The organism is Pseudomonas botevensis, from assembly GCF_019145475.1.
In the GTDB taxonomy this organism is placed as follows: Bacteria; Pseudomonadota; Gammaproteobacteria; order Pseudomonadales; family Pseudomonadaceae; genus Aquipseudomonas; species Aquipseudomonas botevensis.
In genome coordinates, this window is the sequence record NZ_JAHTKI010000023.1 from 1 (window position 1) to 56459 (window position 56459).

Here is a 56459-nt window from a genome sequence, read left to right on the forward strand (position 1 = left end):
AAGCAGTTGGGGTTTTGTTTTGCCCGCAGGAAAGTTTTTACTCGCGCGAGCGAACAAATTTGCACAGTTATTTTCGAATCAGAACACTAGAATAGATCCCTTCTTTTTCGGAGCCAGAGCCCTTATGTCCGATTCGGTTGACGCCCCCGGGCTGTCAGATTTACCGCTGGATGACTTGGTGGCCTGCCATGAGTGCGACTTGTTGATGCGCAAGCCGCAACTTGCCCATGGCGAGAAAGCCCTCTGCCCACGCTGCGGTTACGAGCTTTATGCTCATCGCCATAATGTGGTGCAGCGCAGTCTCGCGCTGGTGATTGCAGCGCTGCTGCTCTACGTGCCGGCGAACTTTTTACCCATCATGCAGCTCAATCTACTCGGGCAGTCGTCGCAGGACACGGTCTGGAGCGGCGTCGTGGGGCTATTCAATACTGACATGCGTGGCGTTTCCGTCATCGTGTTCCTGTGCAGCATGGCTATTCCGCTGCTCAAATTGCTGTGCCAGTTGATGGTTCTGCTGACGATCCGTTTTGATGTCGGCCGCAGTTATGGCCTGCTGCTCTACCGCATTTATCACCACCTGCGGGATTGGGGAATGCTTGAGGTCTACCTCATGGGCGTGCTGGTAGCGATCGTCAAACTCGCGGACATGGCAGCCCTCAATGTCGGCCTCGGGCTGGTGTGTTTTATCGGTCTGCTGTTGGTCCAGGTCTGGCTTGAGGTGGTGATGTCGCCCCATCAGATCTGGCAGGCGTTGTCAGGAGAGGACGCTCATGCGGGCGATTGATGCAGGCATTCTGATTTGCGCCGAATGCCATGAGTTGAACCGGCAGCAAGCCGACACCGACGAGCAAACCTGCACCCGCTGCGGTGCGCTGGTTCACGCTCGCCGTCCCAACAGCCTTGCACGAACCTGGGCGTTGTTGATTACGGCGGCCATTCTCTACATTCCGGCCAACGTGCTGCCGATCATGACTGTCAGTTCTTTGGGGCAGGGTGATCCGAGCACGATCATGTCTGGTGTGGTTCAGTTGGTGCAACACGGGATGATCCCGATCGCGGCGGTGGTGTTCATCGCCAGCATTCTGGTGCCGACGTTCAAGCTGGTGGGGATTGCCCTGCTGCTGTTTTCGGTCCAGCGGCGCCAGCCATTGTCCGCGCGCCAACGGATCTGGATGTATCGCTTCATCGAGTTCATCGGCCGCTGGTCGATGCTGGATATTTTCGTGATCGCCATTCTGGTGGCGGTCGTCAACTTCGGCCGGCTTGCCAGTGTCGAAGCCAATCTTGGCGCCATCGCTTTCGCCAGTGTGGTGATTCTGACGATGCTTGCCGCAGTAACTTTCGATCCCCGACTGATTTGGGATAACACGGAGTCGGACGCCGACCATGACTGATTTGCCTGTAGCGAAAACCCGACCAGCCTCGAACTGGTCTGCCATTTGGGTGCTGCCACTGATCGCCCTGATTATTGGCGGCTGGCTCGGCTGGCGTGCCTATTCCGAAACCGGGATCGAAATCCAGGTGCGCTTCGAAAGTGGCGAAGGCATTCAGGCCAACAAGACTGAAGTGGTCTACAAAGGCATGCCGGTCGGCAAGGTGAAAGGCCTCAAGCTCGATGACGAAGGCAACTCCAAAGGCGTGATCGCCACGGTCGAGATGAACAAGGACGTCGAGCAATACCTCAAGACCAGCACGCGCTTCTGGCTGGTCAAGCCGAGTGTGTCCCTGGCCGGCATCACCGGTCTGGAAACCCTGGTATCGGGTAACTACGTAGCCATCAGCCCCGGCGAGGGCGAGCCGACCCGCAAGTTCAAGGCTTTGGCCGAAGAGCCGCCGCTGTCGGATTCGACCCCCGGACTGCACCTGACCATCAAGGCTGACCGCCTCGGCTCTCTGAACCGTGGCAGCCCGGTGTTCTACAAGCAGATTCAGGTCGGTCAGATAAAAAACTACGTGCTGTCGGAAGACCAGAGCACCGTCGAGCTCAAGGTTTTCATCGAGCCGGCGTACGCCAAACTGGTGCGCAAGCACACGCGATTCTGGAATGCCAGCGGCATCAGCATCGACGCCAACCTGTCCGGGGTGAAAGTGCGTAGCGAGTCCCTGGCGAGCATTGTCGCCGGCGGCATCGCTTTCGCCACGCCGGAGAACCGCAAGGACAGTCCGCCCACCGATCCAAGCCTGCCGTTCCGTCTGTATGAAGACTTCGATGCCGCTGCGGCCGGTATCCGGGTGAAAGTTAAACTAAGCGACTTCGAGGGCTTACAGGCCGGTCGCACGCCGGTGATGTACAAGGGCATTCAGGTCGGTAACCTGAAAGCGCTGAAGATCGATCCGGATCTGTCGAGCGCCACTGCCGAGCTGACCCTGGACCCACTCGCTGAAGAGTATCTGGTGTCGGGTACGCAATTCTGGGTGGTCAAACCGTCGATTTCCCTGGCCGGTATCACCGGTCTGGAAGCGCTGGTGAAGGGTAACTACATTGCCGTGCGCCCCGGAGAGAAGGGCGGTGCGCCACAGCGTGAGTTCGAAGCCCGGCCGAAAGCCCCACCGCTGGATCTGCGCTCGCCGGGTCTGCATCTGGTGCTGTTCACCGATACCCTCGGCTCACTGGATGTCGGCAGTCCGATTCTCTACAAGCAGGTCAAGGTCGGCTCGGTGCAGAGCTACCAGTTCTCCAAGACCAAAAAGCAGCTGATCATCGGCGTACACATCGAGAAGGAATACGAAAACCTGGTCAATGCCTCGACGCGCTTCTGGAACGCCAGCGGTGTCACCCTGACCGGTGGACTGACCGGTGGCATCCAGGTCAAAAGCGAATCCCTGCAAAGCCTGATGGCCGGCGGCATCGCCTTCGAAACCCCGGAAGCCAAGGCGCCGTTGCAGAAACGCATTCCGCGCTTCCGCCTGTTCGCCAATCATGACGAGGCGAACCAGAAGGGTGCGGTGGTGACGATCAAGGTTGATCGCGCCGATGGCCTGCGCAGCGGCACGCCGATCCGCTTCAAGGGGCTGGATGTCGGCAAGATCGAAAGCGTCGATCTGACCGATGACCTGCAATCGGTGATCCTGACCGCACGCATCACCGAAGTGCCGGAGCGCATCGCCCGGGTCGGCAGTCAGTTCTGGGTGGTCAAACCGGAATTGGGTCTGATCAAGACGTCGAACCTGGAAACCCTGGTGACGGGGCAATACATCGAAGTGCAGCCGGCCGCCAAGAGCCTTGGCCCGCAGAAAAACTTCGTGGCCCTGGCCAATCCGCCGGAAATCAGCAAACAAGAGGCCGGCCTGAGTCTGGTGTTGAGTGCTGCCCGTCGCGGTTCGCTGAAACCGGGTGTGCCGGTGACCTACCGCGAGATCACCGTCGGCAAGGTCACCGGTTATGAACTGGGGCAGACGGCAGACCGCGTATTGGTACACATTCTGATCGAGCCGAAGTACGCGCCACTGGTGCGCAGTGGCAGCCGCTTCTGGAACACCAGCGGCGTGGGCTTCGATTACGGTTTGTTCAAGGGCGTGACGGTGCGTACCGAGTCGCTGGAAACCCTGATTCAGGGCGGCATTGCCTTCGCCACGCCGGACGGCGAGCGCATGGGTAATCCGGCGCGCGCGGAGCAGACGTTCCCGCTGTTCGACAAGTTCGAGGATGAATGGCTGACCTGGGCACCGAAGATTCCGCTCGGCAAGTAACCCAAGTAATCGGGCGTCTGTCAGGCCGCCTTCGCGGGCAAGCCGTTCCCACATGAGTCATGTAGAACCCTGTGGGAGCGGGCTTGCCCGCGAAGAGGCCTTGGAATTCACAACAAATTCCAAACCATGAAAAAGGGCCGCGATCCATTGGATCGCGGCCCTTTTTTTGTCCTCAGCTAAAGCCGATCAAACCGCATCCAGCTCCGGCTCATCGGCTTCGACGTTCAGGGTGGCCTTCACCACATCGTGGCGACGGATGAACTTCCAGTCCGCCTCGTCGATGTAGATGCCCGCCGGGCCGCTGCCGCCTTCCAGGTCGATGGCGACACTGGCGCAGACCTGCGGCTTCACGCTCGCCAGAATCGGTACGAAGCCCAGTTGCAGGCTGGTTTCCAGCAGGGCGGCCTGGTTCTTCTCGTCGATGTCCGCCGCCTCGTCGAGGTAGTACGGCAGGCGGACGCGTCCGGCGAGGTCGCGATCCATCAAGTGCAGCAACAGGTACATGTTGGTCAGCGCCTTGATGGTCATGGTGGTGCCGTTGGACGCCGCGCCGTCGATGTCGGTGTGAATCACCGGCTGACCGTTGACCTTGGTGATCTCGAACGCCAGTTCGAACAGGTCCTTGAGACCGAGCTGGTTGTGGTTCGCCGCCACCAGCCGTGCCAGGTATTCCTTGGCCTCTTCGTTCTTGTTGTCCTGCTCGGCGCTCTGGCTCAGGTCGAACACCGACAGGGTTTCGCCTTCTTCGTACTGACCGGCGCTGTGGATGATCTGATCGATGTGCTTGAGCGCTTCCTTGTTCGGTGCGAGGACGATACGGAAGCTCTGCAGGTTGGACACCTGACGCTTGTTGATCTCGCGGTTGAACAGCGCCAACTGGTGCTCGAGGCTGTCGTAGTCGCTGCGGATGTTGCGCAGGGTCCGGGCGATGTCGGTGACCGCCGCGCGGCGCGCCTTGCCCAGCGTCAGGGCTTCGTCGGTGCGGTGCGCATAGGCGTTGATCAACAGCTGCAGACGGCGCTCCATGTCGTCTTCGCTGTCGAACTTGGCCACGCCCTTGAGGCGCACTTGCGCGTACAGCGCTTCGATCTGGCCGTCGGCGCGCAGCAGGCCTTGCCAGCTGTCCTGATAGTCGTTGAGCAACGGCAGCAGGTTGTCCATCGAGTCGTCGACCGGGTCCATGAACGGCGTACCGAACGGCAGATCCGCCGGCAGCAACTGACGGCGACGCAGGGCGTCGTCGAGGGTGCGCTGCTTGGCTTCCATGTCGGCGATCTGCCGGCCGACCAGTTGCAGCTTGGCCGACAACTGCTGGACGCGCTCGGTGAACGCGTCGCTAGAGCGCTTGAGTTCGTCCTGCGCGGCTTCCATCTGCGCCAGTTGCTCGAGCTTGTCGCCTTCTTCGGCGCTCAGGGTCTGGGTGCGGCGGAAATCTTCCAGCGCCTTCTGCGCATCCAGCACCTGTTGGTACAGCGCTTCGGTCTGGGTCTTGCTCGCGGCGCGGTCGGCGGCCACGGCCTGCTGGGTTTTCAGTTGCTTGAGTTCTTTTTCCAGACGCTCTTTCTGATCCCGCAGCGCGGCACGGTCGGCCAGGGCTTGCAGGGCCGGCGGCTCGATGTGCGAGATGTCGATCGACAGGCCCGGCACTTCAAAGCGCTCACCCTTGAAGCCGTCGAGGATGAGTTCCACAGACTTCACCCAATCGCCGTTCTCGTCGAGGGTGATGCCGTGCTCGCCCAGCGGCAGGCTGAACAGCGCGCTGTTGAACAGGCGCATCAGGCGCTCGACGTCCTGTTGCGAGAACTCTTCGCGCAGGCGGGCGTAGCTGTTGTTGTCGGCGTGATCGAGCTGCTGCTTCACCGACTTCAGGCGTTTTTCCAGATCGCGCAGACGCTCTTCGAGATCCTCGGCGCTGAACTGCCGGGACTGCGCCAATGCACCGGCCAGTTCGTCGTGGGCGTCCTTGGCGGCCAGCAGTTGCTGCTCCAGCACTTTGACGTCATCGACCAAGGCAAAGCGATTCTTCAGTACCGAGAGTTCGCCGAGCCAGCGCTGGATGCCGGATATTTCCCGTTCCAGACGCATCAGCTCCTGGGTGCCGCCGCGTTGATCGTTTTGCAGATCGTCCTGCTCGCGACGGTAGTGCTCGGCCTGGATGGTCAGCTCTTCCTTGCGCGCCGTGGCGTAGTCCGACCAGGTGCCGAGCAACGAGTCGAGCAGCGGCGACAGGCGATGCAGTTTGCCGCGCAGCACATCACGCTGTTTGACGCCGTTGGACAGCGCCTCGACCAGCGGACCGGCGGCGACCAGCGAGTTGTAGTCCTGTTCCATGCGTCGTACATCGCGGAACGCTTCTTCGCACGCCGCAATGTAATCGACGCTGCCGGAACGCAGGCTGTGCTCGAAGGCATCGAGGAACAGTTGCTTGAGCTTGGCGGCGGTGATTTCGCGCATGTGCAGCAGGTTGATGAACAGCGCGCGGAAGGTCTTCAGGCTCTGCTCGCTGGTGGAGCGCAGCGGGATCAGGGTCAGGTCCAGTGGGATCGACGTGTGTCCGCCGACCAGCAGACGGCGCAGTTCATCGGGCTTGAGTTCGTAGGCTTTCAGGCCTTCTTTCTCAAGGTTGCTGAACAGCTCTTTCTGGCGCAGGCAGGTGTCGTTCTTCTGATAGTGCGCCAGATCGAGTTTGCCGGCGTAGGCGAAGAACTGGTGGCCGAAACCGCCCCCCGGGCCGCGACCGACCACGCCGATCACGTGCGGGCCGTGGGGCAGGTTGACTTCGACGAGGATGTAACTGGTGTCGGACGCGAAGTAGAAGCGCCGCGATTGTTCCAGGCTGTACTTGCCGAAACTCATGTCCGACATGCGCGCCAGAATCGGGAACTGCAAGGCGTTGATCGACGCGGATTTACCGAGGTTGTTCGCGCCGTAGACCGACAGCGGCTCTTCCAGCGGGAACAGACCGAGGCTGTAACCGGCGGTGTTCAAAAGGGCAAAGCGGCGGATGCCGTAGCGTTCCTGGCTCATGCGTCGGACTCCTGTTCTTCGGCAATGGCGCGTGCCAGTGCGTCTTCTTCGCTTTCTTCGTCGCTCTCTACCTCAAATTCAGACAGATCAAGCGGATCGTCGGTTGCAAGGAAGCGGGCTTCGGCTTCTTCGTCGATCAGCACCGGTGCCGGCAACGGCAGAACGCTGTGGACGCTGGCCGCCAGATCGCGGTCCTGCTGGACCGACAGGCACACGTCGAGGAAACGGTGCATCGGCGGCAGGAAACGGTACACGCCGTTTTCCTCGCTGGCGAAACCGAGCTGGGTCATGCGGCGCATGATCTTTTCTTCCAGCTCTTCCACGGTCTGCACTTCGGCCTGAATGAACAGGTCGCGGTACTTGTCCAGCAGCGATGGCAGCTCTTCACGCCCGAGGCTACCGCCGTCGAGCACGGCGATCGGATCGCGGCCCTGGTCGGCCAGGTGCTCGACGAGGATGAACGTGAACAGCGCCAGACGCTGGGCAGTCTTGTTCACCGCCGCTGCAGCCAGGTCCGGCACGAAGTAATAGAAGCCACGGGTGTCGCAGACCAGTTCGAACCCCAGCGCCTTGAACAGCGTGCGGTACTGGTCCTGAAAGTTCGACAGCTGTGCGTACAGCTCCGGGTCGCGGCGGCTGACGTGGTAGCCCTTGAACAGCTCGCGAAAGATCGGCGCCAGCTGGGACAGTTCGGATAGATCAAGATGCATTGGGGATGCTCGCAGAATTCTCGGCGGCATCAGGGCCGGCCGAGAGCAGGGCGAAGGAGCGCAGGCTGACCTGATGCTCGTGAGTGTGGTATTCGCGGCGTTCCAGACGCTCGCGCTTGAAGCGTTTTTCCCGCGACAGGCGCGAGAACCAGTAGAGCAATTCGTCGGTGGCGCCGTCCGGCTCCTGTTCCAGCAGCCAGGTCATCAGATCCGGCATCGGCAGGGACTCTTCGCAACGGTCGACCATTTCCCGCACGGTACGCGGCGCACGTGGCGCGTCGCCGGATTTCGGCGATTTGTGCGCCTTGGGGAAGCGGGCCGGTTTCGGTTCGAAACGGGCCAGCGCATAGACGTAGGCTTCGACCTGACTGGCGCTGCCGAGGAAGGTGCTTTGCGGCCGGGTGAACAGCGGCAGCGCGGCTTGCGGCACGGCATCGATGCCTTTACGGCGGATGGCGGCCAGTGCGAGCGCGGCGCCACGGGTCACGGCGTTGTGCCGGCGGGCCTCTTCACGCAGCGGCAGCAGCAGCTCGCGGGCATGACGCAGGGTCAATTGGGCGCTGGTCTGCATTTCGAGGATGCGCGCGTGGGTGCGCAACAGCATGTCGTCATCGACCAGGTGGCCGAGGCGCTGCTGCTCCGAGAGCATTTTCAACAGCACCGTCTCGACCTTGCGCACGCCTTGTTCGAAGGCGCCATCGGCGTTCACCAGCTCGATCATCGGCTCGACGTATTCGTCCCAGGTCGCCAGCACTTCGGCGTAGCGCTGACGCAACGGAATCTGCCGGTCGCTGGTCTTGGCCCGTTCGGCCACGGCCACCAGCGCCTGTTCGTCGTTGTCGAGTTTCTTCAGCACGTCACGCACGCGCATGTCGAGCAGACGCAACTGGCGGGCGAGGTCATTGCCGTCGCGGATCTCGAAAGCATCCTGGATGTACCCGGCCAGACGCTCGAGGTGACGCAGGTAGGCTTCGATCTCCAGGCACAGGCCCAGACGGTGTTCGCGGCGCAGGTAGGCGAGGAAGTCGTGAATCTGCGCGTTGAGCTCGAAACGGTTCGGGCTTTTCGCCACGGGCACCAGAATGTCGAGGCGAATCCACACGTCGAGCAGGCTGGTGATGTCCTGCGGCGTGCTGTCCAGTTGTTGGGCGGCCAGTTGCGTGCGCAGTTCGTTGAGGCTCAGGGTGCCCTGGTCGAAGTGCTCGCACAGTGGCTCCAGAAGTGCCCAGTGTTCAGCGAGGGCGCGCAAGACGCGCTTGGGTTCGATCATCGGAATGGCCGGCTGGTTGGCGATTAAAAGCCGCGATTGTACTGCATCGCGAAGGATGCGATTCACTCTCGGGACGGGCTGTCGTCTTTATTGAGACTAAAACTATCGATCAACTGCGGGCGATCTTGAGGGAACGGCGGTAGAATCAGCGCACTTCAGTTATCCACAAGTGGCCGCCCCTTGCTAATCGAGTCCCGCCGCCGCGCCTATTTGAACGCCATGCAGGTGGTCAACTGGCTGCCGCGTACCGAATTGCCCTTTGCCGCGCCGTCGCGGCCCGAGCTGCTGGATATGCCCGAGCCCGAGGTCGAGCTGGCAATCGCCCCTGCACCACAGGCCGAGGCCCCGGTGCAGCCTGCCGCTCGTCCGGTCGAGCGACCGAAAGTCGAAGTGCCGCGCCCGACGGCGGTAGTTGCCCGTGCGGCGGTCAAACCGGTCGAGGACGCCGAGGAAGCACCGGTGGCCGCCAAACCGGCACCGGTGCCACCGCCGCGTTTCGCCCTGCAATTGCTGCGCGCCGGCCGGTGCCTGTTGCTGGTGGAGTTACCCACAGGCGAATCCTTCCAGAGCCGCGATCCGGCATATCTGCTGCTCAAGGACATGCTGCGCGCCGCCGGTCTGCCGGATGCACCGCAAATCATCGGTGAGCCGGTCCGCTGGCCGCTGCTGGTGCGCGGCACCATGGACCAAGGCCCGGAAGCGGCCCGGGACTTCGTTCAGGGTTTCCTTTCTGTGCGTATGGAAGAAGCGCCGTGCGCCTGCTTGTGGCTGATCGGCCTGCCAGCCGTGCGGTTTGCCGGCGAGGCGGATGCCGAAGCGTTCAATAGTGAGTTGCAGATCGAAGGCCTCGGCCTGGCATGGGCCATCCCGGGGCTGGAATTGTTGATGGAAGAGCCCCGGCGCAAGGCCGCCGTGTGGCAAGCCATGCGTCGGCTGATGGCGCGCTGGAAAGAATCGAATGAGTGACGCTGTATCGTTCCGCCCGATGACCGAGGCGGATCTCGACGCTGTACTGAAGATTGAATTCGCCGCGTACAGCCATCCGTGGACGCGCGGGATCTTTCTCGATGGCCTGGGCAAATACCAGATCTGGCTGATGTTCGAAGGCCAGCAACAGGTGGGGCACGGGGTGGTGCAGATCATTCTCGATGAGGCGCATCTGCTGAACATCACGGTCAAGCCGGAAAACCAGGGGCGCGGCCTGGGGCTGGCGCTCCTTGAGTACCTGATGTCCCGCGCTTACGCCGCCGATGCCCGCGAATGCTTCCTGGAAGTGCGCGACAGCAACGCCGCCGCATTCCGTCTGTATGAGCGCTACGGTTTCAATGAAGTCGGCCGGCGACGGGATTACTACCCGGCGGTCGGTGGGCGTGAAGATGCGGTGGTGATGGCCTGCACGCTGGTCGACTGATTGCAATAATCGCTGCGCGGGCAAGCCCGGCACCTACAGGGACAGTGGATAACCTGTGAGAGCCGGGCTTGTCCGCGAAGGCGTCTGGACAGACGCCGCCCCATTACCGCTTGCGGTCCAGCGGATCGCGCCGCGCCAGTTCCGCCTCATCCAGTCCGTCGCCCCCGCCAATGTCGTCTTCATCGACAATGCTCAGATCCCAATCGGCCCGGTCGTCTTGACCGAATTCCTCGGCATCACGGGCGCCGTCCTCGCGGATCAGGGTTTCCGGGCTCAGGTCATCGTCGGTCGGTTCATGGTCGGCCACTGACGCCCCGGTCATGCCCGCTTCACGCACCCGCGCGCGTGGCATCAACTGCTCGCGCTCCCGTTCGGGCAGTTCATCGCCGATCTTCGCGCTGGGCTGTTCGTCGTCGAAATCCAGCTCATGCACCGAACCCATGCGGTCTTCGTTATCATCAATCGATGGCGGCTGCATCGCATCGTAGGGGCGTCGTGAATCAGTCATGGCTAATCCTCATACTGTGGGCCTTACTAGGGTGGACTCACCCGGCTCACGAGAATTCCAACGAAAACACTTGCGGTGCCGGCGTGACCCCGACGGAGGGTTGTCTGTCAAAGCAGCAAATCTTTCTTGAGGCCTTACAGCATGCACGACTTACAAGATCTGATTGATAACAACGAGCGTTGGGCTGACGCGATCACCAAGGAAGACCCGGACTTCTTCGCCAAGCTGGCCCGTCAGCAGACTCCGGAATACCTGTGGATCGGCTGCTCCGACGCGCGCGTGCCGGCCAACGAAATCGTCGGCATGCTGCCCGGCGATCTGTTCGTTCACCGTAACGTTGCCAACGTGGTGCTGCACACCGACCTCAACTGCCTGTCGGTGATCCAGTACGCGGTGGATGTACTCAAGGTGAAGCACATTCTGGTGACCGGCCACTACGGTTGCGGCGGTGTGCGGGCGTCGATGCAGGATCGCCAGTTCGGCCTGATCGACGGCTGGCTGCGTTCGATCCGTGACCTGTACTACGAAAAACGTGAAGAACTCGCCAAATTGCCGACCGAAGAAGAGCAGGTCGACCGTCTGTGCGAGCTTAACGTGATTCAGCAAGTGGCCAACGTCGCCCACACCAGCATCATCCAGAACGCCTGGCACCGTGGGCAGAATCTGTCGATCCACGGCTGCATCTACGGCATCAAGGACGGTCGCTGGAAGAGCCTGAACACCACCATCAGCGGTTTCGAACAACTGCCGCCGCAATATCGCCTGCGTCCGGTCGGCGCGCCGTAACCCGCCGCTCAGCGCCCGATCCGCCGGTGCCAGCCCTGCAAATAGCGCTGGCCTTCGAGATTGGGCGCTTCGTCATGACCGGTGATCCAGCCGCGACACCGTGGCGCACCGCAACCGCAGGCGAACTGGCGCAGCAGTTTGTCTTCGGTGGCGGTGAAATCCATGGTCAGCCGCTGGCCGGCCTGAATGTCCTGCAGCGCCCACAGCCATAACTCGCTCATGTCGAGAAACACGTTCGGTTCGCAAGCGTGCTCGATCAATCCACAGAAGCGTGGATCGTAGAGATGAATCCCGGCCAGCAATTGCCGGGTCTGTCGGCAGCGGTAGGGCAGCAATTGCCCCGAAACCCTGCACATCCGGCTGATACGCAGAAACTCCCGTCGCGCCGCTACCGCTATCGGCATTCCGTGGGCATCGCAGATGATTTCGAAATCATTCCTGGACGGAAATCCAAGGCGTACAGGCAGACCGATAAAAGGGTAGATACCTTCCGTGTCTCGGGAGGAGCGGTTGCGTAGCACATGCATGTTCATAACGTTCCCTGTCGGACAGTGCTGCGACTGCACCAGGCTGAAGTCCTTTCAGCTCTGCAACACGAGATTGGATCCAATGGTCGCGTATATGAAACGCTCGGTCTACTGTCAGATCTGACAGGCGTAAAAGGCGCTTTTCCGTGTCAGCCAGGGCTGACACGGAAAAGCCATGTCCCCGGTCAGATATGGGGAGCGGGAACGTCAGCGGCTGGCAACGGACTCTGCAATTGCTGCAACTGAGTCTTGATCGGCGTGGTGGCGCACTTGGCGGCCGCGTCGGCGGGCGTCAGGTTGCGAATCGAGGTGTAGAACAGCTCGCAGGTTTTGACTTTTTGCGTCACTTGCCAGGTCTGGGTACAGCTGTCCAGCAAGGCTTTGGCGTTGCTGCCCGGTTTACTGCCCATGCCGGCCTGCCAGCAGGCGGCGCTCAAGTCCTGGCCCATCACTTTCAGGCCTGCCGCGTCGGCCTTGGCCTGGGCATCGTCGCCGGTGTAGCTCTCGGGATCGGCGGCATACCAGATGTAGCTTGGGTGGTTGGAGCCCAGCACCGGCACGTTGACCCCCGCGCTCGGGCTGATGGTGGCCAGGCCCAGCACATTTACGGTCGGCCCGTATTGCTGCTTGATCCAGTTACGCACCGGCGCACCGAACGCGACCATCGGCAGTGCCGCGCCGCTGGCGTTCTGGCTGACCTGCTTGACCATCGTGGTCTGGTAATCCTTGAAGTAGCCGTAGACGCCTTCCAGGGTGCTGCCGGCGCTGGCCGGTGCGGCGATCGGCGCGATGTCGACGATGGTCTGATAGGCCGGTGTCTTGTCCGCCGGGATTCCGTTGTCGGTCAGCAGCGCGGCCCAGCGGTCGGTGGTGTTCGAACGCAGATAATCCTGCGCCTGGGTCAGCGAGTAATCCGGCGGGAAGTGCAGCAGCTCGACGCTTTTGCGGTTTTCCAGCGCCATGCCCAGCGGCAGGAACAGATACCAGCTGTAGGCCCACTTGCCATCGGCATTGAGCTTGCTGGCGCCGTTGTAGGCCAGGTCACCGGCATCCAGCAGCGCTTTCAGCGGTTTGTCATAGCCCTTGGGCACGCCGCTGATTTCGGTGTAGAGCTGACCGTTGTCAGTCTTCACCCGAACCTTGGCGCTGGTATAGCCATCGCGTTGTACGCTTTGAGTCAGGTAGTGCTCGACGGTCTGCTCCAGCGTCCAGTTGCGAAAGCAGATCACGTTGCAGTTGTTGGGATAAGCGAAGAGGCGGGTGACGCGTTCGGTGCTGCCCAGTTTCAGATCGACATCGGCGTGGGCCGCTGCGCTCAGGGTGAGCGCAGCAAGGGTGAGTCCTGCGAGTTTGAACATGCTCAGATCCTTTTCAGCGTGGGTTCCCCGTTGTTGGGGCTGCTCATATTGGATCAGCCGTGTGGCGCAGAAAAGCCGTCCATCAGAGTTTTTTCAGCGCCATCGCAGGACTCGCCGTCAGGCCGGAAAATGCAGGGCGTTGGTCAGGTCTCCCATGGGCTTCTGGCCACGCGCGGTCATGGCGTCATCGCGCTGCTTGAGGCCGTCAAGTTTCTCCAGCTGGAACACCCGGGTGATCAGGCGCAGGATCGAGGCGGTGTCGTAGACCGTGTGGTCCACCGTGCCCTTGCGGGCAAATGGCGACACCACCAGCGCCGGCACGCGCGAGCCCGGCCCCCAGCGATCGCCCTTGGGCGGCGCGACGTGATCCCACCAGCCGCCGTTCTCATCGACGGTGACGATGACCACCATGTTTTTCCACTGTGGACTCTCGCGCAGCACCTTCAGCGCACGGACGATATGGCGATCACCGGAGGCCACGTCGGCGTAACCGGCGTGCATGTTCAAGTTGCCCTGAGGCTTGTAGAACGTAACGGCTGGCAGCTTGCCGGCCTCGGCATCGGCGAAGAATCTGTTGCTGCTCGACTCGTCCCCGAGGCCCGCGTCACGCAGACGTTTGTTACGCTCTTCGGGATGCTCCGGCCCTTGTTGCTGGAAGTAGTTGAACGGCTGGTGGTGATACTGGAAGTTGGGGATCTTCGGGATGCCGCCGGAATCCTTGTACTGATCCAGCGTCGCCTGCCAGGCACCGGCGTACCAGGCCCAGTCGATGTTCTTTTTCGACAGCTTGTCGCCGATGTGTTCGTGAGTTTGCGGCACCAGCACATTCGGCAGATCGGCTTTGGAGTACGCCGGGCGCTCGGGATCGCGAATCCAGGTCGGCCAGTAGGGCGGCGCGAGGGTGTTCACGCCGAACCCGTCCGGGGTCAACGCGCTCGGGCCGAACTGCGGCGGGCCGCTCATGGCGCTGGCCGGCGATTGCTCCAGCGGCTTGAGGCGAGGGTCGGCCGGATCGTCGCTTTGCAGGGCGGCAATCTGACTCTTGGCGACCGAGGTGGCCGCGTTCGGGTAGTACGGCGCAGTGGCGCTGATCAGGTATTGATGGTTGAGGAACGAGCCACCGAAGGCACCCTGGAAGAAGTTGTCGCAGAGTACGAATTCCCGGGCCACGTCCCACAAACGCAATGAGTAACGGCTTTGGGCGTAGTGGCCCATGGTCAGGCCGCCGGAGTCGGCCCAGGCGACAAAACCGTCGTTCTTGCCACCATTGATCTGCATCTGGTTCTGATAGAACACATGCCACAAATCGCGGGTCACCAGACCGAACGGCAAATCTTCAGCGTTCGGGCCTTTGAGGGCGAAAGGTGCGTTGGGCAGGTTTTCCTGAAACTGGACACCGCTGGGATAGGTCACGCCATCGAGGGTCTGCGGGCCAACCTGCAACACACCGCCCCAGGCGGGCGGCAGGGTTTGCAGCAGACTGCCGTCGCGGTCGCGCTGCTGATAGTCGCCGGGCTTGAGCGCGGACAACGGTTTCTCGACACCGGGGAAGTCACCGAACAGGTTGTTGAAACTGCGGTTCTCGGCGTAGATCACCACCACGGTCTTCACCTGGTCATGCAGCGCCTTGTCCAGTTCTGCCGGGGTCAGCGGACGCTCGCCCGGTTTGCCCGGCTCATCACCCGACTTGGCGCAGGCCCCCAGCGTCGCGCCGACGCCGAGTACCGCAACACCGCCGAGAAAGCGCCGGCGGCTGGTATCGGTGGGATTGTCGGAGTCAGACGTGGGGAGGTCGGTGCCGTTCGTTTCGTCGCTCATGTCTCAGCCCGCTTTGCTTAATTGTTTCAGTATGTTTCCGGCGGACGCTAGCAAGGGAATGTGACGGTTGGGTGACGATTCGAGGTGCAGGCTGAAACAAATGTGGGAGTGGGCTTGCTCGCGAAGGGAGTGCAGTCAATAGAGCGTCGACTGATCCACCGTCTTCGTGAGCAAGTCCACTCCCACAGACGAACGATGTTGTTCGCAATACCCGGTTTACGGCATCACCGGCGGCACATACGCCAATGTCGTCCCCAGCGCCCACAGCAACAGCAGCACCAGCGGCGTGTGTACCAACAGTTGCACGAACGAGAAGCCGATCAGATCCCGCGCCTTGAGTCCCAGCACGCCCAGCAGCGGCAGCATGTAGAACGGGTTGATCAGGTTCGGCAGGGCTTCGGCGGCGTTGTAGATCTGCACGGCCCAGCCCAGGTGGTACTTGAGATCGTTGGCGACCTGCATCACGTAAGGCGCTTCGATGATCCACTTGCCGCCGCCGGACGGAATGAAGAAGCCGAGGATCGCCGAGTACACGCCCATCAGCAGCGCATAGGTGTCGTGGGAGGCGATGCTGACGAAGAAGGTCGAGATGTGATGGGCGAGGGTCTGGGCGTCGACGCCCTTGACCGTGGTCATCAGGGCGGCGATCGAGCCGTACAGCGGAAACTGGATCAACACCCCGGTGGTGGTCGGCACCGCGCGGGCCACCGCGTCGAGGAAGCTGCGCGGACGCCAGTGCAGCAGCGCGCCGGTCATGATGAACAGGAAGTTGTAGGTGTTGAGCCCGGAAATCGCGGTGATCGCCGGTTTGGTCGAGAACTCGTGGAACAGCCAGCCAGCGGCCAGCAGTACCAGCACGATAATCAGCAGCGGGCTGTGTTCCAGCCACTCGCCGGGGCGGGTGCGCGGTTGCAGCGGCGGCAGGTTGAAGCTTGGGTCGACGCCGCAGGCCCTGGCATCACGCGCCGAATTCGGGCCGGGCGCGGTGGCGTAGGCGATGATCAGCGAGATCACGATCAGCGCCAGCAGCATCACTCCCGATTGCCAGAGGAAGATGGTCTGGGTGAACGGAATCACGCCGGTGATCGACAGGATCGACGGCGGCAGGCTGGCGGGGTTGGCCTGCAATTGCGCGGCCGACGACGATAGGCCCAGCGCCCATACCGCGCCAAGCCCCAGGTAAGCGGCGGCACCGGCGGCGCGGTAGTCCATTTTCAGATCGGTGCGGCGGGCGAGGGCGCGCACCAGCAAACCACCGAACACCAGCGACAGACCCCAGTTCAGCAGTGACGCGACCATCGAAATCAGTGCGACCCAGGCTACGGCGGAACGGCCGTTTTTCGGGATCCGCGCCAGGCGGTCAATGAGCTTCACGGCCGGTGGCGAACTGGCGACCACGTAGCCACCGATCACCACGAAGGCCATCTGCATGGTGAACGGTATCAGGCTCCAGAACCCGTCACCGAAGGCCATGGCGGCATCGGTCGGTTTGGCGCCCATCGCCAGGGTGGCGAGCGCGACGATAATCACCGCCAGTGCGGCGAACACCCAGGAGTCGGGGAACCAGCGTTCGGCAAAATTTGAACAGCGCAAGGCAAAGCGCGCAGAGCGGCTATCTTCGATATCAACGGCCACGGGAGTACCTCGGATTTTATGTTTTATTGTGGTCCGCAAGATTGCCCAGGCCCCTGTGGGAGAGGGCTCTACGGTGGTGTCTGCGGACAGGCGCCCACAGTAAATCAAGCGCCGGTATTTTGTGAGCGGGTTTTGCAAAAACCGGGACCATGGTCTAACGGGTTGTCCCTCGGCGCATTTGCGTAGACCATGGGCGCCTTGGTTTTTGCCTGTGCCAGAGTTCTTTGCCATGACTGCCCACTCCGTTGCTCGACCGGCGCCATTCAGCCGTTCCGACTACAAGACCCTCGGCCTTGCGGCCCTTGGCGGGGCGCTGGAGATTTACGATTTCATCATTTTCGTATTCTTCGCCCTGACCCTCAGCCAATTGTTCTTCCCGCCGGAAATGCCCGAGTGGCTGCGTCTGCTGCAAAGTTTCGGGATTTTCGTCACCGGTTATCTGGCGCGGCCCCTGGGCGGGATTCTGATGGCGCATTTCGCCGATCGCCTGGGCCGTAAAAAGGTATTCAGCCTGAGCATCCTGATGATGGCGCTGCCGTGCCTGCTGATCGGGATCATGCCGACTTATGCGCAGATCGGTTATTTCGCGCCCTTGCTGCTGTTGGCCCTGCGCATCCTGCAAGGCGCAGCGGTAGGCGGCGAAGTGCCGAGCGCCTGGGTGTTCGTCGCCGAGCATGCGCCAGCCGGGCATCGGGGCTACGCCCTGGGCTTTTTGCAGGCCGGGCTGACGTTCGGTTATCTGATCGGCGCCCTGACCGCGACGTTCCTGGCGCAGATGTTCACGCCGGCGGAAATTCTCGATTACGCCTGGCGCTACCCGTTCCTGCTCGGCGGTGTGTTCGGCGTGATCGGCGTCTGGCTGCGCCGCTGGCTGAGTGAAACCCCGGTGTTTCTGGCGATGGAAGCGCAGCGCGAGGCGCGGGTCGAACTGCCACTGCGCACGGTATTGCGCGAGCATCGACTGGCGATGTTGCCGGCCGTGTTGCTGACCTGCGTATTGACCTCGGCCGTGGTGGTGTTCGTGGTCATCACCCCGACCATGATGCAGAAAACCTTCGGCATGACCGCCAGCCATACGTTCGCCCTCAGTGCATTGGGCATCGTGTTTCTGAATATCGGCTGTGTGATTGCCGGTCTGCTGGTCGACCGCATCGGGGCGTGGCGCACAGTCATGCTGTATAGCCTGCTGCTGCCGCTGGGGATCGGCGTGCTTTACGCCTGTCTGATGGCCGGTGCCGGATGGATCGGCCTGGCCTATGCCGTCGCCGGACTTGGCTGCGGTGTGGTCGGTGCGGTGCCCTCGGTGATGGTCGGTCTGTTTCCGGCGCGGATTCGCGTATCGGGCATTTCCTTCACCTACAACATTGCCTACGCCGCGTGGGCGAGTATCACACCGCTGCTGCTGATCGGTCTGATGCCATGGAGTCCATGGATCTGCGTGATCTTCTGTGCCGCGATGGGCGCGGTGGGGATCTTCAGCGCGGCGTATTTCGGCGCGCGGATGCCGCGCCAGGGGCAGTGTCAGGTGGCCGGAACCGCCTGACACTGTGCGGCCTGACTATTTTTGTAGGACAGGCTGCGCGCGCTCTTCAGAAAAGATTTTCAAGGCCGATGGTTAGGAGACATACCGCTCTCTACCTGGTCCATCGGTGCTCTCCCATGTTCAATAAACGCCTGAAGCAAGAGCTGGCGGCTCTTCGTGAAGAACTCTCCAGCCTTCTGCAAGTGAAGGAAAGTCTGGAAAGCGAGATGCTGGTGCTGACGCTGGAGCCGGACGGGCGGATTCAGTCGGTCAATCAGAATTTTCTTACCGAAATGCTCTACAAGAGCCACGACCTGATCGGCCGCGCCATCGAAGACATTGTGCCGGCCCACGTGAAGTCCGACGAGTTTCACCACCGCTTCCGCGCGGCCCTGAGCCGTGGCGAGCATTTTGCCGGCGCCGTGCGCCTTTCCCGTGGCAATGGCGAGGAAGCGTGGCTGCGCTCGATCGTGCAACCCGTGCGCTCCTCGGACGGGCGGATCAGGCATTTCTCGATTTTCTCCAGCGACCTGACGCGGACCATCGAAGCCTCCCGCGAGCACGAAAACCTGATCGGCGCGCTGGTGCGTTCCACCGCCGTGATCGAGTTCGACCTCAACGGCAACGTGCTGAACGCCAACGAGCGCTTTCTCAGCGGCATGGGCTACAGCCTGGCGCAGATCAAGGGCAAGCATCACCGCATGTTCTGCCTGCCGGAAGAGTCGGGCAGCGCCGAATACCAGAACTTCTGGCGTCGTTTGAACAACGGCGAGTTCGTCGCCGATCGTTTCAAGCGGGTCGACAGCCATGGTCGGGTGGTCTGGCTGGAGGCGTCTTACAACCCGGTGCTCGACGCCAACGAAAAACTCTACAAGGTGGTGAAATTCGCCACGGTGATCACCGATCAGGTGAACCGCGAACAAGCGGTTGCCGAGGCGGCCAGCATCGCCTACAGCACCTCGCAGCAGACCGACAGCACCGCTCAGCGCGGTACGACCGTCGTGACCGAAGCGGTCAATGTGATGCGCGACCTGTCGCGTCATATGCAGAGTGCGGGTGAAGGCATCGAGGCGCTGAACGAGCAGTCGCTGGTGATCGGCACCATCGTCAAGACGATCAGCGGCATCGCCGAACAGACCAACCTGCTGGCGCTCAACGCAGCGATCGAGGCGGCCCGTGCCGGCGAGCAGGGTCGGGGCTTTGCGGTGGTGGCCGACGAAGTGCGGCAACTGGCGTCGCGCACCAGCCAGGCCACCGACGAGATTGTCGGCGTGGTGCGGCAGAACCAGGAAATGGCGCGCAACGCCGTGGCCCTGATGACCGACGGCAAGCTCCAGGCCGAGCAGGGGCTGGCGCTGGCGGCGGAGGCGGGCACGGTGATCGTCGAGATCCAGGACGGCGCGCAGAAAGTGGTGAATGCCGTAGGGCAGTTCGCTAATCAACTGACGACCTGATCGGCGGTAAATCCCCTGCTGTGGGAGCAATCGTGCTCCCATGGTTTGTGCAGGCAGTTCTTTCTTCTGCCTGCCGCTACAATCGGCTCTTTTTCCTGGAGCAGATTTTCATGAGCGCTTCTCACCGCCGCCCGGTGCCCTTGAATAAAGCCTACCGGTTGCTCAATCACGGCCCGACCGTGTTGGTCAGCGCCGCCCATGACGGTCAGCGCAACATCATGGCGGCAGCCTGGGCCATGCCGCTGGACTTCGAACCGCCGAAAGTCGCGGTGGTGCTCGACAAGTCGACCTGGACACGGCAATTGCTTGAAGCCTGCGGCACCTTCGTCCTCAACGTGCCTTGCGTGGCCCAGGCCGATATTGCGCAGACCGTCGGCACGACCTCGGGACTTGAGATCAACCGCGATCAGGGCCGCGACAAGTTTCAGGCCTATGGCTTGCAGACCTTTGCCGGCGAACAGGTCGACGCGCCGATGCTCGAAGGCTGCGTGGCGTGGCTCGAATGTCGGCTGCTGCCGGAACCGCACAACCATCAGCAATACGACCTGTTCCTCGCCGAAGTCATCGCGGCGCAGGCTGATGAGCGGGTGTTCAGCGACGGACGCTGGCATTTCGAAGGGCACGATGCGTTGCGCACGCTGCATCACGTCGCGGGCGGGCACTTTCTGACGATTGGTGATCCGGTGGATGGCAAGGCGCTATAAACCGCTCTGGAGGCCGCATTGGGCCAGAAGGTTGCCCGTGGCAACGCTGCATGCAGTCTGCCAACACCTCGATTGTCAGTTGGCCCCGAATGAGACGACCGGGGCCTGAGGGAGCGTGCAGGTGTTTTTTGGGGGGCTGCAGGCCCCCTCCGAACTCTTTCTCAGTCTCGCAGCAAGTAGCGTGGCTGTCTTCGGATCAGATTGGTTTTACCGGTTTGATCAGGCTTTCCGCAGGAATTCCGAACAGGTCATGAAGCTTCCAGATCATGGGGAGCGTCAATGCACGCTTGCCGTTCAGGACTTCATAGACGCGATTCGTGCGGCCGATTGCTGGCACGAGATCGGCTGCCGACAGACCAGACTGCTCCATTCGAAACCTTATGGCATCGATCGGGTTCGGCAAGTCGAGAGGAAACTGCTTGGCTTCGTAGGCCTCGATAAGCGTGATCATGATGTCGAAGTAGTCACCTTCCGGAGTGCCGGGTTCAGGCTCATTTTCAAACAGCGGGGATATGTCCCTGAGTGCGGCGCGGTAGTCTTCTTCGGTATGAATCGGACGTATGTTCATGGGTTACTCCATTTCGACGGTATCAGCGTCGACTGCATCGTACTGCTTGTGAGTACCGATAAATTTTATGTAAACAGCCCCGAAGCGGTAGGCCACTGCGGCGATCAGGCGAAAGTCATTGCCCTTGATGTTGAATACGACCCTGCGGCTCTTCAAGATGCTGGCCGAAGCGAAATGGGCCTTTATGTCAGCAGGTGTTGTCCAGTTCGCTTTTCTGGCCTCGTCTATCCAGGCCAGCAATGGTTGCTCTGTCTCGGGATATCGCTCCCAAAAAACTTTTAGCTGATTGATGGCGATGATTCGCATGGCGTGATCCTAGTCCCGCTATGGGACTGATGCAAGTCTATGGAAGCGCAATGGTTGTACGGTTTGAGCGCTGGTTCGATGTCGGCGCTTTCGCAAATGGCAACAGGTTAAAAGCCGAATCTGATGGCGCTGAGCAGATAGCAAATCTACCTTCTGCGGTTTTTTTCCGGGGTAGGAATAAGCAACGCAGTACGACTGAACTGGATCTGTCGGCATCAAAAAAGGCCTACCTCGCAGTAAGCCTTTTCCGTTTGCCATGTACGCCTCAATCCCCCAACGCTTCCCCCTCACGCCGTGGGTCCGCGCCGCCGGCCAGTGTCGTTTTGCCCTGGGCATCCTTGACCCGCACGATGGCCTGGGTGCCGCTGGTCATGTCGATTTCGTTCACCGTATGGCCTTTGCCCTTCAGGGCCTGGATCAGGGTCGGGGTGAACTGGCCTTGTTCCAGTTCGGTGGGGCCGTTGCGGCTGCCGAAGTTGGGCAGGCTGATGGCGCTTTGCGGGTCGAGGTTCCAGTCGAGCAGGCCGATGGTGGATTTGGCGACGTACTCGATGATCTGTGAACCGCCGGGTGAACCGACGGTGGCGACGAATTCACCGCTGTTGCGATCAAAGATCAGGGTCGGTGCCATCGATGAGCGCGGGCGCTTGCCGGGTTCGACGCGGTTGGCGACTTTCTGTCCGTTTTCTTCGGGGATGAACGAAAAGTCAGTCATCTGGTTGTTCAGCAGGAAGCCCTGAACCATCAGGTGTGAGCCGAACGCTGCCTCGATGGTCGTGGTCATTGACACCGCGCCGCCGAAGTCATCCACCGCCACCACTTGCGAGGTGGAGATGCGCAGCGGCGAGCGATCCGGCGCGTAGGCGACCTGTACGCCCGGTGGCGTGCCGGGTCTGGCGCTGCCCATGCTGCGTTCGCTGATCAGGCTGGCGCGGCTGGCCAGATAACCGGGATCGACCAGACCTTTGACCGGCACGGGTACGAAGTCGGTGTCGGCCACGTATTGCGCGCGGTCGGCGTAGGCCAGGCGCTCGGCCTCGGCGATCAGGTGTACCGCTTCGGGCGCCGGTTCGAGGCCGGCGGGCTTATCGGTTTTCACGGGTTTGAGCGGTGCCAGTGCCAGGCGCGGGTCGCGGGCTTCCAGGGCCTGCAAGATGCCGAGGATCTGCGCTACGGCGATCCCGCCCGAGGACGGCGGCGGCATGCCACACACCTGCCAGCGCTTGTAGTCGGTACACAGCGGCGCGCGCTCCTTGGCCCGATAGTGCTGGAGATCGCTCAGCGACAGGCTGCCAGGATTGGCGTGGCCCTGGACCTTGGCGACGATCTCTTCGGCGATCGGGCCTTTGTACAAGGCGTCGGCGCCTTCGTTGGCAATCCGTTTGAGCACGGCTGCCAAGGCCGGGTTCTGCAAGCGGGCGCCGACGTCTTTGACGCTGCCGTCATTGTTGAGGAAGTACCTGGCCATGTCCGGCGAGCGGCGTATCACCGGGTCGGACGCGAGCAATGAATGCAGGCGAGGGGAAATGGCGAAACCCTGCTCCGCCAGTTTGATCGCCGGTGTGAACAGGCTGGCCCAGGGCAGGCGGCCCTGTTGTTTATGCGCCAGTTCCAATGCCCGCAACACCCCCGGCGTGCCGACCGAACGTCCACCGATCTGCGCCTCAGGGAACGGCATCGGTTTGCCATCAGCTTGCAGGAACAGCTTTTCGGTGGCCCCGGCCGGCGCGGTTTCGCGGCCGTCGTAGGTGCGCACCTGTTTACCGTCCCACAGCACAATCATCGCGCCGCCACCGATCCCGGAGGATTGCGGTTCGACCAGGGTCAGCACCGCCTGCATCGCAATGGCGGCGTCGATGGCCGAGCCACCCTGGCGCAGCATCTCGCGCCCGGCTTCGGCGGCCAGCGGATTCGCGGCGGCGGCCATGTGCTGGCTGGCGTGACGGGTTTGCAGGTCGGTGCGGTAACCGGAGGCGGCTTCCGGTGCCAGTGGCAGCGTGGAGGAGGGCGGAGCGTTGCAGGCGGCGAGGGTCAGGGCGCTGACGATCAGGGTCAGGGCCGGCAGGCGAAAGCGGTTCAAGGCTAGGGCTGGAAACACGCGGGACTCTCCATCCGTGGGATAAAAGTCTGAGGGACTTTATCGGCCGACCGGGCAGGACGCAAACCGACGGGTACTTTCTCCTTCATGCCCTGGCGGATTTTCTGTAGGGTCAGGGGCAAACGTGAAGCCGGAAAAACCAACAAGAGGCCGCCATGGATAACGCGTTTCCGACACAGCCCAGTTACCGTCATCAGCGCGAGCGGTTTCTTGCCACCGCGAGCGTTGCGGGTGCCAGCCTTTCCTCCTACGCGCATCCGCTCAAGGGGCCGTTCGGCGAGCCGTTGAGTACCGACGTCGCAGTGTTAGGCAATCCCCTGGCCAGGCGGCGTCTGGTGGCGCTCAGCGGCACCCATGGCGTGGAGGGGTATTACGGCTCCGAATGCCAGATCGACTGGCTGAAACAGTTCACGCCCGACCTGCTGCCCGAGGATGTCGCGGTGGTGATGATTCACCTGATCAACCCGTGGGGCACCGCGTGGCTGCGGCGGGTCAACGAAGACAACATTGACCTCAACCGCAATCATCTGGATTTCAGCCACACGTTGCCCGACAACCGGGCCTACGCCGCGCTGCATGAGATCTACGCGTGCAGCCAACTGCGCGGGCCGCAGCGACAGCGCGCCGATGCGTTGCTCGATGCGCAGATCGCCGAACATGGCTGGCCGGCGGTGATGTCGATTGTCGAGGGCGGTCAGCACAGTCATCCCGACGGATTGTTTTACGGTGGGCTGGAACCGAGCTGGTCGAACCGCACGTTGCAGCGGATCGTCCAGCAGCACCTGGCCGGCGCTGAAACCGTGATGTGTTTCGATCTGCATACCGGGGCGGGTGAATATGGCCACCCGATGCTGCTGACCATCACCGAGGCACCTTATCCGGCGCTGGCGCAGGCCCAGTCGATTTACGGCCCATGGTTGTACACCTTGCACACGGGTGCCGCGACCGTGAGCGAAACCGGCGTCGCGGCGACGGCCACCGGCTACACCTCCCAGGCTTTGCTCAATGCATTGCCGGGTGTGCGCTTGATGCCGTTCGTGATCGAGTGCGGAACCTATCCCGGTGCCGAGGTGCATCGGCATCTGCGCGATGATCATTGGCTGCACTTGCATGGCGATCCGCTGAGTGCGGCGGGGCATGAGATCAAACTGAATCTGCTGGAGCAGTTCTATCCGGCCGATCCGGACTGGCGCGCGATGGTCGGTCTGCGTACCCGGCAGATCTGGTCCAAAGGACTGGCTGCATTGGCCGGGTGAAACAGCGATGGCCGGCCGGTGACGGTCGGCACTTTTCTCGGGGCATAAAAAAACGGCCTACCTTTCGGTAAGCCGTTTTTAGTACTTGGTGGCTACACAGGGACTTGAACCCCGGACCCCAGCATTATGAATGCTATGCTCTAACCAACTGAGCTATGTAGCCAAGTGGCGCGCATTATTCACCCGTAATGCAGATGCGTCAAGCGCGAATTCAAAATATTTCTTCTTATTTTCAACCGCTTAACCTCCCGCACCGAAAAACGGGGCGGGGAGGGGGCTCAACGCAGCTGAAATCTCCCGGTATTGGCACTCAAGGCATGACTGCCCTGGCTCAGGGTGTCGGCCGCCAGGTTCACCGCACGGGCACCCTCAAGCAAACGCACGGCCGCCTGATCGACCTGCTGGATATTGCCGCTGACCTCATCGGCGGTACTCGCCTGTTCTTCAACAGCGGTGGCGATTTGCGCAAGAGTATCGGTGACGCTCTGCACGGCGCTGGCGATTTCTCCCAGGCGTTCGCCCAAGCCGGTGACGGCCTCGGCGTCCGATTGCGCCTGGCCGCAGGCCGCTTCCATCAGGCTCACGGCCTCGTTGACCGTCGCGCGCAGGCTGTCGACGGTGCCGGCGATCTGCGCGGTGGAGGACTGAGTGCGTTGCGACAGGCTGCGCACCTCGTCGGCCACCACCGCGAAGCCCCGTCCCTGCTCACCGGCGCGGGCGGCCTCGATGGCGGCGTTGAGCGCCAGCAGGTTGGTTTGTTCGGCGACGCCGCGAATGGTGTCGACCACCAGTTGAATCTGCTGCCCTTGCTCGCTGACCCGGCCCAGCGCCGCTGCGGTGTCGTTGAGGCGCTGATTGAGCTGCTGAATGCTCGCGGTAGTGCGCTGGCTGTCGCGGCTGCTGTCGGCAGCGATGCGTCGCGTGTGCTGGGCGCTACCGGAGGCCTGTTCGCAGCTCTGCGCGACGCCCTGGGAAGTCGCCGCCAGTTGCGTGGCCGCTGCCGCGATCTGGCTGATCTGCGATTGCTGCGCCTCGACCTCGCTCAGCGCGCCGCTGGAGTGATCGTTGAGGCTGCGTACCGCGTTGCTCAGTTGCGAGGTTTCATGATCGACCCCCAACAGGCTGGTGCGCAGTTGCACCACGGCGACGTTCAGCGCGGTGCTGATCGACGCCAGTTCATCGCGGCCCACCACCGGCACTTGCAGGCTCAGGTTGCCGTCACGCAGGGCTTCGGCGAGCACCGTGATGCCGCTGGCGCTGCGGCGGATCGAGGCTTGCAGGCAGATGAACAAGTACAGCGCCGCCAGCAGCAGGCAACCGAAGATCACCGCGACGACGATGAACTGACGGATCGCCGAGTTGTGATTGTCATTCAGGCGTTGATCCAGCGACACCAAGGACTGCTGGCGCAGCGTGGCCAGATTGCCCAGCAGGCTGTCGAGGCTGCGTTCGAAGTCTTCCGGCTTGAGATTGATGCTGCCGCCGAACACCCCGTCATCCAGCACTTTCAAGCCGGCATCGAGTTGCTTGAGGCTGTCGTGGTATTGCCCGGCCCAGCCTTGCAGGGCGCTGGGCAGGCGCGCTTCGAGCAGGCCGGCCGTTTTGACAAGCTGCTCGCGGGCATCGCCGATGCGGCTGCGCAGATCACGCAGTTGCAGACGACTTTGCAGGGTGAACTGGCCGGACACCACGGAGGCCTGACCGACCGCTGCCAGACGCCCGACCCGCTCGATCAGGTCCGGCGCGTGCTGGGTGGAAATCTGCGTCAGCAGGTAGGTGTCGAGCCAAGGCGCGAGGATCAGGCGATTGTCCATGGCGATCTGCTCGCGCAACGCTTGCAGCGCGCTGAGGGCGTTGGTGAATCGGTCATAGCCGTCCGGCCACCAGCCCACGCTGCTCAGGCTTTTCGAGTCGAGACCGTTGAGCGCGGTTTGCAGGGCCTGGTAGCGGCTCAGGGTTTCATCTCCCGCGCCTTCGGCTTTCAAAGCCATGCCCAGGTCCACTGTCGCTTGGGTGACGGCCGGTTGTACCGCATCGAATGCGGCCATCGCGGCGAGCGTCGCCGGTGTCGGTTGGCGGTTGGTTTCCGTGGCACGCCAGCGGGCGGCCCGGTCACGTTGGGCGGCAAGCAGGTTGTCCAGCGCATCCAGGGCGAGCAATTGGCGCACGCCCGCGCGTTCTCCGGAAATCAGATTGAGCTTGTCGCGATAATCCTGACCGATCATCAGCAGACTGCCGGCCAAGGGCAGGATGAACAGCAGAAACAACAACTGGAATTTACGCGCGAAGCCAAACCGCCCCAGCAATTTGATCCCCGGTGATAAAAAAGCCTGCATGCCCCATGACTCCTCTGGACACCCACGCACCATCGGCGTGCATCGCGGTCGTTGCGACCTTGATCAGTGCCCTGCTAAAAGGCCTCGAAAGTTCACTCTCGCCTGCTCTGTGGGCCGGCTCTGTAGCGAAACTTCCCATTCTCGATCCCCTTTGTAAGGGGCCGCGTTCAAGCGGAGAAACAAGGCAAGATTCAGACCATGGCTTTGCGCTATCACTGCTTTGGCGATGAACAACTCGTTCGTTAGCTGGCTAAGGGGATGGCGCGGTCGCACCGAAAAATGGCACATTGACGCACCTGCCTGTGTGCACCCATCTGCTGTTCGGAAATTCCCATGGCTATCAGCAACGCTCAGACCGCCGCCAGCGTGGCGTCCGCTCCTCCACAAAGCAGCCCGTTGGTGATGCGTATCATCGGCGCGGTGGCGCTGGCGCATTTGATCAATGACTTGATTCAATCGGTGCTGCCGTCGATCTATCCGATGCTCAAGGCCAACTACGGGCTGAGTTTCACCCAGGTCGGCCTGATCACCTTGACCTTCCAGTTGACTGCTTCGCTGTTGCAGCCGTGGGTCGGCTATCACACGGATCGCCATCCGAAAGCATGGCTGTTGCCGGCCGGCTCGGTGTGTACGCTGATCGGCATCCTGATGATGTCGGTGGTCGGCAGCTTCCCGATGATTCTGCTGGCGGCGGCGTTGATCGGTATCGGCTCTTCGACCTTCCACCCGGAGGCCTCGCGCGTGGCGCGACTGGCGTCGGGCGGGCGTTTCGGTCTGGCGCAATCGACGTTCCAGGTCGGCGGTAACGCGGGCTCGGCATTCGGCCCGTTGCTGGCGGCGGCGATCATCATTCCGTTCGGACAGGGACACGTGGCCTGGTTTGGATTGTTCGCGGTGTTTGCGTTGTTCGTGCTGTACCGCATCAGCCGTTGGTACGCCAATCACCTGAATCTGTTCAAGCTCAAGCAAGGCCAGGCGGCGACCCACGGCTTATCGAAGGGCAGGGTGGTCAGTGCGCTGGTGGTGCTGGGGCTGCTGGTGTTTTCCAAGTATTTCTACATGGCCAGCCTGACCAGTTACTTCACTTTTTACCTGATCGAGAAGTTCGATCTGTCGGTGGCCAGTTCGCAACTGCACCTGTTCCTGTTCCTCGGAGCGGTGGCGGCGGGGACGTTCTTTGGCGGGCCGATCGGCGACAAGATCGGGCGTAAGGCGGTGATCTGGTTCTCGATCCTCGGCGTGGCACCGTTCACCCTGTTGATGCCTCGCGTCGATCTGTTCTGGACCAGCGTGCTGAGCGTGGTGATCGGCTTCATTCTCGCTTCGGCGTTCTCGGCAATCGTGGTGTACGCGCAGGAACTGGTGCCGGGCAACGTCGGGATGATCGCCGGGGTGTTCTTCGGTCTGATGTTCGGCTTCGGCGGGATCGGCGCGGCGCTGCTCGGGCATCTGGCGGATGTTCACGGCATCGAGTACGTGTACTTCCTGTGCTCGTTCCTGCCATTGTTCGGGGTGTTGGCGATCTTCCTGCCACGGACGAAAAAGGCCTGATATCCGGATATTTCGGGCACAAAAAAAGCCGCGTATCAAACGCGGCTTTTTTCTTGGGCGTGAGGCTTATACGTTGAAGCGGAAGTGCATCACGTCGCCGTCTTTGACGATGTAGTCCTTGCCTTCCAGGCGCCATTTACCGGCTTCCTTGGTGCCGGCTTCGCCCTTGTACTGGATGAAGTCGTTGTAGGCGATGACTTCGGCGCGGATGAAGCCTTTTTCGAAGTCGGTGTGGATCACGCCGGCGGCTTGTGGTGCGGTAGCACCGACGCGGACGGTCCAGGCGCGGACTTCTTCGACACCGGCGGTGAAGTAGGTCTGCAGGTGCAGCATTTCGTAACCGGCGCGGATCACGCGGTTCAGGCCAGGCTCTTCCAGGCCCAGGGCCTCGAGGAACATGTCCTTTTCTTCGCCGTCATCGAGCTCGGCGATTTCCGCTTCGATCTTGTTGCAGACCGGAACCACCACAGCGCCTTCTTCTTCGGCGATGGCCTTGACCACGTCCAGGTGCGGGTTGTTCTCGAAACCGTCTTCCGCCACGTTGGCGATGTACATGACCGGTTTGGTGGTCAGCAGGTGGAAGCCCTTGATCACTGCTTTTTCGTCAGTGCTCATGTTCTTCATCAGGCTGCGTGCCGGCTTGCCTTCGGTGAAGTGAGCGATCAGTTGCTCCAGCAGGCCTTTCTGGACCACTGCGTCCTTGTCTCCGCCCTTGGCGTTGCGCGCGACTTTCTGCAGTTGTTTCTCGCAGCTGTCGAGGTCGGCGAAGATCAGTTCCAGGTCGATGATTTCGATGTCGCGCTTGGGGTCGACGCTGTTGGAAACGTGGATCACGTTCTCGTCTTCGAAGCAGCGCACGACGTGGGCGATGGCGTCGGTTTCGCGGATGTTGGCCAGGAACTTGTTACCCAGGCCTTCACCTTTCGATGCACCGGCGACCAGGCCGGCGATGTCGACGAATTCCATGGTGGTCGGCAGGATGCGCTTTGGATTGACGATGGCCGCCAGAGCGTCCAGACGCGAATCCGGCATCGGCACGATGCCGCTGTTCGGCTCGATGGTGCAGAAGGGGAAGTTTTCCGCCGCGATACCGGACTTGGTCAGGGCGTTGAACAGGGTGGACTTGCCGACGTTAGGCAGGCCGACGATGCCGCAATTGAATCCCATGGTGTTTCCCCTCGGGTAAGAGTCAGGCCTTCTGGCTGTGCAGGTTTTTCATCGCGCGGTTCCATTCACCGGCGAGGATATCCGGCAGCACGCCGAGGGCAAAGTCGATGCTGGCATCGAGTTTTTCCTGTTCGGCGCGTGGCGCACGACCCAGGACGAAATTTGAAACCATACTGGCGACGCCCGGGTGGCCGATGCCAAGCCGCAGGCGGTGGAACGTATTCTGATTGCCCAGTTGCGCAATGATGTCGCGCAACCCGTTGTGACCGCCATGGCCGCCGCCCTGCTTGAGCTTGGCAACGCCCGGAGGCAGATCGAGTTCGTCGTGTGCCACCAGGATTTCTTCAGGCGTGATGCGGAAGAAACCGGCGAGTGCCGCCACGGCCTGGCCGCTGCGGTTCATGTAGGTGGTGGGAATCAGCAGACGAACATCCTGACCCTGATGCGAATAGCGCCCGGTCAGGCCGAAATACTTGCGATCGGCCACAAGGCTGATGCCTTGTTTATCGGCGATGCGCTCAACAAAAAGGGCCCCTGCGTTATGCCGGGTCTGTTCGTATTCGGCGCCTGGATTACCCAGGCCAACGATCAGTTTGATGGCAGTCACGATAGGGGCCCTTCCTTGGAGTGGTGGATAACATCGCCGCGATCAGGGACAGCGGCGAAAGTGGACGAAAAATGCTCATTTACCATGGATGTAAACTCCGCGTTCTCGCCCGCTTTCTCGCTACGCTCTAGTCCGCGATGTTTCCGCTCACTCCGGCGAACAGAGTGAAATTACTCTGCTGCGCCTTCTGCGGCTTCTGGAGCAACACGTGGAGCGTGGACGTTGGCAACAGCCTTGTCATCGCCGTGTGCCAGAGCAACGAACTCAACACCTTTAGGAGCCTTGAGGTCCGACAGGTGAATGATGGTGCCGATTTCAGCTTTAGCCAGGTCGACTTCGATGAACTCAGGCAGGTCTTTCGCTTCGCAGGAAACTTCGATTTCAGCAACAACGTGCGAGATCTCGCCGCCTTTCTTGACCGGAGCGTCTTCGTTGATGAAGTGAACCGGTACTTTGGCGGTCAGTTTCTGGCCAGCAACAACGCGCACGAAGTCAGCGTGCATGATGAATTGCTTGGCTGGGTGACGCTGCATCGCTTTAACAACGACGTTTTGCTTTTTGCCGTCGATGTTCAGCTCGATCACGTGGCTGTAGGCAGCTTCGTTTTCGAACAGCTTGGCGATTTCCTTGGCCAGGATGGTCACGGATTCAGCAGGCTTGTCACCACCGTATACAACGGCCGGGATGTTCAGAGCGTGACGCAGGCGGCGGCTCGCACCTTTCCCCAGGTCAGTACGCGCTTGAGCGTTCAGGATGAAATCAGTCATTTTGTATCTCCAAAATAGCCATCACCGAGTGGCGTTTGCGACCAGCGCCAAACACGGTATGGGCAAAAAAGCCCCGCCCCGACAGGTATGCCGGGGCGGGGCGCTTTTCGTCAACGGGACATTTCGAGAAGGGCAGGGCCCTTAACGGAACATCGCGCTGATCGATTCTTCATTGCTGATGCGGCGAACCGCTTCGGCAACAACCGGTGCGATATCCAGTTGGCGGATACGTGCACAGGCTTGTGCTGCTGCGGACAGCGGGATGGTGTTAGTGACCACCAGCTCGTCCAGCACGGAATTTTCGATATTCTCGATGGCCCGGCCCGACAGCACAGGGTGTGTGCAGTAGGCAAAGACCTTGGCTGCGCCATGCTCTTTCAGGGCCTTGGCCGCGTGGCACAGAGTGCCGGCGGTATCGACCATGTCATCGACGAGAATACAGGTACGCCCTTCGACATCACCGATGATATGCATCACTTCAGAGTGATTGGCTTTCTCACGGCGTTTGTCGATGATCCCGAGATCCACGCCCAGGGATTTGGCAACAGCCCGTGCACGCACGACGCCACCAATGTCCGGGGACACGATCATCAGGTTTTCGAAGCGCTGATCTTCGATGTCATCCACCAGAACCGGGGAGCCGTAGATGTTATCTACCGGAATATCGAAGAAACCCTGAATCTGGTCAGCATGCAGATCAACCGTGAGAACACGGTCGATGCCGACTACGGTGAGCATGTCAGCAACGACTTTCGCGCTGATAGCCACACGTGCGGAACGCGGACGGCGATCCTGACGGGCATAACCAAAATAAGGAATAACAGCAGTGATACGAGTAGCCGAGGAGCGGCGGAAGGCATCAGCCATCACTACCAGTTCCATCAGGTTATCGTTGGTCGGAGCGCAAGTCGGCTGAATAATGAAAACGTCTTTACCGCGAACGTTTTCATTGATCTCGGCAGTAATTTCGCCGTCGGAGAATTTACCGACAGAGATGTCACCGAGAGGGATATGCAGCTGACGTACGACACGCCGAGCCAGATCGGGGTTAGCGTTCCCCGTAAAGACCATCATCTTGGACACGCGCAGTACCTGAAGGCTGAGGGTATACCTGGATGAGTATAGGAAAATGGCAGGGGCGGCTGGATTCGAACCAACGCATGGCAGGATCAAAACCTGCTGCCTTACCGCTTGGCGACGCCCCTGTATCTGTTGCATCAAGTGCCGTGCACTTGGTTCCTTTAGAGCAGACTTTGCAGCTTGCGGTGCAACATTGAAATGTTGCTTCCTTTCGCTACAAACCCTGTAAGGGTCTCTGTCAGAAGGGCCGAGACTTTATCAGCTTCAGCTTTGCTTGGGAAGCCCCCAAACACACAACTTCCAGTTCCGGTGAGTTTTGCTTCGGTAAATTTACCTAACAAATCCAATGCGTTACGTACTTCCGGATAACGCCTTGCTACCACCGGCAAGCAGTCATTTCGACTGTTTCCCTCGGGAACGGGGCGCACTTTAATGGGCGGCGTGTTACGTGTCAACAATGGATCTGAAAAAATTTCTGCCGTACTTACAGAGACTTGCGGCACCAGCACCAGATACCACGGTTCTGCCGGTTCGACCGGGGTCAGTTTCTCGCCGACGCCTTCGGCAAACGCCGCATGGCCACGGACGAAAACCGGAACGTCGGCACCGAGGGTCAGGCCCAGCGTCGCCAGTCGATCCAGATCCCAGCCCAGTTGCCACAGATGATTGAGGCCCAGCAGGGTGGTTGCCGCGTTCGAGCTGCCGCCCCCGATTCCGCCGCCCATGGGCAGCACCTTGTCGATCCAGATGTCGATGCCTTGCGAACAGCCGGATTGTTCCTGGAGTTTTTTCGCCGCGCGAACGATCAGGTTGCTGTCGTGGGGTACGCCGTCGAACTCGGTGTGCAGGCAAATCACCCCATCGTCACGGACGGCGAAGGTGATTTCATCGCCGTAATCGACAAACTGAAAAATCGTCTGCAACTCGTGATAGCCGTCTTCGCGACGACCGAGAATGTGCAGCATCAGGTTGAGTTTCGCCGGTGAGGGCAGGGTCAGGCGCGCAGCGGTCATGCTTACTGCCCCAGTTTGCGCGGTTGCCAGGTCTTGATCACCAGCGTCACGTCCAGGTCGGTGCCGTGCAGTTTGATCCGCTCGGGCAGCCAGTAGCCGTTCTGTTCGGCATAACCCAGATATTCGACTTGCCAGCCGTCCTGATCCAGATTGGCCAGGCGACTGTCGGCATCGAGGGTCAGACGGCTTTTGCTTTTCGGTGCCGGCAGGCCGCGTACCCACCAGGCCAGGTTCGATACCGGCAGTTTCCAGCCCAGCTGTTCTTCCAGCAGGACTTCCGGGGACTCGGCGTCATAGCGGCCCTGATTGGCGACTTCCAGCGAGACTTTACCGGGGCGGCCGGTCAGGCGTGCCGCGCCGCGCCCCAGCGGGCCGGACAGGCGAATGTCGTAGTAATCCTGGCGTTGCAGCCAGAACAGCGTGCCGCTGCCGGAGTCTTTCGGGGCGCGGATGCCGATCTTGCCGTCGATCTGCCAGCCGTCCAGGCCAGTCAACTGCTGCTTGTGCGTGTTCCACTGGGCCGGATTGCCGTGGCCTTCGACCGACTCGCGAGCGCCAAAACCCGCGCAACCGGCGAGCAGGGCGATGAAGCTGAAAACAATGACGTGGCGCAAAAACATGAGTTATAGAGTCTCGGATCCGGTCAGGCGCTTGATGGTGCTGCGCAGAATGGTGCTGTCGGGCTGATCCTTGAGGAACTTGCCCCAGATTTGCCGGGCTTCGCGCTGATTGCCCTTGATCCACAGCACTTCGCCCAGGTGTGCGGCGACTTCATGGTCGGGGAAACGCTCCAGGGCCTGGCGCAGATACTTCTCGGCGTCATCGAGGTTGCCCATGCGGAAATTCACCCAGCCGAGGCTGTCGAGGACCGCCGGATCTTCCGGGTTGAGCTGGTGGGCCTGCTCGATCAGTGCCTTGGCTTCGGCGTAGCGGGTGGTGCGGTCGGACAGCGTGTAGCCGAGGGCGTTGAGCGCCATGGCGTTGTCCGGGTCGCGCTTGATGATCAGGCGCAGGTCTTTTTCCATTTGCGCCAGGTCATTGCGTTTTTCAGCCTGCATGGCCCGGGTGTAGAGCAGATTCAGATCGTCCGGGTATTGCTGCAAGGCGGTTTGCAGGGTTTTCCAGGCCTTGTCTTCCTGTTTGTTGGCGGACAGGGTTTCGGCTTCGATCAGATACAGCTGGATCGCGTAGTCCGGCTGCGCATCACGCTCGGCGGCCAGTTTGCTCTGGGCTTCGGCGGTCTTGCCGTTGTTCATCAGAATGTCGGCCTGCCGCAGTTGCGCCGGCAGATAATCGTTGCCGGGGCCGACCTGGGCGTACTCGATGAGCGCGCCCTGCGGGTCATTGCGTTCCTCGGCGATGCGCCCCAGGTTCAGGTGCGCCGAGTCGACATGGCTTTCCCGGGCAATCAGGTCTTCCAGATAGCCCTTGGCTTCGTCCCAGGCCTTGGCTTCCAGGCAGACCAGCGCCAGCGAATAACGCAACTCGTCGTCTTCCGGGTATTGCTGCACCAGGGTGGAGAACTCGACCTTGGCGTCGTCCATCCGGTCCTGTTCCACCAGCATCCGCGCGTAAGTCAGGCGCAGGCGCTTGTCGTCCGGATATTTCCGGATGCTTTTTTGCAGCAGCGGCAGCGCTTCGTCGCCACGGTTCAGCCCCTGCAGCAGGCGGGCGCGCAGCAGGATCGGGGCGATTTCGCCGTCTTCCGGCGGGTTGTCTTCGAGCAGGGTCAGCGCACCTTTGGTGTCGCCATCCTGCTGCATCAGCAGGGCCTTGCCGAAAATCAGCTGATTGTTGTTCGGGTGACGCTGCAACAAACGGTCAAAACTTTTCATCAGACCGTTACGGGTTTCCTGATCGGTGTCGGCCGCCGACAGCGCGAGGAAGTCGAAATGGGTGTCGCCCTTGCCCTGCAGGACTTTCTCCATGTAGACCATCGAGTCGTCATAACGCCCGGCGCGCGCCAGTTGCACGGCAGCGGCACGTTGCGCTTCGAGATCGTCCGGAGCGTTTTTTGCCCAGATCAGCGCGGTATCGAGCGCCGGCTGATCCGCGCCGAGGTACTCGGCAATGCGGAATGCGCGCTCGGAGATGCCCGGATCCTGGGTGTTGATGGCCTGGGTCACGTAGTTGTCCAGGGCAATGTCGAAGCGATTGCGCTGGCCGGCGAGTTCGGCGCTCAACAGGCTGTAGACGGTTTCCTCGCTGAACGAGCTGTAAACCTTGGGCTTTTCAGGCGCGGGGGTGCTGTCTTCAGCCGGCGACGTGCCGTCCGGCGAAACGGGGGCCAAGGCCTGGCAGCCGCTGAGGAAGACAAAAGCGAGGAGCAACGCGGAAGATCTATTCATATAGGAAGAAGGACGACTAACCTGCGGTGCGGATCATCATGACACAAGCCTTCGGCCAAACATAACCGAGTCTCGATTGTGGCCATTATAGGGACCAACGATTGGGACAATAGTCAGCGGTAGTTGTTCTGAATCTTTCGAAGTAGGACAATTGCCGGCTTCACGTCACCATCAGCGACCTTGAATGGCCTTCCTCGCACTCGGTATTAACCACAAGACTGCTTCAGTAGACGTCCGCGAGCGCGTGGCCTTTACCCCTGAGCAGCTGGTTGAGGCCTTGCAGCAGCTCTGCCGACTCACCGACAGTCGCGAAGCTGCGATCCTCTCCACCTGCAATCGCAGTGAACTGTATATAGAACAGGATCACCTGTCGGCGGATATCGTGCTGCGCTGGCTGGCCGAATACCATCAATTGAGCCTCGAAGAGCTGCGCGCGAGCGCGTATGTCCACGAGGATGATGCGGCAGTTCGTCACATGATGCGGGTCGCCTCCGGGCTCGATTCCCTCGTCTTGGGCGAACCGCAGATTCTCGGCCAGATGAAATCGGCCTACGCGGTGGCGCGCGAGGCAGGCACCATCGGGCCGTTGCTGGGGCGTCTGTTCCAGGCAACGTTCAATGCCGCCAAGCAGGTGCGCACCGACACCGCCATCGGTGAAAACCCGGTGTCCGTGGCGTTTGCCGCCGTCAGTCTGGCCAAGCAGATCTTCAGCGACCTGCAACGCAGCCAGGCCCTGCTGATCGGCGCCGGCGAGACCATCACCCTGGTCGCCCGCCATCTGCATGAGCTGGGGGTCAAGCGCATTGTGGTCGCCAACCGCACCCTGGAGCGCGCGAGTCTTCTGGCCGAACAGTTCGGCGCACACGCGGTATTGCTGTCGGACATCCCGGCGGAGCTGGTGCGCAGCGACATCGTCATCAGCTCCACCGCCAGCCAGTTGCCGATCCTCGGCAAGGGCGCGGTGGAAAGCGCATTGAAGCAGCGCAAGCACAAGCCGATCTTCATGGTCGACATCGCCGTTCCCCGGGATATCGAGCCGGAAGTCGGCGAACTGGACGACGTTTACCTCTATAGCGTCGACGATCTGCACGAAGTGGTCGCCGAAAACCTCAAGAGCCGTCAGGGCGCTGCGCAAGCGGCGGAAGAGATGGTTTCGGTCGGCGCCGATGATTTCATGCTGCGCCTGCGCGAACTGGCGGCGGTCGATGTGCTCAAGGCCTATCGTCAACAGAGCGAACGGCTGCGTGACGAAGAACTGCAAAAAGCCCTGCGTCTGCTGGCCAACGGCGGCAACGCCGAAGACGTGCTGGGGCAACTGGCCCGTGGCCTGACCAATAAACTGCTGCACGCACCAAGCGTTCAGTTGAAAAAGCTTTCTGCCGAAGGCCGCCTCGATGCGCTGGCCATGGCTCAGGAACTCTTTGCCCTCGAGGGCTCACCGGATAGCTTTTCGGATAAAAAACCGCAATGAAAGCGTCACTGCTCAATAAGCTGGAGATCCTCCAGGATCGTTTCGAGGAACTGACCGCGCTGCTAGGCGACGCCGAAGTCATTTCCGACCAGACCAAATTCCGCGCCTATTCCAAGGAATATGCCGAAGTCGAACCGGTCGTCGAAGCCTATAAACAGTTGCTCAAGGCCCAGAGCGATCTTGAGGGTGCCCAGGCGCTGCTCAAGGACGGCGACCCCGACATGCGCGAAATGGCCGTGGAGGAAGTCCGCGAGACCAAGGAGCAACTGGTCGAACTGGAAGCCAACCTGCAACGCATGCTGCTGCCCAAAGATCCCAACGACGGGCGCAACGTGTTCCTCGAAATCCGCGCCGGCACCGGTGGCGATGAGGCGGCGATCTTCTCCGGCGACCTGTTCCGCATGTATTCGCGTTACGCCGAGCGGCGTGGCTGGCGGGTGGAAATCCTCTCGGAAAACGAGGGCGAGCACGGCGGCTATAAAGAAGTCATCGCCCGGGTCGAAGGCGAGAATGTCTACGGCAAACTGAAATTCGAGTCCGGTGCGCACCGCGTGCAGCGGGTTCCGGCCACCGAATCCCAGGGCCGTATCCACACCTCGGCCTGCACCGTGGCGGTGTTGCCGGAGCCGGACGAGCAGGAAGCGATCGAAATCAACCCGGCGGATCTGCGCGTCGACACCTACCGTTCCTCCGGGGCCGGTGGTCAGCACGTCAACAAGACCGATTCGGCGATCCGCATCACTCACTTGCCGACCGGCATCGTGGTCGAGTGCCAAGAGGAGCGTTCCCAGCACAAGAACCGCGCACGGGCGATGGCCTGGCTGTCGGCCAAGCTCAACGATCAGCAGACCGCCGCGGCGGCCAACGCGATTGCCAGCGAGCGCAAATTGCTGGTCGGCTCCGGCGACCGTTCCGAGCGGATTCGTACCTACAACTTTGCCCAGGGCCGGGTCACCGACCACCGCGTCAACCTGACCCTGTACTCGCTGGATGAAATCCTCGCCGGTGGCGTGGAAGCGGTGATCGAGCCGTTGCTGGCCGAATACCAGGCCGACCAACTTGCTGCGATAGGTGAGTAAATGACCATCATCGCCAGCCTGTTGCGCGCCGCCGAACTGCCGGACTCGCCCACCGCGCGTCTGGACGCCGAATTGCTCTTGGCCGCCGCGCTGGGCAAGTCCCGCAGTTTTCTCCACACCTGGCCCGAGCGCATCGTGCCCAGTGACGCCGCACTGACCTTTGCCGAGTACCTGCAACGTCGCCGCAGCGGTGAACCGGTGGCCTACATTCTCGGCCAGCAGGGTTTCTGGAAGCTCGATCTGGAAGTGGCGCCGCACACGCTGATCCCGCGCCCGGACACCGAACTGTTGGTGGAAGCCGCGCTGGAATTGCTGCCGGCAACCCCGGCCCGCGTCCTCGACCTCGGCACCGGCAGCGGGGCGATTGCCCTGGCCCTGGCCAGCGAGCGTCCGGCGTGGAACGTCACCGCCGTGGATCGCGTGCTGGAGGCCGTGGCCCTGGCCGAACGCAACCGCCAGCGTCTGCAACTGAACAACGTCACCGTGCTGAGCAGTCACTGGTTCAGCGCGCTCGAAGGCAAGCGTTTCCAACTCATCATCAGCAACCCGCCGTATATTCGTGCCGCCGATCCGCATCTGGTCGAAGGCGATGTGCGCTTCGAGCCTGCCAGTGCGCTGGTGGCCGGGGAAGACGGGCTTGACGATCTGCGCCTGATTGTCGCCCAGGCACCGGATCATCTGGACGCCGGTGGCTGGCTGATGCTCGAACACGGTTATGATCAAGCCGAAGCCGTGCGCGATCTGCTGTTGACCCGAGGTTTCGAAGAAGTCCACAGCCGCACCGATCTGGGCGGTCATCAACGCATCAGTCTGGGACGCCTGCCGTGCTGAATGATCAGGAATTGTTGCGCTACAGTCGGCAGATCCTGCTGCAACACGTCGATATCGACGGCCAGTTGCGGCTCAAGGACAGCCGGGTTCTGATCGTCGGCCTCGGTGGTCTCGGCGCGCCGGTGGCGCTGTATCTGGCGGCTGCCGGTGTTGGTGAGCTGCATCTGGCGGATTTTGACACGGTCGACCTGACCAACCTGCAACGCCAGATCATCCACGACACCGACAGCGTCGGTCTGACCAAGGTCGACTCGGCGCTCAAGCGCCTGGGCGCGATCAATCCTGAAATCCGTCTGGTGCCCCATCGCCAGGCGCTGGACGAAGATTCTCTCGCCGCCGCCGTGGCGGCGGTGGATCTGGTGCTCGACTGTTCCGACAACTTCTCCACCCGCGAGGCGGTCAATGCCGCGTGTGTGGCGGCGCGCAAGCCGCTGGTCAGCGGCGCGGCAATCCGCCTGGAAGGGCAACTGTCGGTCTTCGATCCACGGCGCGCCGAAAGTCCGTGCTACCACTGTCTGTACGGGCACGGCAGCGAAGCCGAATTGACCTGCAGCGAGGCCGGCGTGGTCGGACCGCTGGTGGGGCTGGTCGGCAGTCTCCAGGCGCTGGAAGCCCTGAAGATGCTGGTCGGGTTCGGCGAGCCGCTGGTGGGGCGCTTGCTGTTGATCGATGCGCTGGGTTCGCGCTTCCGTGAGCTGCGGGTCAAGCGTGATCCGAAATGCAGCGTCTGTGGTTCGCACCATGCGTGAGGCGCCGATCGGCGTCTTCGACTCCGGTGTCGGCGGCTTGTCGGTATTGGCGGAAATCCAGCGACTGCTGCCCAACGAGTCGTTGTTGTATTTTGCCGATTGCGGACACATTCCCTACGGCGAGAAGACGCCGGAATTCATCCGTCAGCGTTGCAGTATCATGGCCGGCTTCTTTCGCGAGCAGGGCGCCAAGGCGTTGGTGCTGGCCTGCAACACCGCGACCGTGGCCGGCGTCGCCGATCTGCGCCGGGACTTCCCCGAGTGGCCGATCGTCGGCATGGAGCCGGCGGTCAAACCGGCGGCGGCCGCGACCCGCAGCGGCGTGGTCGGTGTGCTCGCCACCACCGGTACTTTGCAGAGCGCCAAGTTCGCTGCCTTGCTCGATCGCTTTGCCACCGATGTGCGGGTGATCACCCAGCCTTGTCCGGGCCTGGTCGAGCTGATCGAAAGTGGTGATCTGCACAGCGCCGAACTGCGCCAGATGCTGCACGGTTACGTCGAGCCGCTGCTGGCCGCCGGTTGTGACACGATCATTCTCGGCTGCACGCACTACCCGTTTCTCAAGCCGATGCTCAAGACCATGATCCCCGAAGCGATCAGCCTGATCGACACCGGCGCGGCCGTGGCACGACAACTTCAGCGCCTGCTGGCCGAGCGCGAACTGCTGGCCGAGGGGCCGAATCGTGCCGTGCAATTCTGGACCAGCGCCGATCCGCACTACTTTAAAAATATCCTGCCGTTGCTGGGACAGGCACCTGGCGACGTCCACCGCTTCAGTTTGTAAATAAACCGTGACATAAACGGAAAAATTAGCTGAACTTCTGGTGGGGCAGAGACTTCTTAGCGATAAGTAACAAAAAACCATACGACCGTTCGGAAAAGGATGTTTCAAGTGAAGCGACTATTCTGCTTGGCCGCGATTGCGGCTGCACTGATGGGGCAAAGTCTTACCGCACAAGCTGCAGGCGTCGAGTTCGGGGTAGGGGCGACGAGCGACTCGACCATGACTTATCGTCTGGGGATGAACTTCGACTGGGACAAGAGTTGGCTGCAAAGCGATGTCGGTCGCCTGACCGGCTACTGGAGCGGCGCCTACACCTATTGGGAAGGTGACAAGACCTCCAGCAACAACAGCCTGTCGTTCTCGCCGGTACTGGTTTACGAATTCGCCGGTCAGTCGGTCAAGCCGTATGTCGAGGCGGGCATCGGTGTGGCGCTGTTCTCCAACACACAATACGAAGACAACAAACTGGGCGGGGCCTTCCAGTTCGAGGATCGCTTCGGGTTCGGTCTGCGTTTCAACGGCGGGCATGAAGTCGGGATTCGCGCGACCCATTATTCCAACGCGGGTCTTTCCAGCAACAACGATGGCGTAGAAAGTTACTCGCTGCATTACACCATGCCGCTGTAAGCACGCCTTGTGGGGGCAAACCCGCTCCCACAAACGCAACACCCTCCAATGTGGGAGCGGGCAAGCCCGTTCCCACATTTTGTTTGTGTGCCGGGGAATCAGCGATACGCCGTGGCGATCCCCTGGCGCTCTTCGATGCATTCCGGCGCGCCCATTTCGAACTCGCGGCAAATCAGTGGGCGCTTTTCGTAGATCGTGCACATCATGCTGTTGCGATCCAGCGCCGCGCACCAGCCGTCATCCAGGCGCAGCATCACTTCGCCGCCCCACTCATCGGTATCGATGAAGCGCTCGGGCACGCCCGTGTCGGTGATCAACATCACTTCGAGCTGGCAGCAGCAGGCTGCGCAGGTCGAGCATGTGACCTCAGGTTCGGCGATTTGCTGGTGGGGAATGGTTTTCATGGCCGGCAGTGTAAGGCAGTGGTCGATGACTGTGTGAAAGGCCTGACAGACGTTCAGCGCCTGGTCAGCCTCGCCGCCATGTAGTGCAGCAACGGAAACAGCATGGCCCACAGCAGGCCGATGCCGATCAGGGTGGGCAGCTCGCCATGGGGAAAACGTACCCCGGCCAGTTGCCCGCCCGCGTAATAGGACAGCGCGCCGCCGAGCGCACCGAGCAGGCTTGCCAGCCATATCGGGCGCGCACTCCATTGCAGACAATGGCGCAGCGTGGTGGCGAGCAAGGCCCACAGCAGCATCAGCCACAGCGGGATCAGGGGCGACAGATCCTTGAACTCAAACACGCCCACTGTCCGCAAGACGCTGTCCACCGCCGTGCCGACAATCACCACGCTGAGAATCAGCCGGCCTTCCACCGCCCAGCCGCTGATCCAGCGCAAATGAATCACCAGCACCGCCAGCGCCAGCAGCAGCCAGAGACTGTTGCCGCCGAGCACGCAGGCCAGCCAGCCGACCTGGAACAACACCGCGTTGGCCAGTCGCTCAAGCATCGAAGCGCCCCAGCAACGGCGCGGTGATCGCCGCCGGTTTGGCCAGCAGCAGTTGCGCGGTGCCGATGGTGCGCTCGAGGAATCCGCCCTCGCAGTAACACAGGTAAAACTCCCACAGACGCAAGAAACCGTCGTCGTAGCCCAACTCGTGCAAGCGGCCATGGGCGCGGCGAAAGTTCTCGTGCCACAGGCGCAAGGTGCGGGCGTAGTGCAGGCCGAAGTCCTCCATGTGCAGCAGGTTCATGTCGGTGTCGCGGCTGACGATCTCGAGCATTTTCTGCATACAGGGCAGCGCGCCGCCGGGAAAGATGTAGCGCTGGATGAAATCCACGCCGCGTCGCGCCTGCTCGTAGCGCTGGTCGCGGATGGTGATCGCTTGCAGCAACATCAGGCCGTTGTCCTTGAGCAACTGTGCGCACTGCTTGAAGTAGGTCGGCAGGAAGCGATGGCCGACCGCTTCGATCATCTCGATCGATACCAGCTTGTCGTACTGGCCGGTTAGGTCGCGGTAGTCCTTGAGCAGCAGCGTCACTTGATCCTGCAGGCCGAGACGTTCGATGCGCGCGGCGGTGAAGGCGAACTGCTCTTTGGACAGCGTCGTGGTGGTGACTTTGCAGCCATAATGCTGCGCGGCATAGAGCGCCATGCTGCCCCACCCAGTGCCGATTTCCAGCAGGTGATCGCCGGGCTTGAGTGCGAGTTTGCGGCAGATCCGTTCCAGCTTGTTCAGTTGTGCCTGTTCCAGGCTGTCGTCGGCGCTGAGGAATTGCGCCGCCGAATACATCATGGTCGGATCGAGAAACTGTTCGAACAGCTCATTGCCCAGGTCGTAATGGGCGGCGATGTTTTTTCGCGATCCCTTGTGCGTGTTGCGATTGAGCCAGTGCAGGCCGCGCACCAGTGGCCGCCCGAGCTTCGCCAGACCGCCCTCCATCGCATCGAGCACGTCGAGGTTGCTGACGAAGACCCGCACCACCGCCGTCAGGTCAGGCGAACTCCAGTAGCCCTGGATAAAGGCTTCACCGGCGCCGATCGAACCGTTGCTGGCGACCATTCCCCAGGCGGCCGCGTCGAGTACCTGGATTTCACCGACCAGCGGACTGCCAGACGCGCCGAAGACCTGGCGTTCTCCGTCCTCGATCAACACCAGTTGCCCGTGTTTGAGTTGCGCCAGTTGGCGCAGCACGCCTCGGCGCAGCAGCGACCCGCTCAGGCCATGGAGGCTGAACAGGGCGGCTTTGGGCAAAACGCTAGAGGTCTTCATGGCGGCGCTCCCTGGGGGGCACGGTGGCGGTTCGAAAGCTGCCGTCGGCAGGCTGATGGGCAAACAACGGGGTGCGTTTGAGCAGCAGGCGCAGAGCCTGCCAATAGATCGCCACAGCGGTCTTGGCGCTCATCCACGGGAAGCGCCGCAGGTAACGGTGCAGGCTGCGCCGGTCGAGGGGTTCGCGGTGCAGATCGAGGGTCGCGTCGAACAGTTTGTGTTCGCCCTGCCAGTCGGCCATGTGCACGCCCAGAGTTTGCGCGGCGGGGCTGAAACTCATGCGGTATTCCAGATCCCGAGGCAGAAACGGCGAAACGTGAAAGGCTTTGGCCACCGCGAAGTGCTGGTGAAAGTCCTCCAGGCTCTGCGCCGCCCGCGCAGGCAGTACGTAGTGGTAACGCTCGCGCCATGGCGTGTTGCTGACTTCGCAGAGAATCGCCGCCAGTTGCCCGTCGGCTTCGTGGCAGTAAAAGAAACTCACCGGGTTGAACGCCAGACCCCAACTGCGAGGTTGCGTCAGCAGGCAGATCGAACCCTGCGGGGCATGGCCCAGAGCGCTGGCGACTTGTTGGCGCACCGCGTCGATCAAGGAAATGCCCTGGCCGGTAAAAGTCTTCAGGTAATCGGTTTCGCGAAACGAGAACGGCGCAAAGCGGCGGTTGCCGGCCAGAGCAGAGAGGTTCAGCACTGCGCCCTGCTCGCTCAGGTCGAGATACAACAGGCCGATCCGGTAGCGGAATTCATGGCGGCGCGGAGCGAATCGCCGGTGGGCGATCCAGCCGCTGTAGAGGGCGCTGTTCACAGGCTTTCCCCAAACGACGCGGCTACCTGCAAGGCACTGACCACGCCGTCTTCGTGAAACCCGTTGGCCCAATAGGCGCCGCAGTAATGGGTGTGACGCAGGCCATCGATTTCGCCCCGGCGATTCTGCGCCGCCAGCGCCGCGAGACTGAATTGCGGATGGGCGTAGGTGAGGCGCGCGAGGACCTTCGACGGACTGATGCCGGCGTTCTGGTTGAGGCTGACACAAAACGTGGTGTCGCTCTGAATGCCCTGCAGGATGTTCATGTTGTAGGTGACAGCGGCGTGGGTGTGGCCGGCGCCGTTGAGGCGATAGTTCCAGCTGGCCCAGGCCCGCTGGCGCGTGGGCAACAGGCGGGTATCGGTGTGCAGCACCACCTGATTGTCGGCGTAGGGCAGGGCGCCGAGGATTTCCCGTTCGGCTTTGTCGGGATCGCCCAGCAACTGCAGCGCCTGATCGCTGTGGCAGGCGAGCACCACTTTGTCGAAACGCTCGATACCGGCCGGGCTGTGGACAACCACCCCGTGCGGGTCTCGATCAATCCGGGCCACCGCACAGTTCAGACGAATCCGGTCGCGAAAGCCTGCGCACAGCGGCTCGATATATGCGCTGGAACCGCCCTCGATCACCCTCCATTGCGGACGGTCATTCACCGACAGCAGCCCGTGGTTGTCGAAAAAACGCAGAAACAACCGCAGCGGAAAATTCAGCATTTCGGCCATGGGCATCGACCAGATGGCCGACCCCATCGGCACGATGTAATGCAGGATGAAACGCTCGCCGTAATCGCCGGCCTTGAGGTAGTCGTCGAGGGTGCTGTCAGCAGCGATCCGCTGTTCGGCGAGATCGCGCCGGGCTTCCTTGTTGAAGCGCAGAATGTCACGCAGCATGCTCCAGAATCCTGGCGAGAGCAGATTGCTGCGCTGGGCGAACAGGCTGTTCAGATTGTGGCCGTTGTACTCCACGCCGGTGTCCGGGTCGCTCACCGAAAAGCTCATTTCGGTGGGCTTGAAAGGCACGCCCAACTGGCCGAGCAGACGAATGAAGTTCGGATAGGTCCGGTCATTGAACACAATGAACCCGGTATCCACCGCGTATTCACGCCCCTGCACGGCCACTTGCATCGTGTGCGTATGGCCGCCGATCCAGGCGCCGGCCTCGAACACCGTGACGTCATGTCGGCGTGCAAGCAGGTACGCGCAGGTCAGCCCTGCGATCCCGCTGCCGACAATGGCGATTTTCACGTGGCGTCCTTGAGCGGCGGATTGCTGCGCACCATGCGCTTGCCGATTGCCAGCTGGACCCGCGCCGGCATTTTCGACAGCGGCCACAGCATCGCCATGAACAGCGCCGGGAAGGCGATTTCCAGCGGCCGACTCTTGAGTTCGGTGAAAATGTGCCGCGCGGCCTTTTCCACGGGCCAGCTCAATGGCATCGCAAAATCGTTCTTCGCGGTCAGCGGAGTGTCGACGAAACCGGGGCTGATCACGGTGACTTCGATACCCTCGTCCGCCAGGTCGATGCGCAGGGATTCGAACAGATAACGCAGCCCGGCCTTCGACGCGCCATAGGCTTCGGCCCGAGGCAACGGCACGTAGGTGACGGAGCTGGCCATGCCCACCAGATGCGGCGCGATGCCCTTGCGCAACAGGGGCAGGGCGGCCTCGATGCAATAGCTGCTGGCGAGCAGGTTGGTACGCACCACATGCTCGACGATCGACGCGTCGAACTGCCGGGCATCGACGTATTCGCAGGTGCCAGCATTGAGGATCACGCTGTCCAGCGTCCCCCAGTCCGCCGCGATCTGCTCGCCGATTTCACGCACGGTCTGGCTGTTGGTCAGGTCTCCGGGCACCACCAGCACTTGTCCTGGATAACGTTGCGACAACACTTTCAACGGCGCGATCTGGCGGGAGCTGACCGCCAGGTGCGCGCCGCTTTTCAGAATCTCTTCCGCCAGGGCTGCACCGATGCCACTGCTGGCGCCGGTCAGCCAATAACGACGTGGAGTTGTACGACTCATCCCAATCTCCTTTTCAGCCAGGCGATCACCCGGCCCAACACTGGTAAATGCTCATACAGCATGGCCCCGGCATCGAAGTAGTCCCGGTGCCGATAAACCTTGTCGCGCCACAGCAGGTGCGAGCAGCCGGCGACCCGGATCAAGCGGCCGCCCGCCAGGCGCGGGTGCCGATAGCTCATGACCCAGCGCAGGTAGCCTTCGCAGTCTCCGATCTGGTCGAAGCCGTGGAAATCGAAACGCAGTTCACTGACGTTGGCGTACAGCTCGCTGAAATAGCCGCGCAGTTGTGTCAGTCCCTGTACCTCGTGCAGCGGGTCGGTGAAATGAATGTCATCGCTGTAAAGCTGCTCGAGGCTGTGCAGATTGTCTTTGTTCAACTGCGCAAACTGCCGCGCGAAGCGACGCAGAAACTCACTCATCGCCATCTCCATAAGACGCTCGGGCCGGCAGATTCTTGAACGCGGCCAGCGCGCGCTCCCGCGAGGTACTCAGGTTTACGATCGGCGCCGGGTAGTCGGCGACGCCGAACAGCCCGCCGGCACTGGCGGGGTTGTGGACTTCTTTCTTGTTCAGCCCGGACAGTTCCGGCAGCCAGTGCTTGATGAACAGGCCTTCGCTGTCGAATTTTTCCGACTGGCTCAGCGGGTTGAAGATCCGGAAGTACGGCGCCGAATCGGTGCCGGTCGACGAACTCCACTGCCAGCCGCCGTTATTGGCCGCGAGGTCGCCATCGATCAGGTGACGCATGAAAAAACGCTCGCCTTCACGCCAGTCGATCAGCAGGTTCTTGGTCAGGAACATCGCCACCACCATCCGCAGGCGGTTGTGCATCCAGCCGGTTTCGAGGAGTTGGCGCATGGCCGCGTCGATGATCGGCAGACCGGTGCGCGCCTGCTGCCACGCTGCGAGATCGTCCGGGGCGTCACGCCAGGCGAGGGCTTCGGTTTCCGGGCGGAAGGCGCGATGGCGCGAGACCCGTGGATAACCGACCAGAATGTGTTTGTAGAACTCGCGCCACAGCAATTCATTGATCCAGGTGACCGCACCGACCTTGCCGCTTTCGAATTCGCCCTGATTGCTTTGCAGCGCGGCATGCAGGCATTGGCGTGGCGACACCACTCCAGCGGCCAGATAAGCCGAGAGTTGGCTGGTGCCGGGTTTGGCCGGGAAATCGCGCTCGCTTTTGTAATAGTCGATCTGCGCATCGACAAAGGTGTCGAGACGTCGCCGGGCTTCGCTTTCGCCAGCGGGCCAGAGGGCGCGCAGGGATTCGCCGGGCGTGGGGAAGCTGTCGATGGCAGCAGGAATCGGGTCGCTTTTGATCGACAGCGGCCGCTGTGCCGGCGGCGTCTTCACCCGCTTGGGCAACGAGCGGTGCAGGCGTTCGTAGCAGACTTTGCGGAACTGGCTGAACACCTGAAAGTAAGTCCCGGTTTTGGTCAGCACACTGCCCGGCTGGAACAGCAACTGGTCAAGGTAACGGTGAAAGCCGATGCCTGCGTCTTGCAGCGCCTTGGCGACCGCGTCATCGCGGCGGCTTTCGTGGACGCCGTATTCCTCGTTGACGTGTACCGCGTCGATATCCAGTTGCCGGCACAGTTCGAGCAATACCGCCGGTGCCTGATCCCAGCGAGCAGCGGTACGAATCAGCAACGGAATGTGCAGTTCGCCGAGGCTTGCGCTCAGTTCCCGCAGGTTGCGCAGCCAGAAGTCGATCTTGCACGGGGCGTCGTCATGTTCCAGCCATTGATCGGGACTCAGCAGGTAGACAGCCACGGTCGGGCCGCGCTCGGCGGCGGCAGCGAGGGCGGTGTTGTCGTGTTGGCGCAGGTCGCTGCGCAGCCAGAGCAACTGCATGGTGTTCTGTGCATCCTTCATCAAATCAACCCACACTCAACCAGTACCCGATGGGCCGACAGGGGATCTTCGGCCAGGTACAGATCAGTGATTTCGGTGGTTCTGGCAGACAACTCGGCGTGGTGAATGCACACCGTTGGTCCGGCAATCATTTTTGGGCAACCGACGCCGTGCAGAAGTTTCGGCAGCAACGAAAGGTTCATGGCTTTGCTGGAATACAGCAGTACGCCGCGTGCTTGCAGGTGGTCGACGGTCAACGCGAGTTCGCCGGCCGGCAGCGGCCAGTCGAACACTTGCACCGGGCAATCGGCGCTGCTGACCAGCCACGCGCTGAGCCATAGGTCGGGTTCCAGTGGTCTGTCCGAATGGTTGATCAACAACAGCGGCGCACCGCGCAATTGACGGTTGTTATGGTAGATGCGCGCGCCGAATTTGCTGCGTAGCCAGGAATAAAAAAAGCTCTGCTCCATCTGTGCGCCGAATTGCCCCTGCCAGCGTTGCTCGAGTTCCGCGAGCAGCGGCATCAGCAGTTGTTCGCACAAGGTCCGGGGTGGATACAGCGCCATGGCCTGATTGACGCTGTCATCCAGGCCGCGTTCGTTCAATTGCGCGACAGCCGTCAGTGCGGTCTGGCGCAGGGCGTGCCAGTCGTTTTCCACCGTTTCGCTGAAGGCTTGCGGGGTTTCCAGCAGCGGTTTGACCTGACCGACCGCCACGCCACGGTTGAGCCAGGTGAGGATGGTCAGGATGCGTTGCACATGATCGGCCGAGTACAGCCGATGGCCCTTGGGCGTGCGTTGCGGCACCACCAGGCCGTAGCGGCGCTCCCAGGCACGCAGGGTGACGGCGTTGACGCCGGTCTGCCGCGCCACTTCGCGGATCGGCAACCAACCCGCGTCGAGGGCTTTCTTGAAGTCGGCGCCGAGGTCTTCACGGGCGCTGGTGTCAGGAGTGTCGTTCATCAAATGGCGTTTCGCAGGCTGAGGTTTTCCGGGTGCGGTTGCAGGTAAACCTGTTGCGCGATGTACGGGTCCGGGTGTTGCCGGAAGTGGTGCTTGAGCAAGGTCAGCGGCACCACCAGCGGCACGATGCCGTGACGGTATTGGCCGATGACATGCTGCATTTCCTGTTTGTCTTCGGCACTGATGGCGCGCTTCAGGTAGCCGCTGATGTGTTGCAGGACATTGGTGTGGGTACGGCGGGTGGCGCAGGTGGACAGCGCTTGCATCAACTGGCTGAAATAGCGCGGGCCGAGTTCGACCGGATCGTCCTGGCCCATGCTGCCCAACAGATTGCCCAGCACTTTGTATTGCACCGGGTTGTGGGCCATCAACAAGTACTTGTAGCGCGAATGAAACTCGGTGAGCGCGCGGCGGCTCAGGCCTTGCCGGAGCACCCGCTGCCAGTCGCTGTAGGCGAACACCCGGCTGATGAAGTTTTCCCGCAGGACCGGATCATTGAGGCGCCCGGCTTCTTCCACTGGCAGATCTGGATGCCCGGCGCAGAACGCCTGGGCATAGATCCCGCGGCCATTGCCGTGGGGGGCGCCGTTGCTGTGATAGACCTTGACCCGCTCCAGTCCGCAGGACGGCGACTGCTGCATGAAGATGTAGCCGCAGATGTCATCAAGTTCACCGACCATTTTCTGACCGTAGTCGGCTAACGGCCGGGTGACGTTGACTGCGCTGTCGACCGTACCGACGGCTTCGGGATGGTCCGGATGACCGACCAGGCGGATCGGCTCGCGGGGAATACCCAGACCAATCGCAACTTCCGGGCACACCGCGACGAATTCGAAGTATTCGGCGAGGGTACGGGTACACAGCCGCGACTCCTTGTGTCCGCCGTTGTAGCGCACCTCGGCGCCCATCAGGCAGGCGCTGATGGCGATTTTCGGAGGGAATGCGGATGAGTCGGACACCGTGAACCTCGAACCTATGTCTGCATAAAAACCTGTACAGAATTAATTTTCTGTACAGCATTCATCTCAGCATAGGTTTAAGGCTGTACAAGTCAAATGGTTTGTACAAGATTTCTGTAGGAGCGGCCGGGGCGACTCCTACAGGTTTGTGGCGGGTATCGTGTTATTGCAGGTGTTCGTGCAGCCGCCGTGCGGCTTCCTGGCCGCTGAGCCAGGCGCCTTCGACACGCCCGGACAGGCACCAGTCGCCGCAGGCATACAGGCCCAGATCGGCATCGGCCAGGGTGCCCCATTCATGGGCGCTGGCAGGGCGGGCGTAGAGCCAGCGGTGGGCGAGGGTGAACGTCGGGGCGGGCATCACGGTGTGCAGCAATTCGGCGAAGGCGCCGTGCAATTGCTCGATCACCGCTTCCTTGGGCAGGTCGATGTGTTGCCGGCTCCAGGTACTGCTGGCGTGCAGCACCCAGGTGTCACAAGTGGTATCGCGTCCTGGTTTGCTGCGATTGCGCGCCAGCCAGTCGAGAGGGCTGTCCTGCACGAAGCAGCCTTCGATCGGCGTGTCCAAAGGCTTGTCGAAGGCGAGGGCGACGGCCCAGGTCGGGTCCATCTTCACCCCGGCGGCGGCCCCCGCGAGTTTCGGCGCGGCAGCCAGTAGCGCCGTGGCTTGCGGCGCGGGAGTGGCGATGACGACATGGCTGAACGGGCCGTGGGTGAAGCCCTCGGCGTCCTGTAAATGCCAATGTTCTTCGCCGCGATAGACCTCGGTGATCCGGCAGGCGAAATGCACTTCCAGGCCATCGAGCAGGCCGCGGGTGATGGCGCTCATGCGCGGCGTGCCGACCCAGCGGGTCTGTTCGTCCGGAGAAAGATTCAACTGTCCGCCATGGAAGGTGTAGAGCTGCGGATCCCACTCCGCGACCCAGCCGTTGGTTTGCCAGCGCTGAACCTCGGTGACGAAGCGCCGGTCGCGGGCGGTGAAGTATTGCGCGCCCATGTCCAGTGAACCGGCATCGCTACGCTTGCTCGACATGCGCCCGCCGCTGCCGCGACTTTTATCGAACAATTGCACGGTATGCCCGGTGTCCGTCAGGGCCTGGGCGGCGGAGAGTCCGGCGATGCCGGTGCCGATGATTGCGATAGGTACAGTCATAGGGGCCTCGTTTGCCTTTCTGTACAGACTACGCCGTGCTTGAAACCTGTACAATTTTGTTTTTTGGTATAACTTCTTGCGTTCTCGTTCTGATAGCTTGGCCTATTGTTAAACAATAGAGCCTGCCCGATAGAAAAGATCCCTGCTTATAAAAATAGACTAGTGATCCGGGTAAAACGCCACGCGAGGAAGATGTCATGCACATATTGCTGACCGGCGGTACTGGTTTGATAGGACGTCAGCTCTGCCGGCACTGGCTGGCGCAGGGGCATCGGTTGACCGTGTGGAGTCGGCGCCCGGAAAAAGTCGGAAAAATCTGCGGTGCGTCCGTGCGGGGCATCGCTCGCCTGGAAGATTTCGGCGAAGAGCCGGTGGATGTGATCGTCAATCTGGCCGGCGCGCCGATTGCCGATCGGCCGTGGACGCATCGGCGCAAGGCGCTGTTGTGGAGCAGCCGCATCACCCTCACCGAACGCGTGCTGGCGTGGCTGGAAACCCGCTCGCAGAAGCCTGATTTGTTGATTTCCGGCTCGGCGATCGGTTGGTACGGCGACGGCGGTGAGCGCGAGCTGACGGAGGCGTCACCCCCGGTGATCGATGATTTCGCCAGCCAGTTGTGCATCGCCTGGGAAGAAACCGCGCAACGCGCCGAAGCCTTGGGGATTCGCGTGGTGCTGGTGCGAACCGGGCTGGTGCTGTCGGCCGAGGGCGGCTTTTTGTCGCGGCTGCTGTTGCCCTTCAAACTTGGGCTGGGCGGGCCTTTGGGCAATGGCCGGCAGTGGATGCCGTGGATTCATATCGATGACCAAATCGCCCTGGTTGATTTTCTTCTGCACCGCAATCAGGCGAGCGGTCCTTATAATGCGTGCGCGCCGAAACCAGTGCGCAACCGCGAATTCGCCAAGACCCTGGGCAGTGTGCTGCATCGCCCGGCGTTCATGCCGATGCCGACCCTCGCGTTGAAGGTCGGGCTCGGCGAAATGTCATTGTTGTTGCTGGGCGGCCAACGGGCCGCGCCGGCACGCTTGCTGGAAGCCGGTTTCACTTTCCGGTTCACGGATTTACGCGCGGCCCTGGACGATCTCTCCAGCCGCCTCTGAAATAGGACGTTGCATGACCGATCACGCCTTGCTTCTGGTCAACCTGGGTTCGCCGGCCTCCACTTCGGTGGCCGACCTGCGCAGCTACCTCAATCAATTCCTGATGGACCCGTACGTGATCGACCTGCCGTGGCCCGTGCGCCGCCTGCTGGTTTCGCTGATCCTGATCAAACGCCCCGAACAATCGGCCCATGCCTATGCCTCGATCTGGTGGGACGAGGGTTCGCCGCTGGTGGTCCTCAGCCGCCGCCTGCAACAGCAGATGACTGCGCAATGGGCCCACGGCCCGGTGGAACTGGCGATGCGTTACGGCGAGCCGTCGATCGAGTCGGCCCTGTTGAAACTGGTCGCGGCGGGGCACAAACGCATCACGCTGGCGCCGCTTTATCCACAGTTCGCCGACAGCACCACCACCACGGTGATCGAAGAAGCCAGGCGCGTGCTGCGGGCGCACAAGCTCGACGTACAGCTCTCGGTGTTGCAGCCGTTCTACGATCAACCGGAATACCTCGATGCCCTGGTGGAAAGCGCCAGGCCGCATTTGCAGCAGGATTACGATCACCTGTTGCTGAGCTTCCATGGCTTGCCGGAACGGCACCTGAAAAAGCTCAATCCGGGGCACAGTTTCGAGGGCGGTGGGGATTGCTGCGCCGGTGCGCCACCGGAGGTGGTTGCCACCTGCTATCGCGGCCAGTGCCTGCGTACGGCGGCGGAGTTCGCCAAGCGCATGGGCATCCCGGACGGCAAATGGTCGGTGTCGTTTCAGTCGCGGCTGGGCCGGGCCAAATGGATCGAACCCTACACCGAAGCGCGGCTGGATGAACTGGCGAAAAGCGGCGTGAAGAAAATTCTGGTGATGTGCCCGGCGTTTGTCGCCGATTGCATCGAGACTCTGGAAGAGATTGGTGATCGCGGCAGGGAGCAGTTCCGCGAGGCGGGAGGGGAGGAACTGGTGTTGGTGCCGTGCCTGAATGATGACGTGCAGTGGGCCAAGGCTTTGGCGACTTTGTGTGAGCGAGCGCCGTTGGCGCTTTGACACCTTCGCGAGCGAGCCCGCTTCCACAGGTTTACCTTTATCTGTGGGAGCGGGCTTGCTCGCGAAAGCGGTCTGTCAGGCAATGAAGCACCAAAGCCTTCAGATCAGCGGTTCATCCGCCTTCTTTTCTTTCCAGCCGTCATTGCCCGGCAGGATCAGGTTCAGCGCAATCGCCACCACCGCGCACAGCGCGATGCCTTTGAGACCGAAGTCGTCAGGGCCGGTGCCGGTGCCGACCAGCACACCGCCGATACCGAACACCAGCGTCACCGAAACGATCACCAGATTACGCGCCTCGCCCAGGTCGATCTTGTGACGGATCAGGGTGTTCATCCCCACCGCCGCGATCGAACCGAACAGCAGGCACAGAATCCCGCCCATCACCGGCACCGGAATGCTTTGCAGCAGGGCGCCGAACTTGCCGATGAACGCCAGGGAGATGGCGAAGATCGCCGCCCAGGTCATGATTTTCGGGTTGTAGTTCTTGGTCAGCATCACCGCGCCAGTCACTTCGGCGTAGGTGGTGTTCGGTGGACCGCCGAACAGGCCGGCCGCCGTGGTGGCGATGCCGTCACCCAGCAGGGTGCGATGCAGGCCTGGCTTCTTCAGGTAGTCGCGACCGGTCACGCTGCCGACTGCAATCACGCCGCCGATGTGTTCGATGGCCGGGGCCAGCGCCACCGGGACGATGAACAGGATCGCCTGCCAGTTGAATTCCGGTGCGGTGAAGTTCGGCAGGGCGAACCAGGGTGCGGCGGCGATCTTCGCGGTGTCGACCACGCCGAAGTAGAACGACAGGGCAAACCCCACCAGCACGCCGGAAATGATCGGCACCAGACGGAAGATGCCTTTGCCGAACACCGCCACGATCAACGTGGTCAGCAGTGCCGGCATCGAGATCATCATCGCGGTCTGGTAATGGATCAGCTCGGAACCGTCGCCGGCCTTGCCCATCGCCATGTTCGCGGCAATCGGCGCCATGGCCAGGCCGATGGAGATGATGACGGGGCCAATCACCACCGGCGGCAGCAGGCGGTCGATGAAGCCGGTGCCTTTGATCTTCACGGCCAGGCCGAGGAAGGTGTAGACGAAACCGGCGGCCATCACGCCGCCCATGGTCGCGGCGAGGCCGAACTGGCCCTTGGCGAGGATGATCGGGGTGATGAAGGCGAAGCTCGATGCGAGGAACACCGGCACCTGGCGTCCGGTGACGATCTGGAACAGGATCGTGCCCAGACCGGCGGTGAACAGTGCCACGTTCGGGTCAAGGCCCGTGATCAGCGGCATCAGCACCAGGGCGCCGAAAGCCACGAACAGCATCTGCGCGCCGGACAGCACCGTGCGCCAGAGCGGATCGTTGAACTCTTGCTGCATGCTTACGCGTCCTTCTGCTTGGTGCCGAAGATCTTGTCACCGGCATCGCCAAGCCCTGGGATGATGTAACCGTGTTCGTTCAGTTTCTGATCAATGGAAGCGGTGTAGATGGTCACGTCCGGGTGAGCCTTCTCGACGGCGGCGATGCCTTCCGGCGCGGCCACCAGCACCATCGCGCGGATATCCTTGCAGCCGGCCTTCTTCAGCAGGTCGATGGTCGCGACCATGGAGCTGCCGGTGGCGAGCATCGGGTCGATGATCATTGCCAGGCGTTCGTCGATTTCCGGAACCAGTTTTTCCAGATAGGTGTGGGCTTGCAGGGTTTCCTCGTTGCGGGCAACGCCCACGGCGGAAACCTTGGCACCCGGGATCAGGCTCAGCACGCCTTCGAGCATGCCGATGCCGGCGCGCAGGATCGGCACGACGGTGATTTTCTTGCCGGCGATTTTCTCGACCGACACGGTGCCGCACCAGCCTGGAATCTCGTAGCTTTCCAGGGGCAGGTCTTTGGTGGCTTCATAGGTCAACAGGGCGCCGACTTCCTGAGCGAGCTCGCGGAAATTCTTGGTGCTGATGTCTGCGCGGCGCATAAGGCCGAGTTTGTGACGGATCAGCGGATGGCGGATCTCGAGGATGGGCATGGGAAAGGCTCCGGCGGCGGGCAAAAAAACCGGCCTAGATTAATCTATCCGAGGGTGATGTCCTATAGGACATACAGTACGTTAGTCCATAAAGGCTTGATTCGGCCTCTTGGGATGCGTACCTTTGCCCGCTTTTCCGAAACCGACCCCCCTCCTGGAGAGCGCCATGTCCGCTGATCTCGAGCATATCCGTCAAATCATGCGAGAGGCTGACTGCCTGTACACCGAAGCTGAAGTCGAGGCGGCCATCGCCCGCGTCGGTGCACAAATCAACGAACAACTGGCAGAGAGCAACCCGGTGGTGTTCTGTGTGATGAACGGCGGCCTGATCTTCTCCGGCAAACTGCTGACCCATCTGCACTTCCCGCTGGAAGCGTCCTACCTGCACGCGACCCGTTATCGCAACGAAACCAGCGGCGGCGACCTGTTCTGGAAAGCCAAGCCGGAAGTGTCGTTCATCGACCGCGACGTGCTGATCATCGACGACATCCTCGACGAGGGGCACACCCTGGGCGCGATCATCGACTTCTGCAAACACGCCGGCGCCCGTGCGGTACACACCGCCGTGCTGATCGACAAGGATCACGACCGCAAGGCACGTCCTGACCTGAAAGCCGATTTCGTCGGCCTGCCGTGCGTCGACCGTTACATCTTCGGTTACGGCATGGACTACAAAGGCTACTGGCGCAACGCCAACGGGATCTTTGCCGTCAAGGGCATGTAAGAACCTGCATTGCTCTTGTGGGAGCGGCCTTGCCCGCTCCCACAAAAACCATGGCTCCCGCGCTCCCATGCTAGAGTGCCCGGCCCCGCCCCCGGAGCCTGTCATGAGCTTGTTGATCCGTTGCTGCGCCGCCCTGTTGCTGTCTCTCAGCCTGCCCCTGGCTGCCGCCCCGATGCACAGTCAATTCCTGCCGCCGGACGACCTGACCCTGCGCGACGCAGAGCCCGAGCAACAGCAACTGATGCAGGTCACCGACTATTCGGTGGTGATCGGCGCCCAGCGCCAGTCCAACCAGCAGCCGATTCCGGTCACTTCGCCGCTGATGATTCGTCTCAAGGGCAAATCCCTGAACAAGGGCGCGACGATCAATCAGGTGCTGGTCAATTTCGATGGCGAAAGCAAAAGCCTGAAAAAACCGGTGTTCGACGACAAGAGCAAGACCCTCACCTTGTTCTACCCGCTGGCCCAGTACCGGGTGGTGATCGATCTTTTGCGCAATGACACCGTTTATGTGCAGTTCCTGAGCTACGCCAACGGTCATATCTGGGCCGATCTGC

Annotated in this window: 52 protein-coding genes, 2 tRNA genes and 2 pseudogenes (1 of these 56 running past the window's edge); 22 read left to right on the forward strand and 34 right to left on the reverse strand. The window is 61.6% G+C overall.

What is annotated here, in order from left to right; genetic code table 11:
• Positions 1-124 precede the first annotated feature (124 nt).
• Genes KVQ74_RS23695 through KVQ74_RS23705 form a run of 3 tightly spaced genes read left to right on the forward strand, consistent with a single transcriptional unit; the run spans position 125 to position 3690 of the window.
• Positions 125-784 (forward strand): paraquat-inducible protein A, encoded by a 660-nt coding sequence (locus KVQ74_RS23695; RefSeq protein ID WP_217833905.1) that lies wholly within the window; start codon positions 125-127, stop codon positions 782-784.
• A complete protein-coding gene (locus tag KVQ74_RS23700) occupies positions 771-1394 on the forward strand; it encodes a paraquat-inducible protein A (RefSeq protein ID WP_217833804.1) in 624 nt (207 codons plus the stop codon). The genes KVQ74_RS23695 and KVQ74_RS23700 overlap by 14 nt, the downstream gene beginning before the upstream one ends.
• On the forward strand, positions 1387-3690 hold the full coding sequence (locus KVQ74_RS23705) for a PqiB family protein (protein WP_217833805.1): 2304 nt from the start codon (positions 1387-1389) through the stop codon (positions 3688-3690). The genes KVQ74_RS23700 and KVQ74_RS23705 overlap by 8 nt, the downstream gene beginning before the upstream one ends.
• 186 nt (positions 3691-3876) lie before the next feature.
• Here KVQ74_RS23705 and mksF read toward each other — a convergent pair whose 3' ends face one another.
• From mksF to mksB, 3 genes are read right to left on the reverse strand one after another with little or no spacing between them, the layout of a single operon-like run.
• Positions 3877-6717, reverse strand: a complete 2841-nt coding sequence (mksF, locus tag KVQ74_RS23710) for an Mks condensin complex protein MksF (protein ID WP_217833806.1) — start codon at positions 6715-6717, stop codon at positions 3877-3879.
• Positions 6714-7427, reverse strand: a complete 714-nt coding sequence (mksE, locus tag KVQ74_RS23715; protein ID WP_217833807.1) for an Mks condensin complex protein MksE — start codon at positions 7425-7427, stop codon at positions 6714-6716. The genes mksF and mksE overlap by 4 nt, the downstream gene beginning before the upstream one ends.
• Positions 7417-8697 (reverse strand): Mks condensin complex protein MksB, encoded by a 1281-nt coding sequence (mksB, locus tag KVQ74_RS23720; RefSeq protein WP_217833808.1) that lies wholly within the window; start codon positions 8695-8697, stop codon positions 7417-7419. Before mksB ends, mksE begins: the two co-directional genes overlap by 11 nt.
• A gap of 219 nt (positions 8698-8916) precedes the next feature.
• On the opposite strand from mksB, the gene KVQ74_RS23725 reads away from it, so the two are divergent.
• A complete protein-coding gene (locus KVQ74_RS23725) occupies positions 8917-9663 on the forward strand; it encodes an energy transducer TonB (RefSeq protein ID WP_217833906.1) in 747 nt (248 codons plus the stop codon).
• The gene (rimI, locus tag KVQ74_RS23730) at positions 9656-10108 is read left to right on the forward strand and encodes a ribosomal protein S18-alanine N-acetyltransferase (RefSeq protein ID WP_217833809.1); all 453 of its coding nucleotides are present in this window, start codon (positions 9656-9658) and stop codon (positions 10106-10108) included. Before KVQ74_RS23725 ends, rimI begins: the two co-directional genes overlap by 8 nt.
• Before the next feature lie 103 nt (positions 10109-10211).
• Here rimI and KVQ74_RS23735 read toward each other — a convergent pair whose 3' ends face one another.
• A complete protein-coding gene (locus tag KVQ74_RS23735; protein WP_217833810.1) occupies positions 10212-10616 on the reverse strand; it encodes a serine kinase/phosphatase in 405 nt (134 codons plus the stop codon).
• 141 nt (positions 10617-10757) lie between these two features.
• Here KVQ74_RS23735 and can point away from each other — a divergent pair, with 141 nt between their 5' ends.
• Positions 10758-11402 carry a carbonate dehydratase gene (gene can, locus KVQ74_RS23740; protein ID WP_217833811.1) on the forward strand — a complete coding sequence of 215 codons (645 nt, stop codon included), beginning with the start codon at positions 10758-10760 and terminating at the stop codon, positions 11400-11402.
• Between the two features lie 8 nt (positions 11403-11410).
• Here the strand turns inward: can and KVQ74_RS23745 are convergent, their stop codons facing one another.
• From KVQ74_RS23745 to KVQ74_RS23760, 4 genes are all read right to left on the reverse strand, one after another.
• Positions 11411-11935 carry an SET domain-containing protein gene (locus tag KVQ74_RS23745; protein WP_217833812.1) on the reverse strand — a complete coding sequence of 175 codons (525 nt, stop codon included), beginning with the start codon at positions 11933-11935 and terminating at the stop codon, positions 11411-11413.
• Between the two features lie 179 nt (positions 11936-12114).
• Complete coding sequence (locus tag KVQ74_RS23750) at positions 12115-13287, reverse strand: hypothetical protein (protein WP_217833813.1); 1173 nt, start codon at positions 13285-13287, stop codon at positions 12115-12117.
• A 117-nt stretch (positions 13288-13404) separates the two neighbouring features.
• Positions 13405-15105: an acid phosphatase gene (acpA, locus tag KVQ74_RS23755; protein WP_217833814.1), complete on the reverse strand. Its 1701-nt coding sequence runs from the start codon at positions 15103-15105 to the stop codon at positions 13405-13407.
• A gap of 216 nt (positions 15106-15321) precedes the next feature.
• On the reverse strand, positions 15322-16740 hold the full coding sequence (locus KVQ74_RS23760; protein WP_217833815.1) for a short-chain fatty acid transporter: 1419 nt from the start codon (positions 16738-16740) through the stop codon (positions 15322-15324).
• A gap of 229 nt (positions 16741-16969) precedes the next feature.
• Between KVQ74_RS23760 and KVQ74_RS23765 the strand changes: the two genes are divergently transcribed.
• The 4 genes and pseudogenes from KVQ74_RS23765 (at position 16970) to KVQ74_RS23775 (ending at position 20420) form a co-directional block, all read left to right on the forward strand.
• On the forward strand, positions 16970-18283 hold the full coding sequence (locus KVQ74_RS23765) for an MFS transporter (protein ID WP_217833816.1): 1314 nt from the start codon (positions 16970-16972) through the stop codon (positions 18281-18283).
• A gap of 206 nt (positions 18284-18489) precedes the next feature.
• Positions 18490-19176, forward strand: a pseudogene (locus tag KVQ74_RS29670) (PAS domain-containing protein); the annotation flags it as partial.
• 102 nt (positions 19177-19278) lie between these two features.
• A pseudogene (locus KVQ74_RS29675) lies at positions 19279-19716 on the forward strand (methyl-accepting chemotaxis protein); the annotation flags it as partial.
• Positions 19717-19826: 110 nt separating this feature from the next.
• Positions 19827-20420: a flavin reductase family protein gene (locus KVQ74_RS23775; RefSeq protein ID WP_217833818.1), complete on the forward strand. Its 594-nt coding sequence runs from the start codon at positions 19827-19829 to the stop codon at positions 20418-20420.
• A 196-nt stretch (positions 20421-20616) separates the two neighbouring features.
• On the opposite strand, the gene KVQ74_RS23780 is transcribed toward KVQ74_RS23775, so the two are convergent.
• From KVQ74_RS23780 to ggt, 3 genes are all read right to left on the reverse strand, one after another.
• Positions 20617-20988, reverse strand: coding sequence for a helix-turn-helix domain-containing protein (locus tag KVQ74_RS23780; RefSeq protein WP_217833819.1), 372 nt, complete (start codon positions 20986-20988; stop codon positions 20617-20619).
• A 3-nt stretch (positions 20989-20991) separates the two neighbouring features.
• Positions 20992-21294: a type II toxin-antitoxin system HigB family toxin gene (locus KVQ74_RS23785; protein WP_217833820.1), complete on the reverse strand. Its 303-nt coding sequence runs from the start codon at positions 21292-21294 to the stop codon at positions 20992-20994.
• A 265-nt stretch (positions 21295-21559) separates the two neighbouring features.
• Entirely contained in the window at positions 21560-23392 is a 1833-nt protein-coding gene (gene ggt, locus KVQ74_RS23790; protein WP_217833821.1) for a gamma-glutamyltransferase, read from the reverse strand.
• Between the two features lie 155 nt (positions 23393-23547).
• Here ggt and KVQ74_RS23795 point away from each other — a divergent pair, with 155 nt between their 5' ends.
• Entirely contained in the window at positions 23548-24648 is a 1101-nt protein-coding gene (locus KVQ74_RS23795; RefSeq protein ID WP_217833822.1) for a DUF2817 domain-containing protein, read from the forward strand.
• Between the two features lie 86 nt (positions 24649-24734).
• Here KVQ74_RS23795 and KVQ74_RS23800 read toward each other — a convergent pair.
• Positions 24735-24811: transfer RNA gene (locus KVQ74_RS23800), tRNA-Met, on the reverse strand.
• 115 nt (positions 24812-24926) lie between these two features.
• Positions 24927-26984 (reverse strand): methyl-accepting chemotaxis protein, encoded by a 2058-nt coding sequence (locus KVQ74_RS23805; protein WP_217833823.1) that lies wholly within the window; start codon positions 26982-26984, stop codon positions 24927-24929.
• A 333-nt stretch (positions 26985-27317) separates the two neighbouring features.
• Here KVQ74_RS23805 and KVQ74_RS23810 point away from each other — a divergent pair, with 333 nt between their 5' ends.
• Positions 27318-28535 carry an MFS transporter gene (locus KVQ74_RS23810; RefSeq protein ID WP_217833824.1) on the forward strand — a complete coding sequence of 406 codons (1218 nt, stop codon included), beginning with the start codon at positions 27318-27320 and terminating at the stop codon, positions 28533-28535.
• A gap of 66 nt (positions 28536-28601) precedes the next feature.
• Here KVQ74_RS23810 and ychF read toward each other — a convergent pair whose 3' ends face one another.
• The 8 genes from ychF to KVQ74_RS23850 all read right to left on the reverse strand — a co-directional run bounded on the left by ychF (position 28602) and on the right by KVQ74_RS23850 (position 35517).
• Positions 28602-29702, reverse strand: a complete 1101-nt coding sequence (ychF, locus tag KVQ74_RS23815; protein ID WP_217833825.1) for a redox-regulated ATPase YchF — start codon at positions 29700-29702, stop codon at positions 28602-28604.
• A gap of 22 nt (positions 29703-29724) precedes the next feature.
• The gene (gene pth, locus KVQ74_RS23820) at positions 29725-30309 is read right to left on the reverse strand and encodes an aminoacyl-tRNA hydrolase (protein WP_217833826.1); all 585 of its coding nucleotides are present in this window, start codon (positions 30307-30309) and stop codon (positions 29725-29727) included.
• A 170-nt stretch (positions 30310-30479) separates the two neighbouring features.
• The gene (locus tag KVQ74_RS23825) at positions 30480-31076 is read right to left on the reverse strand and encodes a 50S ribosomal protein L25/general stress protein Ctc (RefSeq protein WP_217833827.1); all 597 of its coding nucleotides are present in this window, start codon (positions 31074-31076) and stop codon (positions 30480-30482) included.
• 141 nt (positions 31077-31217) lie between these two features.
• A complete protein-coding gene (locus KVQ74_RS23830) occupies positions 31218-32159 on the reverse strand; it encodes a ribose-phosphate pyrophosphokinase (RefSeq protein WP_003171603.1) in 942 nt (313 codons plus the stop codon).
• Between the two features lie 47 nt (positions 32160-32206).
• Positions 32207-32281: transfer RNA gene (locus KVQ74_RS23835), tRNA-Gln, on the reverse strand.
• 36 nt (positions 32282-32317) lie between these two features.
• Positions 32318-33169 (reverse strand): 4-(cytidine 5'-diphospho)-2-C-methyl-D-erythritol kinase, encoded by an 852-nt coding sequence (ispE, locus tag KVQ74_RS23840; protein WP_217833828.1) that lies wholly within the window; start codon positions 33167-33169, stop codon positions 32318-32320.
• 2 nt (positions 33170-33171) lie between these two features.
• Complete coding sequence (gene lolB, locus KVQ74_RS23845) at positions 33172-33789, reverse strand: lipoprotein insertase outer membrane protein LolB (RefSeq protein ID WP_217833829.1); 618 nt, start codon at positions 33787-33789, stop codon at positions 33172-33174.
• Between the two features lie 3 nt (positions 33790-33792).
• Entirely contained in the window at positions 33793-35517 is a 1725-nt protein-coding gene (locus tag KVQ74_RS23850) for a tetratricopeptide repeat protein (protein ID WP_217833830.1), read from the reverse strand.
• A 184-nt stretch (positions 35518-35701) separates the two neighbouring features.
• On the opposite strand from KVQ74_RS23850, the gene hemA reads away from it, so the two are divergent.
• The 6 genes from hemA to KVQ74_RS23880 all read left to right on the forward strand — a co-directional run bounded on the left by hemA (position 35702) and on the right by KVQ74_RS23880 (position 41058).
• A complete protein-coding gene (hemA, locus tag KVQ74_RS23855) occupies positions 35702-36988 on the forward strand; it encodes a glutamyl-tRNA reductase (protein ID WP_217833831.1) in 1287 nt (428 codons plus the stop codon).
• Positions 36985-38067 carry a peptide chain release factor 1 gene (gene prfA, locus KVQ74_RS23860; protein ID WP_217833832.1) on the forward strand — a complete coding sequence of 361 codons (1083 nt, stop codon included), beginning with the start codon at positions 36985-36987 and terminating at the stop codon, positions 38065-38067. The genes hemA and prfA overlap by 4 nt, the downstream gene beginning before the upstream one ends.
• Positions 38068-38898 (forward strand): peptide chain release factor N(5)-glutamine methyltransferase, encoded by an 831-nt coding sequence (gene prmC, locus KVQ74_RS23865; protein WP_217833833.1) that lies wholly within the window; start codon positions 38068-38070, stop codon positions 38896-38898.
• Positions 38892-39647 carry a molybdopterin-synthase adenylyltransferase MoeB gene (locus KVQ74_RS23870; protein WP_217833834.1) on the forward strand — a complete coding sequence of 252 codons (756 nt, stop codon included), beginning with the start codon at positions 38892-38894 and terminating at the stop codon, positions 39645-39647. The genes prmC and KVQ74_RS23870 overlap by 7 nt, the downstream gene beginning before the upstream one ends.
• Positions 39640-40431 carry a glutamate racemase gene (gene murI / locus KVQ74_RS23875; RefSeq protein ID WP_217833835.1) on the forward strand — a complete coding sequence of 264 codons (792 nt, stop codon included), beginning with the start codon at positions 39640-39642 and terminating at the stop codon, positions 40429-40431. Before KVQ74_RS23870 ends, murI begins: the two co-directional genes overlap by 8 nt.
• Positions 40432-40539: 108 nt before the next feature.
• The gene (locus tag KVQ74_RS23880; RefSeq protein WP_217833836.1) at positions 40540-41058 is read left to right on the forward strand and encodes an acyloxyacyl hydrolase; all 519 of its coding nucleotides are present in this window, start codon (positions 40540-40542) and stop codon (positions 41056-41058) included.
• A 98-nt stretch (positions 41059-41156) separates the two neighbouring features.
• On the opposite strand, the gene KVQ74_RS23885 is transcribed toward KVQ74_RS23880, so the two are convergent.
• The 11 genes from KVQ74_RS23885 to KVQ74_RS23935 form a co-directional block, all read right to left on the reverse strand.
• Complete coding sequence (locus tag KVQ74_RS23885; RefSeq protein ID WP_217833837.1) at positions 41157-41462, reverse strand: YkgJ family cysteine cluster protein; 306 nt, start codon at positions 41460-41462, stop codon at positions 41157-41159.
• Between the two features lie 53 nt (positions 41463-41515).
• The gene (locus tag KVQ74_RS23890; protein WP_217833838.1) at positions 41516-42010 is read right to left on the reverse strand and encodes a DUF2878 domain-containing protein; all 495 of its coding nucleotides are present in this window, start codon (positions 42008-42010) and stop codon (positions 41516-41518) included.
• On the reverse strand, positions 42003-43274 hold the full coding sequence (locus KVQ74_RS23895) for an SAM-dependent methyltransferase (protein ID WP_217833839.1): 1272 nt from the start codon (positions 43272-43274) through the stop codon (positions 42003-42005). Before KVQ74_RS23895 ends, KVQ74_RS23890 begins: the two co-directional genes overlap by 8 nt.
• The gene (locus tag KVQ74_RS23900; RefSeq protein ID WP_217833840.1) at positions 43261-44076 is read right to left on the reverse strand and encodes a DUF1365 domain-containing protein; all 816 of its coding nucleotides are present in this window, start codon (positions 44074-44076) and stop codon (positions 43261-43263) included. The genes KVQ74_RS23895 and KVQ74_RS23900 overlap by 14 nt, the downstream gene beginning before the upstream one ends.
• Positions 44073-45320: an NAD(P)/FAD-dependent oxidoreductase gene (locus tag KVQ74_RS23905; protein WP_217833841.1), complete on the reverse strand. Its 1248-nt coding sequence runs from the start codon at positions 45318-45320 to the stop codon at positions 44073-44075. Before KVQ74_RS23905 ends, KVQ74_RS23900 begins: the two co-directional genes overlap by 4 nt.
• Complete coding sequence (locus KVQ74_RS23910) at positions 45317-46099, reverse strand: SDR family NAD(P)-dependent oxidoreductase (RefSeq protein WP_217833842.1); 783 nt, start codon at positions 46097-46099, stop codon at positions 45317-45319. Before KVQ74_RS23910 ends, KVQ74_RS23905 begins: the two co-directional genes overlap by 4 nt.
• A complete protein-coding gene (locus tag KVQ74_RS23915; RefSeq protein ID WP_217833843.1) occupies positions 46096-46518 on the reverse strand; it encodes a nuclear transport factor 2 family protein in 423 nt (140 codons plus the stop codon). The genes KVQ74_RS23910 and KVQ74_RS23915 overlap by 4 nt, the downstream gene beginning before the upstream one ends.
• Entirely contained in the window at positions 46511-47956 is a 1446-nt protein-coding gene (gene phrB / locus KVQ74_RS23920) for a deoxyribodipyrimidine photo-lyase (protein ID WP_217833907.1), read from the reverse strand. The genes KVQ74_RS23915 and phrB overlap by 8 nt, the downstream gene beginning before the upstream one ends.
• A gap of 20 nt (positions 47957-47976) precedes the next feature.
• Positions 47977-48918 (reverse strand): MerR family transcriptional regulator, encoded by a 942-nt coding sequence (locus KVQ74_RS23925; RefSeq protein ID WP_217833844.1) that lies wholly within the window; start codon positions 48916-48918, stop codon positions 47977-47979.
• Positions 48918-49877 carry a YbgA family protein gene (locus KVQ74_RS23930; RefSeq protein WP_217833845.1) on the reverse strand — a complete coding sequence of 320 codons (960 nt, stop codon included), beginning with the start codon at positions 49875-49877 and terminating at the stop codon, positions 48918-48920. Before KVQ74_RS23930 ends, KVQ74_RS23925 begins: the two co-directional genes overlap by 1 nt.
• Positions 49878-50040: 163 nt before the next feature.
• Positions 50041-51027, reverse strand: a complete 987-nt coding sequence (locus KVQ74_RS23935; protein ID WP_217833846.1) for an NAD(P)/FAD-dependent oxidoreductase — start codon at positions 51025-51027, stop codon at positions 50041-50043.
• A 197-nt stretch (positions 51028-51224) separates the two neighbouring features.
• Between KVQ74_RS23935 and KVQ74_RS23940 the strand changes: the two genes are divergently transcribed.
• Positions 51225-52127: a TIGR01777 family oxidoreductase gene (locus tag KVQ74_RS23940; RefSeq protein WP_217833847.1), complete on the forward strand. Its 903-nt coding sequence runs from the start codon at positions 51225-51227 to the stop codon at positions 52125-52127.
• Between the two features lie 13 nt (positions 52128-52140).
• A complete protein-coding gene (hemH, locus tag KVQ74_RS23945; RefSeq protein WP_217833848.1) occupies positions 52141-53163 on the forward strand; it encodes a ferrochelatase in 1023 nt (340 codons plus the stop codon).
• A 99-nt stretch (positions 53164-53262) separates the two neighbouring features.
• On the opposite strand, the gene KVQ74_RS23950 is transcribed toward hemH, so the two are convergent.
• Positions 53263-54537, reverse strand: coding sequence for a uracil-xanthine permease family protein (locus KVQ74_RS23950; RefSeq protein ID WP_217833849.1), 1275 nt, complete (start codon positions 54535-54537; stop codon positions 53263-53265).
• A gap of 2 nt (positions 54538-54539) precedes the next feature.
• Complete coding sequence (gene upp / locus KVQ74_RS23955; RefSeq protein ID WP_217833850.1) at positions 54540-55178, reverse strand: uracil phosphoribosyltransferase; 639 nt, start codon at positions 55176-55178, stop codon at positions 54540-54542.
• Between the two features lie 166 nt (positions 55179-55344).
• On the opposite strand from upp, the gene KVQ74_RS23960 reads away from it, so the two are divergent.
• Both KVQ74_RS23960 and KVQ74_RS23965 read left to right on the forward strand, forming a co-directional pair.
• Positions 55345-55902 carry a hypoxanthine-guanine phosphoribosyltransferase gene (locus KVQ74_RS23960; protein WP_217833851.1) on the forward strand — a complete coding sequence of 186 codons (558 nt, stop codon included), beginning with the start codon at positions 55345-55347 and terminating at the stop codon, positions 55900-55902.
• A 103-nt stretch (positions 55903-56005) separates the two neighbouring features.
• Positions 56006-56459, forward strand: partial view of a hypothetical protein gene (locus KVQ74_RS23965; RefSeq protein WP_217833852.1) — the 5' portion only. Its footprint extends 26 nt past the window's final position; 454 of the gene's 480 nt are visible here — the first part of the coding sequence; its start codon is at positions 56006-56008; its stop codon lies off the right edge, out of view.

Coding starts and splice junctions, on each gene's coding strand:
- KVQ74_RS23695 (WP_217833905.1), top strand. CDS start 125: ATGTCCGATTCGGTTGACGCCCCCGGGCTGTCAGATTTACCGCTGGAT.
- KVQ74_RS23700 (WP_217833804.1), top strand. CDS start 771: ATGCGGGCGATTGATGCAGGCATTCTGATTTGCGCCGAATGCCATGAG.
- KVQ74_RS23705 (WP_217833805.1), top strand. CDS start 1,387: ATGACTGATTTGCCTGTAGCGAAAACCCGACCAGCCTCGAACTGGTCT.
- mksF (WP_217833806.1), bottom strand. CDS start 6,717: ATGAGCCAGGAACGCTACGGCATCCGCCGCTTTGCCCTTTTGAACACC.
- mksE (WP_217833807.1), bottom strand. CDS start 7,427: ATGCATCTTGATCTATCCGAACTGTCCCAGCTGGCGCCGATCTTTCGC.
- mksB (WP_217833808.1), bottom strand. CDS start 8,697: ATGATCGAACCCAAGCGCGTCTTGCGCGCCCTCGCTGAACACTGGGCA.
- KVQ74_RS23725 (WP_217833906.1), top strand. CDS start 8,917: ATGCAGGTGGTCAACTGGCTGCCGCGTACCGAATTGCCCTTTGCCGCG.
- rimI (WP_217833809.1), top strand. CDS start 9,656: ATGAGTGACGCTGTATCGTTCCGCCCGATGACCGAGGCGGATCTCGAC.
- KVQ74_RS23735 (WP_217833810.1), bottom strand. CDS start 10,616: ATGACTGATTCACGACGCCCCTACGATGCGATGCAGCCGCCATCGATT.
- can (WP_217833811.1), top strand. CDS start 10,758: ATGCACGACTTACAAGATCTGATTGATAACAACGAGCGTTGGGCTGAC.
- KVQ74_RS23745 (WP_217833812.1), bottom strand. CDS start 11,935: ATGAACATGCATGTGCTACGCAACCGCTCCTCCCGAGACACGGAAGGT.
- KVQ74_RS23750 (WP_217833813.1), bottom strand. CDS start 13,287: ATGTTCAAACTCGCAGGACTCACCCTTGCTGCGCTCACCCTGAGCGCA.
- acpA (WP_217833814.1), bottom strand. CDS start 15,105: ATGAGCGACGAAACGAACGGCACCGACCTCCCCACGTCTGACTCCGAC.
- KVQ74_RS23765 (WP_217833816.1), top strand. CDS start 16,970: ATGACTGCCCACTCCGTTGCTCGACCGGCGCCATTCAGCCGTTCCGAC.
- KVQ74_RS23775 (WP_217833818.1), top strand. CDS start 19,827: ATGAGCGCTTCTCACCGCCGCCCGGTGCCCTTGAATAAAGCCTACCGG.
- KVQ74_RS23780 (WP_217833819.1), bottom strand. CDS start 20,988: ATGAACATACGTCCGATTCATACCGAAGAAGACTACCGCGCCGCACTC.
- KVQ74_RS23785 (WP_217833820.1), bottom strand. CDS start 21,294: ATGCGAATCATCGCCATCAATCAGCTAAAAGTTTTTTGGGAGCGATAT.
- KVQ74_RS23795 (WP_217833822.1), top strand. CDS start 23,548: ATGGATAACGCGTTTCCGACACAGCCCAGTTACCGTCATCAGCGCGAG.
- KVQ74_RS23805 (WP_217833823.1), bottom strand. CDS start 26,984: ATGCAGGCTTTTTTATCACCGGGGATCAAATTGCTGGGGCGGTTTGGC.
- KVQ74_RS23810 (WP_217833824.1), top strand. CDS start 27,318: ATGGCTATCAGCAACGCTCAGACCGCCGCCAGCGTGGCGTCCGCTCCT.
- ychF (WP_217833825.1), bottom strand. CDS start 29,702: ATGGGATTCAATTGCGGCATCGTCGGCCTGCCTAACGTCGGCAAGTCC.
- KVQ74_RS23825 (WP_217833827.1), bottom strand. CDS start 31,076: ATGACTGATTTCATCCTGAACGCTCAAGCGCGTACTGACCTGGGGAAA.
- ispE (WP_217833828.1), bottom strand. CDS start 33,169: ATGACCGCTGCGCGCCTGACCCTGCCCTCACCGGCGAAACTCAACCTG.
- lolB (WP_217833829.1), bottom strand. CDS start 33,789: ATGTTTTTGCGCCACGTCATTGTTTTCAGCTTCATCGCCCTGCTCGCC.
- KVQ74_RS23850 (WP_217833830.1), bottom strand. CDS start 35,517: ATGAATAGATCTTCCGCGTTGCTCCTCGCTTTTGTCTTCCTCAGCGGC.
- hemA (WP_217833831.1), top strand. CDS start 35,702: ATGGCCTTCCTCGCACTCGGTATTAACCACAAGACTGCTTCAGTAGAC.
- prfA (WP_217833832.1), top strand. CDS start 36,985: ATGAAAGCGTCACTGCTCAATAAGCTGGAGATCCTCCAGGATCGTTTC.
- prmC (WP_217833833.1), top strand. CDS start 38,068: ATGACCATCATCGCCAGCCTGTTGCGCGCCGCCGAACTGCCGGACTCG.
- murI (WP_217833835.1), top strand. CDS start 39,640: ATGCGTGAGGCGCCGATCGGCGTCTTCGACTCCGGTGTCGGCGGCTTG.
- KVQ74_RS23885 (WP_217833837.1), bottom strand. CDS start 41,462: ATGAAAACCATTCCCCACCAGCAAATCGCCGAACCTGAGGTCACATGC.
- KVQ74_RS23890 (WP_217833838.1), bottom strand. CDS start 42,010: ATGCTTGAGCGACTGGCCAACGCGGTGTTGTTCCAGGTCGGCTGGCTG.
- KVQ74_RS23895 (WP_217833839.1), bottom strand. CDS start 43,274: ATGAAGACCTCTAGCGTTTTGCCCAAAGCCGCCCTGTTCAGCCTCCAT.
- KVQ74_RS23910 (WP_217833842.1), bottom strand. CDS start 46,099: ATGAGTCGTACAACTCCACGTCGTTATTGGCTGACCGGCGCCAGCAGT.
- KVQ74_RS23915 (WP_217833843.1), bottom strand. CDS start 46,518: ATGAGTGAGTTTCTGCGTCGCTTCGCGCGGCAGTTTGCGCAGTTGAAC.
- phrB (WP_217833907.1), bottom strand. CDS start 47,956: ATGCAGTTGCTCTGGCTGCGCAGCGACCTGCGCCAACACGACAACACC.
- KVQ74_RS23925 (WP_217833844.1), bottom strand. CDS start 48,918: ATGAACGACACTCCTGACACCAGCGCCCGTGAAGACCTCGGCGCCGAC.
- KVQ74_RS23935 (WP_217833846.1), bottom strand. CDS start 51,027: ATGACTGTACCTATCGCAATCATCGGCACCGGCATCGCCGGACTCTCC.
- KVQ74_RS23940 (WP_217833847.1), top strand. CDS start 51,225: ATGCACATATTGCTGACCGGCGGTACTGGTTTGATAGGACGTCAGCTC.
- hemH (WP_217833848.1), top strand. CDS start 52,141: ATGACCGATCACGCCTTGCTTCTGGTCAACCTGGGTTCGCCGGCCTCC.
- KVQ74_RS23950 (WP_217833849.1), bottom strand. CDS start 54,537: ATGCAGCAAGAGTTCAACGATCCGCTCTGGCGCACGGTGCTGTCCGGC.
- upp (WP_217833850.1), bottom strand. CDS start 55,178: ATGCCCATCCTCGAGATCCGCCATCCGCTGATCCGTCACAAACTCGGC.
- KVQ74_RS23960 (WP_217833851.1), top strand. CDS start 55,345: ATGTCCGCTGATCTCGAGCATATCCGTCAAATCATGCGAGAGGCTGAC.